The 56653-nt window shown below is 73.7% G+C and carries 52 protein-coding genes (2 of these 52 only partly in view); 21 read left to right on the plus strand and 31 right to left on the minus strand.

Annotated elements, in window-relative coordinates; all coding sequences use genetic code 11:
• The 4 genes from ACIQR3_RS07915 to ACIQR3_RS07930 form a co-directional block, all read right to left on the minus strand.
• Window positions 1-577: the start of a sensor domain-containing protein gene (locus ACIQR3_RS07915; RefSeq protein WP_403535726.1), read on the minus strand. Its footprint begins 707 nt before the window's first position; only the first 577 of its 1284 coding nucleotides appear in the window; the start codon lies at window positions 575-577; the stop codon falls past the left edge of the window.
• Window positions 578-671: 94 nt separating this feature from the next.
• Window positions 672-1220 (minus strand): winged helix-turn-helix domain-containing protein, encoded by a 549-nt coding sequence (locus tag ACIQR3_RS07920; RefSeq protein ID WP_403535728.1) that lies wholly within the window; start codon window positions 1218-1220, stop codon window positions 672-674.
• Window positions 1221-1531: 311 nt separating this feature from the next.
• Window positions 1532-2563: a glutamine synthetase gene (glnII, locus tag ACIQR3_RS07925; protein WP_215173382.1), complete on the minus strand. Its 1032-nt coding sequence runs from the start codon at window positions 2561-2563 to the stop codon at window positions 1532-1534.
• Between the two features lie 464 nt (window positions 2564-3027).
• Window positions 3028-3387 (minus strand): arsenate reductase family protein, encoded by a 360-nt coding sequence (locus ACIQR3_RS07930; protein ID WP_403535731.1) that lies wholly within the window; start codon window positions 3385-3387, stop codon window positions 3028-3030.
• 182 nt (window positions 3388-3569) lie between these two features.
• Here ACIQR3_RS07930 and ACIQR3_RS07935 point away from each other — a divergent pair, with 182 nt between their 5' ends.
• The 6 genes from ACIQR3_RS07935 (at window position 3570) to ACIQR3_RS07960 (ending at window position 9988) form a co-directional block, all read left to right on the plus strand.
• Complete coding sequence (locus ACIQR3_RS07935) at window positions 3570-3884, plus strand: hypothetical protein (RefSeq protein WP_403535733.1); 315 nt, start codon at window positions 3570-3572, stop codon at window positions 3882-3884.
• Window positions 3885-4077: 193 nt separating this feature from the next.
• The gene (locus ACIQR3_RS07940; protein ID WP_403535735.1) at window positions 4078-5307 is read left to right on the plus strand and encodes a sensor histidine kinase; all 1230 of its coding nucleotides are present in this window, start codon (window positions 4078-4080) and stop codon (window positions 5305-5307) included.
• Window positions 5307-5981 (plus strand): response regulator, encoded by a 675-nt coding sequence (locus ACIQR3_RS07945; protein ID WP_403535738.1) that lies wholly within the window; start codon window positions 5307-5309, stop codon window positions 5979-5981. The genes ACIQR3_RS07940 and ACIQR3_RS07945 overlap by 1 nt, the downstream gene beginning before the upstream one ends.
• 205 nt (window positions 5982-6186) lie before the next feature.
• Window positions 6187-6633 carry a hypothetical protein gene (locus ACIQR3_RS07950; RefSeq protein WP_403535741.1) on the plus strand — a complete coding sequence of 149 codons (447 nt, stop codon included), beginning with the start codon at window positions 6187-6189 and terminating at the stop codon, window positions 6631-6633.
• A gap of 86 nt (window positions 6634-6719) precedes the next feature.
• Window positions 6720-7424 (plus strand): ABC transporter ATP-binding protein, encoded by a 705-nt coding sequence (locus ACIQR3_RS07955; RefSeq protein ID WP_403536761.1) that lies wholly within the window; start codon window positions 6720-6722, stop codon window positions 7422-7424.
• Window positions 7421-9988: an FtsX-like permease family protein gene (locus ACIQR3_RS07960; protein WP_403535744.1), complete on the plus strand. Its 2568-nt coding sequence runs from the start codon at window positions 7421-7423 to the stop codon at window positions 9986-9988. Before ACIQR3_RS07955 ends, ACIQR3_RS07960 begins: the two co-directional genes overlap by 4 nt.
• 51 nt (window positions 9989-10039) lie before the next feature.
• Here ACIQR3_RS07960 and ACIQR3_RS07965 read toward each other — a convergent pair whose 3' ends face one another.
• The 3 genes from ACIQR3_RS07965 to glnA all read right to left on the minus strand — a co-directional run bounded on the left by ACIQR3_RS07965 (window position 10040) and on the right by glnA (window position 14291).
• A complete protein-coding gene (locus ACIQR3_RS07965; protein WP_215173808.1) occupies window positions 10040-10297 on the minus strand; it encodes a hypothetical protein in 258 nt (85 codons plus the stop codon).
• Between the two features lie 87 nt (window positions 10298-10384).
• Window positions 10385-12586: an exo-alpha-sialidase gene (locus ACIQR3_RS07970; protein WP_403535746.1), complete on the minus strand. Its 2202-nt coding sequence runs from the start codon at window positions 12584-12586 to the stop codon at window positions 10385-10387.
• A gap of 295 nt (window positions 12587-12881) precedes the next feature.
• Window positions 12882-14291, minus strand: a complete 1410-nt coding sequence (glnA, locus tag ACIQR3_RS07975; RefSeq protein WP_403535749.1) for a type I glutamate--ammonia ligase — start codon at window positions 14289-14291, stop codon at window positions 12882-12884.
• Between the two features lie 209 nt (window positions 14292-14500).
• On the opposite strand from glnA, the gene ACIQR3_RS07980 reads away from it, so the two are divergent.
• Window positions 14501-14968, plus strand: a complete 468-nt coding sequence (locus ACIQR3_RS07980) for an RDD family protein (RefSeq protein WP_403535753.1) — start codon at window positions 14501-14503, stop codon at window positions 14966-14968.
• Between the two features lie 86 nt (window positions 14969-15054).
• On the opposite strand, the gene ACIQR3_RS07985 is transcribed toward ACIQR3_RS07980, so the two are convergent.
• From ACIQR3_RS07985 to lipB, 4 genes are all read right to left on the minus strand, one after another.
• On the minus strand, window positions 15055-15747 hold the full coding sequence (locus ACIQR3_RS07985; protein WP_215165777.1) for a DUF4191 domain-containing protein: 693 nt from the start codon (window positions 15745-15747) through the stop codon (window positions 15055-15057).
• A 69-nt stretch (window positions 15748-15816) separates the two neighbouring features.
• On the minus strand, window positions 15817-16035 hold the full coding sequence (locus tag ACIQR3_RS07990; RefSeq protein WP_403535756.1) for a hypothetical protein: 219 nt from the start codon (window positions 16033-16035) through the stop codon (window positions 15817-15819).
• Between the two features lie 245 nt (window positions 16036-16280).
• Complete coding sequence (gene lipA / locus ACIQR3_RS07995) at window positions 16281-17270, minus strand: lipoyl synthase (RefSeq protein WP_403535759.1); 990 nt, start codon at window positions 17268-17270, stop codon at window positions 16281-16283.
• A gap of 73 nt (window positions 17271-17343) precedes the next feature.
• The gene (lipB, locus tag ACIQR3_RS08000; protein WP_403535761.1) at window positions 17344-18144 is read right to left on the minus strand and encodes a lipoyl(octanoyl) transferase LipB; all 801 of its coding nucleotides are present in this window, start codon (window positions 18142-18144) and stop codon (window positions 17344-17346) included.
• 256 nt (window positions 18145-18400) lie between these two features.
• Here lipB and ACIQR3_RS08005 point away from each other — a divergent pair, with 256 nt between their 5' ends.
• Window positions 18401-19867, plus strand: coding sequence for a regulator (locus tag ACIQR3_RS08005; protein ID WP_403535764.1), 1467 nt, complete (start codon window positions 18401-18403; stop codon window positions 19865-19867).
• A gap of 23 nt (window positions 19868-19890) precedes the next feature.
• Here ACIQR3_RS08005 and ACIQR3_RS08010 read toward each other — a convergent pair whose 3' ends face one another.
• Together ACIQR3_RS08010 and ACIQR3_RS08015 are read right to left on the minus strand one after the other, a co-directional pair.
• Window positions 19891-21315, minus strand: a complete 1425-nt coding sequence (locus ACIQR3_RS08010; protein WP_403535766.1) for an NAD(P)/FAD-dependent oxidoreductase — start codon at window positions 21313-21315, stop codon at window positions 19891-19893.
• Window positions 21316-21512: 197 nt separating this feature from the next.
• Window positions 21513-22409: a TIGR01777 family oxidoreductase gene (locus ACIQR3_RS08015; protein ID WP_403535768.1), complete on the minus strand. Its 897-nt coding sequence runs from the start codon at window positions 22407-22409 to the stop codon at window positions 21513-21515.
• Window positions 22410-22480: 71 nt separating this feature from the next.
• Here ACIQR3_RS08015 and ACIQR3_RS08020 point away from each other — a divergent pair, with 71 nt between their 5' ends.
• The gene (locus tag ACIQR3_RS08020; protein WP_403535771.1) at window positions 22481-22975 is read left to right on the plus strand and encodes a GNAT family N-acetyltransferase; all 495 of its coding nucleotides are present in this window, start codon (window positions 22481-22483) and stop codon (window positions 22973-22975) included.
• A gap of 43 nt (window positions 22976-23018) precedes the next feature.
• On the opposite strand, the gene ACIQR3_RS08025 is transcribed toward ACIQR3_RS08020, so the two are convergent.
• Window positions 23019-24203: a MarP family serine protease gene (locus ACIQR3_RS08025; RefSeq protein WP_403535773.1), complete on the minus strand. Its 1185-nt coding sequence runs from the start codon at window positions 24201-24203 to the stop codon at window positions 23019-23021.
• Window positions 24204-24402: 199 nt separating this feature from the next.
• On the opposite strand from ACIQR3_RS08025, the gene ACIQR3_RS08030 reads away from it, so the two are divergent.
• A complete protein-coding gene (locus ACIQR3_RS08030) occupies window positions 24403-25311 on the plus strand; it encodes a peptidoglycan recognition protein (RefSeq protein WP_403535776.1) in 909 nt (302 codons plus the stop codon).
• A gap of 28 nt (window positions 25312-25339) precedes the next feature.
• Window positions 25340-25576 carry a hypothetical protein gene (locus ACIQR3_RS08035; RefSeq protein WP_403535779.1) on the plus strand — a complete coding sequence of 79 codons (237 nt, stop codon included), beginning with the start codon at window positions 25340-25342 and terminating at the stop codon, window positions 25574-25576.
• A gap of 10 nt (window positions 25577-25586) precedes the next feature.
• Here ACIQR3_RS08035 and ACIQR3_RS08040 read toward each other — a convergent pair whose 3' ends face one another.
• Window positions 25587-26147 (minus strand): TetR/AcrR family transcriptional regulator, encoded by a 561-nt coding sequence (locus tag ACIQR3_RS08040; protein WP_403535782.1) that lies wholly within the window; start codon window positions 26145-26147, stop codon window positions 25587-25589.
• A gap of 100 nt (window positions 26148-26247) precedes the next feature.
• On the opposite strand from ACIQR3_RS08040, the gene ACIQR3_RS08045 reads away from it, so the two are divergent.
• Window positions 26248-27657: an MFS transporter gene (locus ACIQR3_RS08045; protein WP_403535785.1), complete on the plus strand. Its 1410-nt coding sequence runs from the start codon at window positions 26248-26250 to the stop codon at window positions 27655-27657.
• 59 nt (window positions 27658-27716) lie between these two features.
• On the opposite strand, the gene ACIQR3_RS08050 is transcribed toward ACIQR3_RS08045, so the two are convergent.
• The 9 genes from ACIQR3_RS08050 to cobT form a co-directional block, all read right to left on the minus strand.
• Window positions 27717-28235: a DUF4240 domain-containing protein gene (locus ACIQR3_RS08050; protein ID WP_403536764.1), complete on the minus strand. Its 519-nt coding sequence runs from the start codon at window positions 28233-28235 to the stop codon at window positions 27717-27719.
• The gene (locus ACIQR3_RS08055) at window positions 28235-29413 is read right to left on the minus strand and encodes a helix-turn-helix transcriptional regulator (RefSeq protein ID WP_403535788.1); all 1179 of its coding nucleotides are present in this window, start codon (window positions 29411-29413) and stop codon (window positions 28235-28237) included. The genes ACIQR3_RS08050 and ACIQR3_RS08055 overlap by 1 nt, the downstream gene beginning before the upstream one ends.
• A gap of 58 nt (window positions 29414-29471) precedes the next feature.
• Window positions 29472-32174 carry a pyruvate dehydrogenase (acetyl-transferring), homodimeric type gene (aceE, locus tag ACIQR3_RS08060; protein ID WP_403535791.1) on the minus strand — a complete coding sequence of 901 codons (2703 nt, stop codon included), beginning with the start codon at window positions 32172-32174 and terminating at the stop codon, window positions 29472-29474.
• A 347-nt stretch (window positions 32175-32521) separates the two neighbouring features.
• On the minus strand, window positions 32522-33145 hold the full coding sequence (locus ACIQR3_RS08065) for a GntR family transcriptional regulator (RefSeq protein ID WP_215165795.1): 624 nt from the start codon (window positions 33143-33145) through the stop codon (window positions 32522-32524).
• Window positions 33146-33344: 199 nt separating this feature from the next.
• Window positions 33345-35129 (minus strand): 2-oxoglutarate dehydrogenase, E2 component, dihydrolipoamide succinyltransferase, encoded by a 1785-nt coding sequence (sucB, locus tag ACIQR3_RS08070; protein ID WP_403535795.1) that lies wholly within the window; start codon window positions 35127-35129, stop codon window positions 33345-33347.
• A 62-nt stretch (window positions 35130-35191) separates the two neighbouring features.
• A complete protein-coding gene (lpdA, locus tag ACIQR3_RS08075; RefSeq protein ID WP_215165798.1) occupies window positions 35192-36580 on the minus strand; it encodes a dihydrolipoyl dehydrogenase in 1389 nt (462 codons plus the stop codon).
• A 283-nt stretch (window positions 36581-36863) separates the two neighbouring features.
• Window positions 36864-38411 (minus strand): leucyl aminopeptidase, encoded by a 1548-nt coding sequence (locus ACIQR3_RS08080; RefSeq protein WP_403535798.1) that lies wholly within the window; start codon window positions 38409-38411, stop codon window positions 36864-36866.
• Between the two features lie 208 nt (window positions 38412-38619).
• Window positions 38620-39399, minus strand: coding sequence for an adenosylcobinamide-GDP ribazoletransferase (locus ACIQR3_RS08085; protein WP_403535800.1), 780 nt, complete (start codon window positions 39397-39399; stop codon window positions 38620-38622).
• Window positions 39396-40493 carry a nicotinate-nucleotide--dimethylbenzimidazole phosphoribosyltransferase gene (cobT, locus tag ACIQR3_RS08090; RefSeq protein WP_403535802.1) on the minus strand — a complete coding sequence of 366 codons (1098 nt, stop codon included), beginning with the start codon at window positions 40491-40493 and terminating at the stop codon, window positions 39396-39398. The genes ACIQR3_RS08085 and cobT overlap by 4 nt, the downstream gene beginning before the upstream one ends.
• 152 nt (window positions 40494-40645) lie before the next feature.
• Between cobT and ACIQR3_RS08095 the strand changes: the two genes are divergently transcribed.
• A complete protein-coding gene (locus ACIQR3_RS08095; protein ID WP_403535805.1) occupies window positions 40646-41452 on the plus strand; it encodes a methyltransferase domain-containing protein in 807 nt (268 codons plus the stop codon).
• On the opposite strand, the gene ACIQR3_RS08100 is transcribed toward ACIQR3_RS08095, so the two are convergent.
• Window positions 41428-42627, minus strand: a complete 1200-nt coding sequence (locus tag ACIQR3_RS08100; RefSeq protein WP_403535808.1) for a bifunctional adenosylcobinamide kinase/adenosylcobinamide-phosphate guanylyltransferase — start codon at window positions 42625-42627, stop codon at window positions 41428-41430. The genes ACIQR3_RS08095 and ACIQR3_RS08100 overlap by 25 nt on opposite strands.
• Window positions 42628-42776: 149 nt before the next feature.
• Between ACIQR3_RS08100 and ACIQR3_RS08105 the strand changes: the two genes are divergently transcribed.
• Entirely contained in the window at window positions 42777-42989 is a 213-nt protein-coding gene (locus ACIQR3_RS08105; protein WP_215165812.1) for a hypothetical protein, read from the plus strand.
• Window positions 42990-43031: 42 nt separating this feature from the next.
• On the opposite strand, the gene ACIQR3_RS08110 is transcribed toward ACIQR3_RS08105, so the two are convergent.
• The 3 genes from ACIQR3_RS08110 to ACIQR3_RS08120 form a co-directional block, all read right to left on the minus strand.
• Window positions 43032-44084: a S1C family serine protease gene (locus ACIQR3_RS08110; protein ID WP_403535812.1), complete on the minus strand. Its 1053-nt coding sequence runs from the start codon at window positions 44082-44084 to the stop codon at window positions 43032-43034.
• A 287-nt stretch (window positions 44085-44371) separates the two neighbouring features.
• Window positions 44372-45109, minus strand: a complete 738-nt coding sequence (locus ACIQR3_RS08115; RefSeq protein ID WP_403535814.1) for a class I SAM-dependent methyltransferase — start codon at window positions 45107-45109, stop codon at window positions 44372-44374.
• Window positions 45110-45195: 86 nt separating this feature from the next.
• Entirely contained in the window at window positions 45196-45819 is a 624-nt protein-coding gene (locus ACIQR3_RS08120; RefSeq protein ID WP_403535817.1) for a DUF3043 domain-containing protein, read from the minus strand.
• Window positions 45820-46134: 315 nt separating this feature from the next.
• Between ACIQR3_RS08120 and ACIQR3_RS08125 the strand changes: the two genes are divergently transcribed.
• The 5 genes from ACIQR3_RS08125 to ACIQR3_RS08145 all read left to right on the plus strand — a co-directional run bounded on the left by ACIQR3_RS08125 (window position 46135) and on the right by ACIQR3_RS08145 (window position 52598).
• Complete coding sequence (locus tag ACIQR3_RS08125; RefSeq protein ID WP_403535820.1) at window positions 46135-46920, plus strand: PspA/IM30 family protein; 786 nt, start codon at window positions 46135-46137, stop codon at window positions 46918-46920.
• 43 nt (window positions 46921-46963) lie between these two features.
• A complete protein-coding gene (locus ACIQR3_RS08130; RefSeq protein ID WP_403535823.1) occupies window positions 46964-47248 on the plus strand; it encodes a hypothetical protein in 285 nt (94 codons plus the stop codon).
• 67 nt (window positions 47249-47315) lie between these two features.
• A complete protein-coding gene (locus ACIQR3_RS08135; protein WP_403535826.1) occupies window positions 47316-48644 on the plus strand; it encodes a sensor histidine kinase in 1329 nt (442 codons plus the stop codon).
• The gene (locus ACIQR3_RS08140; RefSeq protein WP_215165821.1) at window positions 48641-49324 is read left to right on the plus strand and encodes a response regulator transcription factor; all 684 of its coding nucleotides are present in this window, start codon (window positions 48641-48643) and stop codon (window positions 49322-49324) included. Before ACIQR3_RS08135 ends, ACIQR3_RS08140 begins: the two co-directional genes overlap by 4 nt.
• 154 nt (window positions 49325-49478) lie before the next feature.
• Entirely contained in the window at window positions 49479-52598 is a 3120-nt protein-coding gene (locus ACIQR3_RS08145) for an efflux RND transporter permease subunit (RefSeq protein WP_403535829.1), read from the plus strand.
• Window positions 52599-52691: 93 nt separating this feature from the next.
• On the opposite strand, the gene nadA is transcribed toward ACIQR3_RS08145, so the two are convergent.
• A complete protein-coding gene (gene nadA / locus ACIQR3_RS08150; protein ID WP_403535832.1) occupies window positions 52692-53876 on the minus strand; it encodes a quinolinate synthase NadA in 1185 nt (394 codons plus the stop codon).
• Between the two features lie 253 nt (window positions 53877-54129).
• Here nadA and ACIQR3_RS08155 point away from each other — a divergent pair, with 253 nt between their 5' ends.
• Complete coding sequence (locus ACIQR3_RS08155) at window positions 54130-54486, plus strand: iron-sulfur cluster assembly accessory protein (RefSeq protein WP_004989079.1); 357 nt, start codon at window positions 54130-54132, stop codon at window positions 54484-54486.
• Between the two features lie 78 nt (window positions 54487-54564).
• On the opposite strand, the gene ACIQR3_RS08160 is transcribed toward ACIQR3_RS08155, so the two are convergent.
• Window positions 54565-55956 carry a hypothetical protein gene (locus tag ACIQR3_RS08160; RefSeq protein ID WP_403535835.1) on the minus strand — a complete coding sequence of 464 codons (1392 nt, stop codon included), beginning with the start codon at window positions 55954-55956 and terminating at the stop codon, window positions 54565-54567.
• 95 nt (window positions 55957-56051) lie between these two features.
• Window positions 56052-56273 (minus strand): hypothetical protein, encoded by a 222-nt coding sequence (locus ACIQR3_RS08165; protein ID WP_403535838.1) that lies wholly within the window; start codon window positions 56271-56273, stop codon window positions 56052-56054.
• A gap of 168 nt (window positions 56274-56441) precedes the next feature.
• Here ACIQR3_RS08165 and ACIQR3_RS08170 point away from each other — a divergent pair, with 168 nt between their 5' ends.
• Window positions 56442-56653, plus strand: the 5' portion of a protein-coding gene (locus ACIQR3_RS08170; RefSeq protein ID WP_403535841.1) for a carbohydrate kinase family protein. It continues 763 nt past the right edge of the window; only the first 212 of its 975 coding nucleotides appear in the window; its start codon is at window positions 56442-56444; its stop codon lies off the right edge, out of view.

The following is a 56653-nucleotide window of genomic DNA, read 5'->3' on the forward strand; positions in this document are numbered from 1 at the left end:
CGAGGAAGTGGCCGAGCAGCAGCAGGCCGAGGCCGAGGACGGCGGCGCCCAGCGCGGACGCCTGCCCGTCGACCGGCACGAACCCGTACCAGTACCCGTCGGGGAAGACCCGCCACAGCCCGGCCGCGATCGCGAACCCCTCCAGCGGGTAGAGGAGCAGCGCGGCCGGCAGCAGCGCGGTGACGAAGCCGGCCGTCATGTCCACCGGCAGCCACCGCAGGTCCCGCCAGGTCGCCGGGTCGCCCAGCAGCGCGGCCGTACGCGTCCACGGGTTGCCGCCGGGCGGCAGCGGCCGGTAGGCGGGCGGGATGCGCACGCCGCCCCACTCGGCGGCGAGCACCCGCCGCCAGTTCGCGTACGTCCGTACTCCGGTCAGCACGTGGGGCGTCGTGACGAGGCCGACGCCGATCGGGACGAGCGCGAGGGACACGGCGGTCAGGACGAAGCACAGCACCGACCCGGGCAGGGCGACGAGCGCCAGCGCCAGTCCCCGCACGGCGGCCCGTCCGGCGCCGCGCGCGCCGCCGTGTCCCTCGGTCCGCCCGGCCGCCGGTTCGATGGTCATGTCGGTCGTCATACGGGCAGTCTGGCCGAGCCGGCGGCACCGGTCACTGGGCCGGGCCCCCGGCCGGGGGTGGTGTCAGGTACACCCCCCGGCCGGGGAGGGCGGCTCAGCGCCCGTGCGGCGGCGTGTACTTGTAGCCGACGCGGCGCACGGTCTGGATGGCGCCGCGGTGTTCGGCGCCCAGCTTGCGGCGCAGCCGGGCGACATGGACGTCGACGGTGCGGCCGTCGCCCACGTGGCCGTACCCCCACACCGTGGAGACCAGCTGGTCCCGGCTGTGCACCCGGTGGGGGTGGGCGACGAAGTGGGCGAGCAGTTCGAACTCCAGGTAGGTCAGGTCGAGTTCGCGTCCGGCGACGGAGGCGGTGCGGTGCGCGGTGTCGATCCGCACCAGCGGGTCGGCGCCGGCGGTGTCCGGCTCCTGCTCCGGCGCCGCGGTGAACGGCGGCTGCCGGTCGGCCGGTACCAGCACCAGGTACCCGACCATCGGCGGCCGGCCCGGCAGGGCGGGCAGGGCGTGCGGCGGGGCGGGCAGCCAGGTGGCGCCGGGCGGCAGCAGGTCCGCGACGTCGATCGTCTCGTCCCGGTCGACGGCCCGCAGCCGGTACCGGGCGTCGCGCGGGACGGAAGCGAGGGAAGGGGAGGTGGTCGCCATGAGAAGTCAGCTCTTTCACGCGAGGGTTCGTCGGGAAGAGCGACGGGCGCGGACCGGTGGCCGCGCGCGTCGCGGACGTACGCCGTGCGCGCTGGCCGGAGGCCGGGATTACGGCTTCACGGGGCCGCGCGCGGGAAAGGCGCGACAACACACCCGGTCGAAGTCGTGGTGCTGACGGGACGGCCAGAAGGGCTTCAGGTCGTGGCGACCCGGCGCGTGGGGCTTCTGGAGGCTGGCCATGCCTCCATTGAACCATCACAGGGGCGTCCACCGCGACGGTGGACGCCCCTGTGTGACGAGCACGGCGGCGGTCAGACCTGGCCGGCCTTCTCCAGCGCCTCGCAGCAGGTGTCGACGAGGAGGCGGGTCACCACGTACGGGTCGACGTTGGCGTTGGGACGGCGGTCCTCGATGTAGCCCTTGCCGTCCTTCTCGACCTGCCACGGGATGCGGACCGAGGCACCGCGGTCGGAGACGCCGTAGCTGTACTCGTTCCACGGGGCGGTCTCGTGCAGGCCGGTGAGGCGGTCGTCGATGCCGGCGCCGTAGTTCTTGACGTGGTCCAGCGGCTTGGAACCCTCGCCGAGCGACTCGGCGGCGGTGATGATCGCGTCGTAGCTCTCACGCATCGCCTTGGTGGAGAAGTTGGTGTGCGCGCCGGCGCCGTTCCAGTCGCCCTTGACCGGCTTGGGGTCGAGGGTGGCGGCGATGTCGAAGTCCTCGGCGGTGCGGTAGAGCAGCCAGCGGGCCACCCACAGGTGGTCGGAGACCTCCAGCGGGGAGACCGGGCCGACCTGGAACTCCCACTGGCCGGGCATGACCTCGGCGTTGATGCCGGAGATGGCGAGCCCCGCCTTCAGGCAGTTCTCCAGGTGGGCCTCGACGACCTCGCGGCCGAAGATCTCGTCGGCGCCGACACCGCAGTAGTAGCCGCCCTGGGGGGCCGGGAAGCCGCCCTTGGGGAAGCCGAGCGGGTAGCCGTCCTTGAAGAAGGTGTACTCCTGCTCGATGCCGAAGATCGGCTCCTGCGCGGCGTAGCGCTCGGCGACCTCGGCCAGCGCGGCGCGGGTGTTGGTCGGGTGCGGGGCCATGTCCGTGTCCAGGACCTCGCACAGCACGAGCACGTCGTCGCCGCCGCGGATCGGGTCCGGGCAGGTGAAGACCGGCTTGAGCACGCAGTCCGAGGAGTGGCCCTCGGCCTGGTTGGTGGAGGAACCGTCGAAGCCCCAGATCGGCAGGGCGTCCAGGCCGGCCGGGGCGCCCGTGATGATCTTCGTCTTGGAACGGAGCTTGGCCGTGGGCGCGGTGCCGTCGATCCAGATGTACTCGGCCTTGAAGGTCACGGGGACACATCCTTCGGGTGGGTCTGGGCGCACATGCGGGTGCTGGTGCTGGGGGGCGCTGCTGCACCGGAGCGCCGCGGGTGATGCCCCGCAGCTTGTCAACAGGCGGTTTCCCGGCCATTGCCCGTTTGTGAACCCCGTGTTACCTGGGGGTGGTGTGGCCGGATTCGCGGTGTGAGGGGCCCCGGGGGGCGATGCCGGGCGGGCGGGGCGCCGGGAGCGGTGCGGGGGCGCGGTGCCGGGTGCGGGGGCGGGGGCGGTGCTCGTATGCGACGTGCGGGGGCGGGGGCGGGTGCGGGTGCGGGACCGGGGAAGGGTGCGGGACCGGGGAAGGGTGCGGGTGCGGGTCCGGGGAAGGGGGCGGGTACGGGTCCGGGAGCGGGCGCGGGTGGGCGACGGTTTCTCGCCCGTCCGGCGGCCCGGTGTCCGCGGAGGCACGGCCGGGCTGTCGGGCCGGCCGGCGGCTACCGGGACAGCGCGTCCCGGACGGCCTCGTCGGTGCGGGCGACGAGCGCCGTGCCGTCGTCCGCGGTGATGATCGGCCGCTGGATCAGCTTCGGGTGCTCGGCGAGCGCCGCGATCCAGCGCTCGCGCGCCTCGGCGTCCCGGGGCCACTCCTTGAGCCCGAGTTCCTTGGCGGCCGCCTCCTGGGTGCGCGTGATGTCCCAGGGTTCGAGGCCGAGGCGGGCGAGGACGTCGCGGATCTCGTCCGCGCTCGGTACGTCCTCCAGGTAACGGCGGACGGTGTAGTCGGCCCCCTCGGCGTCGAGCACACTGATCGCGCTGCGGCACTTCGAGCAGGCGGGATTGATCCAGATCTCCATGCCGACACGGTAGCCCGCACACCCCGCCAACCCGTTCCGCCCCACCGGCCCCCGCACCCCCGAAACCCCTGCTGGCCAGGGGGTTTTGTCAGTGCCCGGCGGTAGAATTGAAGCAGTGTTCGAGGGAATCGCCGGGGGCGCCGAGGCTCCCGCGCGGCCCCGACCGCGACAGGAGGATGCCTGTGCCCGCTGCCGCACTGAAGCCCGAGTTCCTGCCCACCCAGTCCACCGCGAAGCGCCCCGTGCCGCTCGAACTGCCCTGCGCCCCGGTGGCGAAGCGCCCGCTCCCGGCGGGCCGCCCGCGCGAGTGGTACGTCACGCACAACCGCCGGCTCAAGGCGATGCGGCTCGCCATCGCCCTGCTCGACTCCGGCGTCTACCTGCCCGACCAGGCCCGCGACGAGGAGATCCGCAGCACGGCGCGGCTGATCGGCGTCCACCCGCCGTCGGCCACCACGTGCCGCATGGTGCGCGCGTTCATGCGTTACAACCGCTGACCGGTACCGGCGCCGGGCGCCTCGCTCCACGGGGCACCCGGCGCTGAGGCAGTATGGGCGCGTGAGGGCGTCTCCCTCATCGCGAGTCATCGCGAGTCATCGCGAAGTCGGCGTGAAATCCCCGCGGCCCGGAGCCACTTGTGCCGGCGGGGCCGCGCGCTCGCGCCCCCGCCGGAAGAGAGAGGTACGACGGTTGACTGAGGAGAGGACGGTCCCGGTCCCGTCGTCGTTGATGACGCTGTCCGGCCGGCTGGGCCGCGCCGTCGCCCGGGCCAGCGACATCGCCATGGCGCTGGCGGTCCTGATCGCGGCGGGTCAGTACACCGAGGAGTACGACCTGCTCCTGGGCTCGCTGATGGGACTGTGCCTGCTGGCCCGCAGACGGTACCCCGGCACGGTGATGGCGGCCGTCATGGTGCTGAGCGTCGTCCAGTTCGTCCTGGACGACCGGCCCGAGACCCCGCTGGCGTCGTCGCCCGCCGCGTACAACGTGGCCGTGCTGTTCGCCCTGATGTCGGTCATCCACCACTCCCGGACCACCTGGATGCCGTACCTCGCGGGCGGCTCGGTGCTGCTGGCCGTGCTGGCCGGAACGGTGGAGGTGCCGCTCCTCGGGATCGAGCCGTTCGTCGATTCCGGGACGTTGCTGACCTTCTGGGGACTGACGCTGACGGTCTGGCTCACTGCCTTCGCCCTGCACACCCGGCGGCTCTACGCCGAGAGCCAGGCGGACCGCGCCCTGCACATCCAGCGGGAACAGGAACAGCGCGTCCGGCTGGCCGCGGCCCGGGAGCGGGCCGACATCGCCCGCGAGCTGCACGACGTGGTGGCGCACAGCCTGGCCGTGATGATCCTCCAGGCCGACGGCGCCGAGTCCGTGCTGCGGAAGTCGCCGGACATGGCCCAGTCCGCGCTGAGGACGATCGCCGCCACCGGCCGGGACGCCATCGACGACATGCACCGCATCGTCCGGGTGCTGCGCGAGGGCAACCAGGACGCCGCCGACAGCGGCCCGCCACGGCGCCTGGTCACCCTCGACGAGATCAAGGTCGTCGCCGAACGGGCCCGGGCCGCCGGGCTGACCGTGGACGTGTCGATCGAGGTCGGCGAGGGACGGCTGGCGCCGACGGAGGAGATGACGGCCTTCCGCATCGTCCAGGAGTGCCTCACCAACGTGCTCCGCCACGCCGGAGCCGGGGCCGGGGTCGACATCAGGCTCCACGAGGAGCGGGGCACCCTGCTGATCAGCGTCGTCGACGACGGAGCGGGCACCCTCGCCGGCCGCGGCGTCGGGGGCTCCGGAGGCAACGGCCTGGTGGGCATGCGGGAGCGGGTGGAACTCGCCGGGGGCACCTTCGAGGCCGGCCCCCGGCTCGGCAGCGGATGGCACGTACGTGCCTCGATTCCGACAAGGACGAAGTGATGACGCAGGCGGACAGAGTGATCCGGGTGGCCGTGGTGGACGACCAGCCGCTGATCCGGGCCGGATTCTCCATGGTGCTGGCCGGCCAGGACGACATCGAGGTCGTCGGGGAGGCGGAGAACGGCGCCCAGGCCCTCGACCTGCTGCGCGAGGTCGAGGCGGACGTCGTCATCATGGACATCCGCATGCCCGTCATGGACGGCATCCAGGCCACCGAGCAGCTGATGCGGAGGGACGATCCGCCCGGGGTGCTGGTGCTGACCACCTTCGACAACGACGAGGACGCCTTCGCGGCGCTGCGCGCCGGAGCCGGCGGCTTCCTGCTGAAGAACGCCCCCGCCACGGAGGTCGTCAACGCCATCCGGGTCCTGGCCGCGGGGGAGTCGGTGGTGGCCCCGCGCATCACCCGGCTGCTCCTCGACCGGGTCTCGGACCGGCTGGCACCCGTGAACGAACAGGCCGAGCGGCTGGACATGCTCACCGCACGCGAACGGGACGTGCTCACCCTGGTCGCCCGCGGAATGTCCAACGCCGAGATCGCCTCGGACCTGTACGTCGCGGAGGCCACCGTGAAGACGCACCTGGGCAACCTCATGGCCAAGCTGCACCTGCGGGACCGCGCCCAGGCCGTCGCGTTCGCCTATCAGTCCGGGCTGGTCAGTCCCTCCCCTTGAGGAGGCCGCCCCTGAGGGCGCCTCCCCCTGAGGGTGCAGAAACACCCCCGGGGTGCTGCCCCCGGGGGTGCAGGAACCACCCCGCCCGGTGGGCCAGATCGGCCCCCTCCGATCTCGGATTCGTGGCCGATGTCCGCGGGGCCGCCGAACTCCAGACTTCTTCCTGTCGCCGAACGCGGCGAGAAGACACCTACTGGAGGATCCGATGACCACCACGCCCGCCACCGCCCCCGCCGCCAAGAACAACCGCAAGCGCAACCGCCTCGTCCTCGGCGCCGCCACGGCCGTGATCGCCGCCGCCCTGGTCGCCGGGGCCGGCTACTGGTGGCAGCAGAAGGACGCACTCAGCCAGGCGTCCGTCGCCGACTGCAAGCTGGCGCAGCGCATCATCACCGAGGGCAAGCAGATCTCCACCGGCTCCGCGGCGGACGCGCAGAAGTGGTGGGAGCAGACCGGCGACGAGCGCCGCGCGCAGATGAAGGACGGCTACCTCGGAGCCAAGATCTCCAACTACGAGGGCTGGGCGCTCGCGACCGCCGAGAAGTCCTCCGAGGTGCCGTCCGCGAAGGACGTGAAGGACCTCCAGGAACAGGCGCAGGGACACTGCGAGAACGCCGGCGTCACCCTGTCCATGCCGCGGCTCGGCTCCTGACCCGGATCGCGAGAACCCGCCCCATGGCTGTCCACACCGTCGCCCCCGGCGGCACACCGGACGACGTCATCACCGCCACCGCCCTGGTGAAGACCTACCGCCAGGGCACCGCCGAGGTACGGGCCCTCGACGGGGTGACCGTCGCCGTCCAGCGCGCCCGGTTCACCGCCGTCGTCGGCCCCTCCGGGTCGGGGAAGTCGACGCTGATGCACTGCGTCGCCGGACTCGACACCGTCACCTCCGGCCGGATCGTCCTGGACGGAACGGAGATCACCGGGCTGTCCGACCGGCAGCTGACCCGGGTGCGGCGGGAGCGGATCGGCTTCGTCTTCCAGTCGTTCAACCTGCTGCCCCAGCTGACCGCCTACGAGAACATCGTGCTGCCCGTCACCATGTCCGGCGGGCGCCCGGACCGCGCCCTGGTGGACCACCTCTGCGAAGTCCTCGGCATCGCCCACCGCGTGGCGCACCGCCCGTCCGAACTCTCCGGGGGCCAGCAGCAGCGGGTCGCCGTGGTCCGGGCGCTGGTGGCCCGGCCGGCCGTGGTCTTCGCCGACGAACCCACCGGCAACCTCGACTCCCGGACCGGCGCCGAAGTCCTCACCGTGCTGCGCCAGTGCGTCGACGACCTCGGCCAGACGGTCGTGATGGTCACCCACGACCCCTCGGCCGCCCAGTACGCGGACCGGGTGCTGACCCTCGCGGACGGACGGGTCCGCGGCGACGAGCACACCGCCCCCGCCCGGCGGGCCGCCGCCCTCGCCACCGACGTCATGGGGAGGCGGCGATGAGGGGCCCGTGGCGCGCGACCGTCCTGGGCTCCCAGGTCGCGGAGCTGCTGCGGCGGCCCGGACGGTTCGCGGCGACCGGACTGTCGCTGCTGATCGCGGCGTTCGTCGTCTTCGGCGCCGTCACGGCCCAGCAGATCGTCACCGCGACCGTCGTCGACACGTTCCGCGGCACGCCCGAGGCGGTGTCGCTGGTGGTCACGCCCGGCGACGACGGCGAGGACATCGGCGAGGCCGAACTCCGCGCGATCCGCGAGGCGCCCGGCGTCGCCGAGGCCGTCGGCCGGCTCGACGGCGGCGCCCCGCTGGACGGCAGCGCCGTCGAACGCTACCTCGAACTGTCCGCGGACCCGGGCACCGGCGCCCTGTCGGCCGTACGGCTGATCGAGGGCACGTACCCCTCCGGGCCGGGCCGGATCGCCGTCGACACCGAGGCCGCGCGGGCCTACGGCCTCGCCCCCGGATCGTCGCTCACCCTGCTCCAGCCCGCGTCCGACGGCGAGGGCACCCGGCGGGTGACGGTCGAGGTCAGCGGCATCGTCCGCAGTACGACCACGAACGCGGCGGGGCCCACCGGGCACGCCCCCGGCCCCCGGCTCCAGGACATCCTCGGGGTGTCGGGCTACTCCCGCGTCGACATCCGCACCGGCACCGCGCCCTCCGGACCCGAGTCCGCGGAACCGGCCGAGCGGATCCGGCAGGCGGTGCCCGGCGCGCTGGTGCGGTCCGGGGACGAGGTGCGGCAGGAGGAGGCCGACGCGGCGGTGGCGGACGCGAAGGACACCCTGGAGCTGGTCACCGTCTTCCTCGGCGTCGCCGTCGGCGCGGCCGTGCTCGTCGCCACCTCCACCTTCCGCATCGTCTTCGCCCGGCGGGTACGCCAGTTGGCGCTGCTGCGCGCCATCGGGGCGACCCCGCGACGGCTCGCCGCCGCGCTCGTCGCCGAGGGGGCGGTGGTCGGCCTGCTGGCCGGCGCGGCCGGTGTGCTGGCGGCCCGGGGCTGCGGACAGCTCGTCCCCCCGGTCGCCGGACGGTTCGGGCACGACCTGTCCGCGCCCTCGGGGATGCCGCCGGCGGAGGCCGTCCTCACCGTGCTCGGCACCGGCCTGCTGGCCGTCCTCGCGGTCCTGGCCCCGTCGCTGAGCGCCTCCCGGGTCTCCCCGTTGCAGGCCCTGCGCAGCGCCGCGGCGGAACAGGGCGCGGCGGGCGGCGGCACCGTCCGGACCCTGCTGGGCCTGCTGTGCGCGGCGGGCGCCGCGCTCCTCGCCTGGCAGCAGTACGACGGGCTGCCCCAGCCGGGCGACGCGGAGTACGACCGCTTCACGGCGCTGACCGGCGTCGTCCTCTCGGGCGCCCTGGCCTTCCTGGCGCTGATCGCCCTCGGGCCCCGGCTGGTCCGGCCGGTGCTGGCGGCCGTCGGGGTGCTCCTGCGCCGCACCGGCGCGGCCGGCCGGCTCGCGGTCGCGGGCGTCGGAGGAGCGCCGGGCCGGGCCGCCTCGGTGTCGGTCGTGGTCGCCCTCGGCGTCTGCCTGGTCGGCTCGACCCTGACCTGCCTCGCCTCCCTGAACGCCTACGAGCGCTACCGGCAGGCCGTGGAGTCACCCGCCGACTTCCACCTCTACCCGAGGGACACCGGGACCCTGGACCGGTCGCTCGCCGCCGACCTGGCCGCCCACCCCGAACTGGCCGGCGTGACCGCGTTCCGTGCGGCGGAGGCCGTCGAGGGCTCCCGCAGCGTCACCGTCTCCGACCTCGACCTCGGCGCCGTACGCTCCGGGGTGAGCCTGACCGCCCGCACCGGCTCCCTCGGCCGCCTCGCGCCCGGCCACGTCGTCGTGGACGCCGACCACGCCCACCGGCTCGGCGTCCGGGCGGGCGACCGGGTGACGCTGGAGTTCGCGGGCCGCCCCGTCCGGCTCACCGTGGCGGCGACGCTGCCCGGAGCCGGCCCCTACGGCGGGAACTTCTACGTCCCCGCCGCGGACCTCACCCGGATGGGAGCGGACCCCGCGCCCACCACCGTCACCGCCGACGCCGCGGAGGACAGCGCCGAGGGGCGGCTACGCGCCCAGCGGGCCATCACCGACACCCTGACCGGCCCACAGCGCGGCGACGGCCGGGTCATCGCCGAGGACTCGGCCGCGGCGGCCGGGCAGTCGGACGACCTGCGGACGATGGCCACGACGGTGATCATGGTCCTGGGCCTGACCGTCCTGGTCGCGGTCGTCGGCGTCGCGACCACGGCGAGCCTCACCGTCGTCGAGCGCAAGCGCGAGTTCGGACTGCTGCGGGCCCTGGGGCTCGGCGGCGCGGCCGTGCACCGCATGGTCACGGTGGAGTGCGCGCTCTACGGCGTCCTGGGCGGGATCCTCGGTCTGGCGCTCGGCGTGCCGTACTCCTGGCTGGTGGTCCGGGTCGCCGAGACGAGCGCCCCGTTCAGCCTCCCGGCGGGACACCTCGCGGCGGTCTTCACCGCCCTCGTCCTGGTGACCGCCGCCGCCGGAGTGGTGCCCGCCCTCCGCGCCTCCCGGACCTCACCGACGGTCGCCGTCGCCCAGGCCGAGTAGCGGGACGGGCGCCGGCCCCGGTCGTCGTGCCGCCTCGGTACGGCCCGCGCTTCAGTACGGCGCGCGGAAGTCGACGTACCCCAGCAGCAGGATGACCGCGGCCACACAGCCGAGTACCACGGCGGTCGACACCCACGAGGAGCCGCGGCCCCGCGCCGGCTCCGGATCCGCCCGGAAGGGAACCGGTCCGGGCGGGTTCTCCTTCCAGCGCGCGGCGAGCATGCGGGCCCGCGCGGACGGCTCCTTGTGCGGTGCGTCATCCGCCCACCGAAGGTCGAACTCCCGCTCGTCATCGGCCTGTTCGGACATCGCGGATGTCCCTCCCCCTCTTCCGTTCGAACAACCGCGCCAGTAAACCAGGAAAGCCGACTTACCGTGTACACACCAGCGACCCGGTCACCAGGCGGGGGTGGCCGCCGCCTGACCGCCCCAGGACTCCTGCCGGTTCCCCGTCGCGCTCTCCCACCACCAGTGCGAGAGGCTCCCGTCGGCCGCGGTCCCGTACACGTGCTGTACGTCGCCGACCACGTGCGCCACCGGATCGGAGCGGACCGTCCCCGTCAGCACCGCGTACCGCACGCTGTAGGCGGGGTCCCACCACCAGTGGGCGAGGGTGTCGTCGGCGGTCCGGGCGAAGACGTGCTGCTGGGAGCCGTGGACGAAGGCGACCGGACGGCCGCCGAGCGGCACGGGCGTGGACCAGGTCTGCCGCTTCACCACCTGGGTGCCGGCGTCCCACCACCAGTGCGCCAGGGCGCCGTCCGCGTCCGCCGCGAAGACGTGCTGCTGCCCGTTGTGGACGAACGCCGTCGGTGTGCCGCGGGCGCTGCCCTCCCAGGACTCGTGCCGCACCCCGGGGCCCTTCGTCCACCACCAGTGGTGCAGCTTCCCGTCGGCCCCGGCCGCCCACACGTGCTGCTGGCCGCCGTACGTCACCGCCACGGGGTCCCCGGCCAGGGAACCGGCCGCCGCCCAGGTCTGCCGGCGCAGCTCGCCACTGGCCGCGTCGTAGAAGCAGTGCAGCAGCCGCCCGTCGGCCGCCCGCACGAAGGCGTGCTGCTGACCGGCGGTGACCAGGGCCGCGGGCGCCCCGGCCACCGTGCCGGCCGGCAGCCAGGTCTCCTGGACCACACTGCTCGTGGAGCTGTCCCAGAAACGGTGCTGGAGACTGCCGTCGGTGCCCCGGGCCAGGACGTGCTGCTGGTCGCCGTAGGGGAAGGCCACCGTCTCCCCGGCGACGCCGGTGCCCCAGGTGCCGCGCTTGACCGTGCCGTCGGCCTCCTCGAACCAGTGGCCGAGGCCGCCGGCGGGGGTCGGGGCGAACAGGTGGAGCTGGCTGGGCGAGGTGGTGGGCAGCGCCCCGGTGTACTGGTTGCCGGTCAGGGACCGGGCGCCGTCCGGCTGGTCCAGGTCCGCCTCGGTGAAGGGCGCCCACTTGATGAACTCGTGCTGCGCGGTGTCCCCGCCCTCGTAGAGGACGCCGTACCGCCCGTCCGACAGTTCGACCAGGTCGGAGTAGGCGGAGATGCCGTCCGTCACCAGCGCCCCCTGCTCGGGGGTCTGCCAGGTGAGGCCGCCGTCGAAGGAGGAGCGGATCGTCAGGTTCTCGCGGGCGCCGGTGTCGGTGGGCGCGGCCAGCAGCACCCGGTCGTAGCCGTCTTCGTCCTCGGCGCGGACGGCCAGGGTGGAGGCCTGTACGCCGACGGCGGGCAGCGGCAGGGGCTCCAGCGGGGCGAAATCCGTCTCGAACGTCAGGCCCTGGTCGCGGGAGACGGCGTAGGCCGCCCGGACCGTGTCGGTGCCCTCCTCGTTGCGGGCCGTGGCGACCAGGCTGCCGTCGGAGCGTTCGAAGACGCTCAGCTCCTGGACGCCCAGCCCGGGCTCGGCGCCGTGCGAGGAGGCGCCCGCCCGCCAGGTGGCGCCCCCGTCGTCGCTGTAGATCAGGGCGCCGCCCAGCGGGTCGACCTTGGTCCTGCCGGGGGCGAGCCGGACGGTCAGGCCGGCCACCATGCGCCCGGCCTCGGCGCCGCGGGTCAGCGTGATGCCGTGCGAGGGGCCGGTGCCCAGCTGCCCCTGCCCGAGCGTCCCCCACTCCGGCTTCCAGACGGAGGCGGTGATCTCCTTCGCCGGCGCCCAGCTCGCACCGTCGTCCGTGCTCGTCCGCACGTACGCGCGCCGGTAGCTCTCCGTGTAGAGCAGGACGACGTCACCGTCGGCGGGGTCCACGATCGGGGTGGCGTTGTGCGGGAAGGCGAGGCCGCCCGACTCCTCCCTGCTGCCGGTCACCACCGACAGCGCGCCCCAGGTCGCGCCGCCGTCGGCGGACCGCTTCAGGACGATGTCCATCCGGCCGCTGTCCCCGCAGTCGTCGTCCCGCGCCTCGGCGAAGGCGAGCAGCGTGCCGTCCTGCGCCCGGACCACCGAGGGCGCCCGGAAGCAGGAGTACCCCGACTCGCCCGAGACGAAGACGGTGCTGTGGCCCCCCGGCACGTCCCCGGCCGGGACCAGGCCGACGGGCGCCGGCACCGCGCGCGGGACCTCGCCGGTCACCACCCCCGCTCCCAGGAGCACCGCCACCACCGCGAGCAGCGCTGCCACGACCGTGCCCGTACCCCTGGCCGCGCGTCTTCCCGCACCGCCCGTGGACGCCGAGTCGTCGGACATCCGAGCCCCCCCAGGATCGAAGTCGGCGGCGACCGCTCCCCGCGGACGCACCCACCGATCATGCTCCGCCCCGGCCGTCGGCGCGCTGAACGACGACCGGCTTCGGAAACCACCTTTCGTGACGAACAGGTGAACGATCAGCCGGAGCCGGGGCGCCGGGCGGCCCGGGAACGCGGCAGGGCCGCCCCGGACGGGACGGCCCTGCGCTGCGCTGACGGAGAAGCGTCGATCACACGTCGAAGTACAGCTCGAACTCGTGCGGGTGCGGACGCAGCTGGAGCGGGGCGATCTCGGTGGTGCGCTTGAGGTCGATCCACGTCTCGATCAGGTCGGAGGTGAAGACGTCGCCCTGGAGGAGGAACTCGTGGTCGGCCTCCAGGCGGTCGAGGACCGCGCCCAGCGAGGTCGGGACCTGCGCCACGTTCGCGTGCTCCTCGGGAGCCAGCTCGTAGAGGTCCTTGTCGATCGGCTCGGCCGGCTCGATCTTGTTCTTGATGCCGTCCAGGCCCGCGAGCAGCAGCGCGGAGAACGCCAGGTACGGGTTGCCGGAGGAGTCGGGCGCGCGGAACTCGACGCGCTTGGCCTTCGGGTTGGAGCCGGTGATCGGGATGCGCATCGCGGCGGAGCGGTTGCGCTGCGAGTACACCAGGTTGATCGGCGCCTCGAAGCCCGGCACCAGACGGTGGTACGAGTTCACCGTCGGGTTGGTGAACGCCAGCAGCGACGGGGCGTGCTTGAGGATGCCGCCGATGTAGTAGCGGGCCATGTCGGACAGGCCGGCGTAGCCCTGCTCGTCGTAGAACAGCGGGTCGCCGTTGCTCCACAGCGACTGGTGGACGTGCATGCCCGAGCCGTTGTCGCCGAAGATCGGCTTCGGCATGAAGGTCGCCGTCTTGCCGTTCTTCCAGGCCACGTTCTTCACGATGTACTTGAAGAGCTGGAGGTCGTCGGCGGCGGCGAGCAGCGTGTTGAACTTGTAGTTGATCTCGGCCTGGCCGGCGGTGCCCACCTCGTGGTGCTGGCGCTCCAGCTGCAGGCCGGACCGCTCCAGCTCCAGGGAGATCTCGGCGCGCAGGTCGGCGAAGTGGTCGACCGGCGGGACCGGGAAGTAGCCGCCCTTGTAGCGGACCTTGTAACCCCGGTTGTTCTCCACCGCGCCGGTGTTCCAGGCGCCGGCCTCGGAGTCGATGTGGTAGAAGGACTCGTTCGCGCCGGTGGCGAAGCGGACGGAGTCGAACACGTAGAACTCGGCCTCGGGGCCGAAGAACGCGGTGTCGGCGATGCCGGTGGAGGCGAGGTAGGCCTCGGCCTTCTTCGCCACGTTGCGCGGGTCACGGGAGTACTGCTCGCCCGTGATCGGGTCGTGGATGAAGAAGTTGATGTTGACCGTCTTGTCCCGGCGGAACGGGTCGACCCGCGCGGTGGACAGGTCGGCGCGGAGCGCCATGTCGGACTCGTGGATGGCCTGGAAGCCGCGGATCGAGGAGCCGTCGAAGGCCAGCTCCTCGGCCGGGTCGAAGGCCGAGGCCGGGATCGTGAAGTGCTGCATCACACCCGGCAGGTCGCAGAAACGGACATCGACGAACTTGACGTCCTCGTCCGCGATGAACTTCTTGGCCTCGTCGGCGTTCTGGAACATCCAGCTCCTCCTACTCCCGACCGTCCCGCCGGGGTGGTAGATCGTTCGTGCGGCCAGTGCGGGTGGCACACGCTGTCCACGACCCTAGGGACGGGTGATTTCTCGGGCGTGACCCATTTGTTTCGCAGAAGTTAACCGGCTCCGTTCCAGCCTAGTGCGGTCCCACCCCGCCCGACACCGGTCCAAAACGTGGGCAGTACCGTGTATGCGTGGACAAGAGGCAAGCAATCGGATCGTGGCTGTCCGGGCCCCGCGCGGCCATGGAGGAGGCGGGCGCCGACTTCGGTTACCGCGGCAAGGAGCTGGGCCTCCCCGAGGAGGGGCCGGGTTCGATCGCCGGTCCCGGCAGGCGGCTCGGCGCGCTGGCCGTCGACTGGGCCCTGTGCCTGCTGATCGCATACGGCCTGATCACCGACGGCTATGGCCAGGCGACCTCCAACTGGGCGCTGCTCATCTTCTTCGTCCTGAGCGTCCTGACCGTCGGCACCCTCGGCTTCACCCCGGGCAAGCGCCTCTTCGGCCTGCGCGTCGTCGAGCTGGGCACCGGCCGGGTCAACCCGCTGCGCGCCCTGCTCCGCTCGGTGCTGCTGTGCGTGGCGATCCCCGCGCTGATCTGGGACCGCGACGGCCGCGGCCTGCACGACCGGCTGGCGCGCACGGTCGAGGTCCGGAGCTGAGGACGCGTACGTATACGTGAGTGGGGGCGCCCGGAGAGATTCCGGGCGCCCCCACTCACGTATACGCGTGTACGCGGAGCGCGTGTCTAGCGCGGGCCCTTCGGCATCCGCATCCCCTTGGGCATCGGCCCCTTGGGCAGCGGCATGTTGCTCATCAGGTCGCCCAGGGCGCGCAGCCGGTCGTTGGTCACGGTGACCTGCGGACCGGTCAGGACGCGCGGCAGCTTGAGCATGGTCGTGCGCAGCTTCTTCAGCGGCACCTGGCCCTCGCCGTCGCCCACGATCAGGTCGTGCACGGGGACGTCGGCGACGATCCGGTTCATCTTCCGCTTCTCGGCGGCGAGCAGGGACTTCACCCGGTTCGGGTTGCCCTCCGCCACCAGCACGATGCCGGCCTTGCCGACCGCGCGGTGCACCACGTCCTGGTTGCGGTTCATCGCCACCGCCGGGGTCGTCGTCCAGCCCCGGCCGACGTTGTCCAGTACCGCCGCGGCGGCGCCCGGCTGGCCCTCCATCTGCCCGAAGGCCGCCCGCTCGGCCCGGCGCCCGAACACGATCGCCGTCGCGAGGAAGGCGAGCAGCAGGCCCAGGATGCCGAGATAGATGGGGTGACCGATCAGGAAACCGATCGCGAGGAAGACACCGAAGACGATGATTCCGACAGCCGCGAGTACAAGACCGATCTTCTTGTCGGCCCTGCGGGTCATCTTGTAGGTCAGAGCGATCTGCTTCAGTCGCCCGGGGTTCGCGGCGTCCGCCGCGTTGTCCTTCCTCGCCATGCACCGAAGTCTACGTGTCCCCGGCGGCGCCGACGAAGGCAGTGTCCGCGGGCGGCCCCGCGGCGGGTGTCAGAGGCGGACGGAGGCGCTCTGGCCGGCCTGGGCGGCCTGGCCGAGGACGCGCTCGGCCTCGACGCGGTCCTTGGCGCGGCGGCGGTCCTCCAGGACGGACGTCCAGGCGTTGCGGCGGGCGGTGCGCTGGCCGCCGCTCATCAGCAGCGACTCGACGGCGCGCAGGGCACTGGTGAGCGACGGGATGGCGGTGGCGCGGACGGGCGCGGCCTGCATCTGGAGGTCCCCCCTCGGGACGGCGGTGGATGGCGGTGCGGGGTGTTGGGCAAGGCTGTACGTGGCGTGAGTCCAGCGTCACTGATTGGTGTTACCAGGGCGTGACCCGCCGGTCAAACACCCATGAAGCCCCGGAGTCGGGGCGCGGAACGCGGACGCGGCCCCGGCCGTGGCCCTCAGCTGCGAGGACGGCCGGGACCGCGTCGTACCGGCCATTACCGGCAAGTAGCTTCTTGTGCGCGAATTCACACGGCCTGGGCGGCGACGAAGGCGCCCCCCCGCTGCGGAGCAGCCGAATGACGCTGCTCGACGGCCATCTGGTACAGCCGCCCGGCCCGGTACGAGGAGCGGACCAGCGGGCCCGACATGACGCCGGAGAAACCGATCTGCTCGGCCTCCTCCTTCAGCTCCACGAACTCGTGCGGCTTGACCCAGCGCTCCACGGGGTGGTGGCGCACGGAGGGCCGCAGGTACTGCGTGATGGTCACCAGCTCGCAGCCCGCCTCGTGCAGCTGCTTCAGCGCCTCGCTGACCTCCTCACGGGTCTCGCCCATGCCGAGGATCAGGTTGGACTTGGTCACCAGGCCGTAGTCGCGGGCCTCGGTGATGACCTTCAGGGAGCGCTCGTAGCGGAAGCCGGGGCGGATGCGCTTGAAGATGCGCGGGACCGTCTCGACGTTGTGCGCGAAGACCTCGGGGCGGGAGGCGAACACCTCGGCGAGCTGCTCCGGGACCGCGTTGAAGTCGGGGGCCAGCAGCTCGACCTTGGTGCGGCCCTCGGCGCGCCCGGCGGTCTGCTGGTGGATCTGGCGCACGGTCTCGGCGTACAGCCAGGCACCGCCGTCTTCCAGGTCGTCGCGGGCGACGCCGGTGATGGTGGCGTAGTTCAGGTCCATGGTGACCACGGACTCGCCGACGCGGCGGGGCTCGTCGCGGTCGAGCGCCTCGGGCTTGCCGGTGTCGATCTGGCAGAAGTCGCAGCGCCGGGTGCACTGGTCGCCGCCGATGAGGAAGGTCGCCTCGCGGTCCTCCCAGCACTCGTAGATGTTGGGACAGCCGGCTTCCTGGCAGACGGTGTGCAGGCCCTCGCCCTTCACCAGGTTCTGCATCTTGGTGTACTCGGGGCCCATTTTCGCCCGGGTCTTGATCCACTCGGGCTTGCGCTCGATGGGGGTCTGGCTGTTGCGGACCTCCAGGCGCAGCATCTTGCGTCCGTCGGGTGCGACTGCGGACACGACCGGCTCCCTAGCGTTTGATTCTTCGGCGTCTTCAGGGTACGCCCGTGTTTTCGAAAGCCCGCCTCCTGTCTCAGGCGGCCGGTGTCTTCTCGATCACGCGCGGCTTGAGTTCCGCGTTCTCCAGTACGTCCCTCAGGTGCCGCTCCACGACCGGCAGCACCTCCTCGATCGTGACGTCCCGGCCCAGCTCGTTCGCCAGGGAGGCGACGCCGGCGTCCCGGATGCCGCACGGGATGATCTTGTCGAACCACTTGTTGTCGGGCTGCACGTTGAGCGCGAAGCCGTGCATGGTGACGCCCTTGGCGACCCGGATGCCGATCGCGGCGATCTTCCGGTCCTCGCGCCGCTGCCCCGCGTTGGAGGGCGCGTACTCCGGGCCGTTGAGCCGGGGGTCGAACTCCTCGTCGGTGAGCCGGGGGTCGAAGTCGAGCGAGAGCCCGCCGAGCGCCGGCCGCCGCTCCACCGGGTCGCCGAGGACCCAGACTCCGCTGCGGCCCTCGACCCGGGTGGTCTCCAGGCCGAACTCCGCGCAGGTGCGGATCAGCGCCTCCTCCAGCCGCCGTACGTGCGCGACGACGTCCACCGGGCGCGGGAGCTTCTGGATCGGGTAGCCCACCAGCTGGCCGGGGCCGTGCCAGGTGATCTTGCCGCCGCGGTCCACGTCGATGACCGGGGTGCCGTCGAGGGGGCGCTCGTTGTCCGCCGTGCGCCGGCCGGCCGTGTAGACCGGCGGGTGCTCCAGGAGCAGCACGGTGTCCGGAACCTCGTCGGCGAACCGCGCCGCGTGCACCCGGCGCTGCTCGTCCCACGCCTCCTGGTACTCGACCGCCTCCGCACCGAACCCCATACGGACGAACCGCAACCCACTCACGGCAAGCGCCTCCCTGGACGTAGTAAGGCACGACTGGTGCCCACGCCACTGTACGTCCGCCCCTTGGGGTGCCGACGGGGGACCGGAGCCGTCAGCCGGACGGCCGATCCTCACACGATCGGATGAAGAGATGAGGAAGTGTGCGATGAGGTGCTTACTCTCCGCTACATTCGCGCCGTTCACGAGGCCATAAGGGCTGCTCACAGGCAATCCGGGCACTTCGCACGCCCCGGAAGGCAGGAGACCGCACCGCACCATGACGGAACGACCCGCGCAGCGCACCCCCAACCGCCAGCTCGCCGCGCTCATCGCCGAAGCCGGCTTCTCCAACGCGGGTCTCGCGCGTCGCGTCGACCAGCTCGGCCTCGAACACGGCCTGGACCTCAGATACGACAAGACGTCCGTCACCCGATGGCTGCGCGGCCAGCAGCCCCGAGGCACCACCCCCGCACTGATCGCCGAGGTCTTCACCCGGCGCCTGGGCCGCCGGCTCACCGCCCAGGACCTCGGCCTGGACGCCTGTGCCCCCGTCTACGCGGGCCTGGAGTTCGCCGCGACCCCCGAGGAGGCCGTCGACATCGTCAGCGGCCTGTGGCGCAAGGACTCCGGCAGCCACGCCGAACTCCGCAAGATCGCGTTCACCCCGGCGGGCCTCGTCGTGCCCAGCCGGGACTGGCTGATCGGCCGCGCCGACGACAAGGTGGCCCGCGCCGAACCGCCGGCCCGCATCCCCGCCCAGGGCCGCCCGGCGCTCCCCGGCATCCCGGCCCAGCTGGAGGCCGGGGGCCGGCGGCGCTCCCCGGTCGACCGCGGCCCCGGACTGCGGGTCGGCGCCGGCGACCTGGCCGCGCTGCGCTCGGTGGGCGAACTCTTCCGCAGCCTGGACGACCGCTACGGCGGCGGCCACGCCCGGCAGGCCCTGGTCCGCTACCTCGAACACGAACTGGAGCCGATGCTGCGCGGCAGCTACGGCGAGCAGACCGGCCGCCGGCTGTTCGCCGCCGCCGCCGACCTCACCCGGCTGGCCGGCTGGACCTCGTACGACATCGCCGCGCACGGGCTCGCGCAGCGCTACTTCGTGCAGGCCCTGCGGCTCGCGCAGGCGGCCGGGGACCGGCCGTACGGGTCCTACGTGCTGGCCACCATGAGCCGGCAGGCCGTCTACCTCGGGCACGGGCGCGAGGCGGTGCAGCTCGCCCGCGTCGCCCAGCAGGGCGTGGGCAGCACCGCGCCGCCCGTGGTGCAGGCGCTGCTGCACGTCTGCGAGGCGCGCGGGTACGCGGTGCTCGGCGAGGTGCGGGCCTGCACCGCGGCCCTGGTGCGGGCCGAACGGGCCATGGAGGCCGCCCGGCCCGGCGACGAGGTGCCGCACTGGGCGCGGTTCTTCGACGAGGCGCAGCTCGCCGACGAACTGGCCCACTGCCACCGGGACCTCCAGCAGTTCCGGGTCGCCGCGCAGCAGGCCGAGCGGTCCCTGCAACTGCGGCCCGCGGCCCAGGCCCGCGGCCGGCTGTTCTGCCGGGTGGTGCTGGCCACCGCCCGGCTGGGCCTCGGCGAACTGGACGCGGCGTGCCACTTGGGGGCCGAGGCGGCCGGGCAGGCGGCGGAGATGCGGTCGGTGCGGGCGGTGGAGTACGTGCGGGAGTTCGAGCGGAGGCTGGAGCCATACCGCGACGCGGCGCCGGTCCGGGGGTACCGGGACAAGGTCGCGGCCTTGGGGTAGCCCCCTGTGGCTCCCTGGGGTGTTCACGCCGCTCGACTGGTCGGGCCGGGATCCGCCCGGTGCAGGGAGCCCCCCTTCCCCAGGTCCGTCAGGACGGCTGTCGCCGCGCGGTGGGCCGAGCGGAGGGCGCCCTGGACGGTGCCCGCGTCGCGGTGGTCGCCGCAGACGTACAGGCCCGCCAGCAGGCGCACCGGACGGCGCGGGTCGTGCGGCGGGCGCATGGCCGGCACCGCCTCGGGCGTGTGGTGCACCGCCAGGGTCTCCCAGCGCGCGGTCGAGGTGCCGTAGAGGCGGGACAGGTGGGCGCGTACGGCGGTGTCGACGTCGGGCGGGGGCGGGCCGAGGACGGTGGACGACACCAGGGCGCGGCCGGCCGGGGCGCGGGACGGGTCCACCTCGCTGACCACGGCCGTGTGGGCGACCGGGCCGCCCCGGTCGGCGTCGAGCAGCAGGGCCGTGCCGGTTGCCGGGGGCTCGTCGGTGGTGTGGTGCACCACCGTCACCGGGTGGAAGTCCGGGACCCGCAGCCCGGGCAGCAGCTCGGCGGCGGCCCGGGCGTCGGTGGCCAGCAGCACCGCACGGCAGCGCAGGACGCCGTGCGCGGCGGTGGTCACCGCGTTGGTGGCGATCGAGGTGACCCGTACGCCGGTGCGCACGGTGCCCGGCGGCAGCGCCCCGGCCAGCAGGGCCGGCAGGGTCTCGGCGCCGCCCTCCGGCAGCCCCAGCCGCCCGGTCGCGAAGGCGCGCAACGCCAGGTCGGCGCACCGGCTGGAGCTGGTCAGCTCCGGGTCGCACAGCAGCGCGGCGAGCAGCGGACGCAGGAAGCCGTCGATGGTGCGGGCGGGCAGCCCGCGGACGGCGAGCGCCTGCCGCGCGGGCAGCTCCGGGCGGGCCAGCAGCCGTTCGACCGGCGTGGTCGCGAGCCGGGTGAGCGCGGCGGTCAGCCGGGCCTGGTCGACGGCGGTGCCCAGCGGGGACCCGGCCCGCACCCGGCGGGCCACCGCCTGCCGCCCGGCCGCCCGGGGGAAGGCCCCGGCCCGGCCGGCTCCCGGCACCGGCCCGCGCGCCCCCGGCGCCGGCCGCGGAGCGCTCGCCAGGGCGCGTACGGCGTGCAATGCGCCCCGTGCGCCCCCGGAGCCGTAGGGAGCGTTCACGCGGTGGTGCAGACCCTCGCTGTGGACCAGCGCCCCCGGCGCGAAGGGCCGCAGCACGAGCCCGTCCAGGCCGGGGACGAGCCTCAGTTCGGGACAGGACGTCGACAGCGACTGCCCGATCCGGTCGAGCCGGAAGCCGTCGACCTTCTCGGTCGCCATCCGGCCGCCCGTCACGGGGGCCGCCTCCAGGACCACGGTCGACACTCCCTGACTGGTCAGCCGGTGCGCCGCCGCGAGTCCGGCGACCCCGGCCCCCACGACGACGACGTCCGCCTGGTACGCGGGCTCAAGCACGTGCCCCTCCTCGCGATCGCGCGGCCACTGGAGGCGACTGACCCCCAACTGGCTTTCGGATTACCCGAGTTCAGATCGAGACTAGGGCCGCGTCCGGTCGGTGACAGTCGCACGGAGACAGGGCACGGTCGCACGCAGGTCGCACGCGGCCGGGGCCGCCCGGCCCCGGCCGTCGCCCGGCGCGCCGCCGCGGCGGGTCACAGGGCCGCGCGGATCGCCCCCTCGATCTCCGGGAACGCGAACCGGAAGCCCGACTCCAGCAGCCGCCCCGGCACCACCCGCGCGCTGCCCAGCACGTCCCCGGCCATCTCGCCGAGCACCGTGCGCAGCACCGGAGCGGGGACCGCGAAGAGGGCGGGCCGGCGCAGGACCCGGCCCATCGCCTCGGTGATCTCCCGGTTGGTGCGCGGCCGCGGGGCGGTCAGGTTGAACGGGCCGGACAGGTCCTCGCGGGCCAGCAGATGGCGGATCGCGGCCACCTCGTCGTGCAGCGCGATGAACGACCAGTACTGCCGTCCGTCGCCCAGGCGCCCGCCGAGCCCCGCCTTGAACAGCGGGAACAGCCGCCCCCAGGCCCCGCCGCCGCGCGCGACGACCAGCCCGGTACGGGTGAACACCGTCCGTACGCCGGCCTCCCGGGCGGGCGCGGCGGCGGCCTCCCACTCGACGCACACGCCGGGCAGGAATCCCTCGCCCGCGGGGGCGCTCTCGTCGACCGTCCGCTCCCCGGTCTCCCCGTAGAGACCGATCGCGCTGCCGTTCACGAAGACCCCCGGCGGCCGGTCCAGGGAGGCGACGGCGCGGGCCAGCGCCGCCGTGCCGTGGACCCGGCTGTCCCGGATCCGCGCCTTGTACGCCGCCGTCCAGCGCCGGTCGCCGACACCGGCCCCGGCCAGGTTGACCACGGCGTCGCAGCCGGCCAGCCCGGCCGTGTCGACCCGGCCGCGCTCGGGGTCCCAGCGGACCTCGCCCGGCCCCCGGGGCGCGTGCCGTACCAGGCGCACCACCTCGTGCCCGTCCGCCGTCAGGGACCGCGCCAGCGCGCTGCCGATGAGACCGGACGCGCCGGCCACCGCGATGCGGGAAGGTTCCATGGGGAACATCCTGCCGCCACCATCGAATCGATGCCTCGGGGCCGCCGGCGCCGCGCCGTAAAGTGACCGCCATGCCCGACGAAGTGCCGCACATACGATCCGCCCGGCCCGACGACGAAGAGGCGCTCGGCCTGCTCGACCGGGAGGCCTGGTCCCCGCTGCACGCGGTCTCGCCCCGTCCGGAACCGGACGCCCCCTTCTTCGAGGACCACGCGGGCCCCGACGCCCACCTCGTCGCCGAACTCGGCGGCCGCGTCGTCGGCTACCTCCGCCTCGGGCGCCCCACCCCCCTCGCCTCCAACCGGCACGTCCGGGCGGTCCACGGCCTCGCCGTCGCCGAGGCGGCCCGCGGCCACGGCGTCGGCCGCCTCCTGCTGCGCGCCGCCGCCGAGGAGGCCCGCCGCCAGGGCGCCCGCCGCCTCACCCTGCGTGTCCTCGGCCCCAACACGCCCGCCCGCACGCTCTACGAATCCGAGGGCTTCGCCGTCGAAGGGGTGCTGCCCGAGGAGTTCCTCCTGGACGGCGCGTACGTCGACGACGTGCTGATGGGCAAGTCCCTGCTCTGACGGCGCTGCTCCGACAACCCTGCTCCGGTTTCCGGGGACCGTGCTACGACGTCACCGGCGCCCCCGTGTCCACGGCCGCCGTGGCCGTCGCCGCGCGCCGCGCCTCGCCGGACACCTCGGCGGCCGTCAGCACGTACCCGGTGGCGGCGTCGGAGGTGGAGCGGGCGAAGACCATGCCGTACACCCGGCCCTCGGTGGTCAGCAGCGGTCCGCCGGAGTTGCCCGGGCGGACCGTGGAGCGTATGGAGTAGATCTCCCGGGTGACCTCGGCGTCGCTGTAGATGTTCTGGCCCGTGGCCCGCACGCGGTTCGCCACCGTCGCCGCCCGCAGGTCCAGGGCGCCGTCCTGCGGGTACCCGGCGACCACCGCCGCGTCACCGCGCCCGGCCTCGTCGTCGAACCGCAGGGCGGGCGCGTCCAGCTCCGGCACGTACAGCACCGCCACGTCCTTGTCGGGGTCGAACAGCACCACCCGCGCCTCGTACGTCCGTCCGACGCCGCCCACCCGCACGCCCGGGGCGTCCATGCCGGCCACCACGTGGGCGTTGGTCATCACGTGCCGGTCGGCGTACACGAAGCCGCTGCCCTCACGGCCCTGGGCGCCGGCCACGCCCTCGATCTTCACCGTGCTCAGCTTGGCGGCGTTGGTGGCCGCCGCCGTGACGCTGTCCCCGGAAGGCTCGGCCACCTGGGCGGTCGCCTCGTTCTCGAAGGGGTTGAAGACCTGCGGGAACCCCGCCTCGGTCAGCGCCGAGGTGGCCCGCGAGAACCATGCCGGGGTGGTCTCCGGCATCGCCCGCTGTACCGCGCCCAGCACCGCCGAGTCCCGGATCGCCGAGGCGAGCAGCGGCGTCGGCGACGCGGCCAGCACGCTCGCCGCCACCCACGCCACGATCAGCGCCGCCGCCGAGTTGGCCACCGCCCCGCCCACCCCGTCGGCGACCCTGAGCGGCCCGGCGTCCAGCTCCCGCCGCAGCCTGAGCGCGAGCCGCCCCGCCAGCTCGTGCCCCACCGCCGCCGGGACCAGCACCGTCAGCACGGCGGTCACCGTCGCCGTCGTCGTCCCCGGCGTCACCAGCTCCATCACCCACGGCAGGATCCACACGCCGACGACGGCCCCGCCGACGAACCCGGCGAGCGAGACACAGCCCGCCACCAGCCCGCGCCGGTACCCGGAGGCCGCGTACGCCAGCACCACCAGCGCCAGCACGATGTCGAGCAGATCCACACGAGCCGCCTTTCTCTCGGACCCTGGCACCCCTCGGTACGTGCCGGAAGGGCCCGGCGATCAGCCGGTGCCGCACCCGCGGCCGGTAACCGGCCACACGTGCGGCTACCCGGGGAAACGCCGCGGACCGGGACGATGGTTCCACCGGGTGGCACAACGCACGTCGCGGGCGGGTCACGACGGACGGACAGTGGATGACATGCGTGTGCTGCGAGGGCTCCGGGAGGCCGCGAGACGGCGCGCGGGACGCATCCCGCTCCGTCTCCCGCTCCGTCTCCCGCTTCGCGTTCCACGCCGCGTCCCGGTCCCCGTCCTGCTGCTCGGCTGTCTGCCCGTCCTCGCCGCCGCCGTCGGGCTGGCGCTGTTCCTGACCGGCACGGACCGGCCGGCCGGCCCGCACGCCCGCGCCACCGCCCGGCCGGAGAGCCGGTACGCCGCACCCCGGCCGGACATCGTCCCCCGCTCGTCCTGGCTGGGCGACGCCGCCCGCCGGCAGCCGCCCCCGCGCTACGACGACCAGGTCGTCGCCGTCTTCGTCCACCACACCGACAGCCCCAACGGCTACGACTGCGCCGACGCGCCCCGCATCCTGCGCGACATCTACACCGGCCAGACCGGCGCCCGGGAGTGGGACGACCTCGGCTACAACTTCGTCGTCGACCGCTGCGGCACCGTCTACGAGGGCCGCGCCGGCGGCGTCGACCGGGCCGTCACCGGCGCCCACACCCAGGGCTTCAACCACCGCACCACCGGCATCGCCGCCCTCGGCACCTACACCGAGGGCGTGCCGGTGCCCCGCGCGCTGACCGACGCGATCGCCGCGCTGGCCGCCTGGAAACTGGGCCCCGCCGGCACCGACCCGCGCGACCGGGTCCGCCTGGTCTCCAGCAACGGCCTCAGCCGGTACGCCGCCGGCACCGCCGCGGCGCTGCCCGCCGTCGCCGGGCACGACGACGGCTACCAGACCAGCTGCCCCGGCGCCGCGCTCACCGCCGAGCTCCCCGAGATCCGGGAGCGCGCGGCCCGGCTCCAGGGCCGCCCCGCGTCTCACAGGACGGCCACAGCGGCCGCGCAGGCTCCTCAGAGCCCGGGCTCCTACGGTCGGTGACACAAGCCGACCGGAGGTGGGGACCACGATGAAGAACAGCCAGGACCACAGCACCAGCACCAGCACGAGCACCTGGGCCGAGGCACTGCGCCGCCCCTGGACCGCGCTGGCCGCCGCCGCGGCCGTGGTCCTGGGCCCGGCCGCCGTCACCGCCTCCGCCCTGGACCAGGCCAACGCGGCCCCACAGCACCACGCGACCGCCCTGAAGACCGAGCAGACCCAGGCGTACATACCGACGGACACGACCCGCCGCCGCGCGGCCTGAGCGGGGCGGCCTACGCCGCGGGCTCCCGGGCCGGGAGCCCGCGCAGGAGCACGTCGAGGAAGAGGTCAAAGCGGGGCTCGGCCGTTCCGAGCGTGTGCCCCAGCTGCCGGGCCCCGAGCCACTGCACGACGCCCAGGCCGAAGATGTACCAGCTCTGCTCGGCGAGCGCCTCGGAGGCGCCGGCCAGCCGGAACGCCGAGACCACCCGGTCGCGCAGCAGCCCGAACGCCCGCGCGTTGTGCCGGTGGGGCAGCGCGACGTGCGCCGCGTACCCGGGTACGGCGAGGAACTGGTCGTGCATCCGCCAGGCGAGGTCCGCCAGCCACGGCCGCCAGGTGTCGGCCGTCGGCTCGGTCGTGGGCAGGATGCGCTCGACCACCACCTCGCCGACCAGGTCGAGCAGCTCGTCGCGGTTGCCGACCCAGCGGTAGAGCGCCGAGTGGGAGACGCCGAGCCGCCCGGCGATGTCCCGCATCGTCACGGTCCGCAGGTCGCAGCCGAGCGCGGCCTCCACGATCAGCTCACGGCTCAGCCGCGCGGGGCGGCCGGGCTTGGGGGTCGTCGCCTTCACGCACGCCAGTCTACGAACGCTCCGCCCCACATTAGTGACCACTGGTCTCCAATAGGTTAGGGTGCCCTCACTTCGTCGATGAGGAGTGGGAGTGGGGACCGTGCGGACGCGTCGCTCCGCCACCGGGACGCCGGTACTGCTGCTCGCGGCGTTCGGCGTGGCGATCGCCCAGACGATCGTGCTCGCCGCACTGACGCCGTTCGCCCGCGCGCTCGGCACCACGGCGGCCGGCGCCGGCTGGCTGCTGACCGCCTTCATGCTGGCCTCGGCCGTCGCCACACCGGTGGCGGGGCGGCTGGGCGACCTGTTCGGTCATCGCCGGGTCCTCGTCACCGGTCTCGCGCTGCTGCTGGCCGGCTCCGTGACCGCGGCGGCCGGCACCGAGCTGGGCTCCTACGCGGCGGTCCTGACGGGCCGGGTCCTCCAGGGGCTCTCCGGCGGGGTCCTCCCCTGTGCCTTCGGGCTGGCCCGCCGGTACGTTCCGGCCGAGCGGCTGTCCGGAGTCGTCGCCGCGCTCAGTGCGATGGTCGGCGTCGGCGGGGCGCTGGGCATGGTCGTCGCCGGTCCGCTCGCCGATGCCGCCGGTCCCGCCGCGCTGTTCTGGCTCACCGCCGTACCGGCTGTCCTCGCCCTGGCCGGGGCGGCCCGTCTGCCCGCCCCGCCCGGCAGCCGCGCGGGGCGGGTCGACCTGGCCGGGGCGGTGCTGCTCGCGGGCACGCTGAGCGCCCTGCTGCCGGCCGTGAGCCAGGGCCGTACGTGGGGCTGGACCTCGCCGGGGATCATCGCCCTGTCGGCCGCCGCGGTCGCCCTGGCCGCCGCGTTCGGGCTCGTCGAGCGGCGGGTCGCGGCGCCCCTGGTCGACCTCCGTCTCCTGGTGGGGCCGCGGCTGCTCGCCACCAACGCCGCCACCCTGATGGTCAGCGTGGGCATGTTCGCCGCGGTCACGCTGCTGCCGCTGTTCGCCCAGACACCGACCGCCCTCGGGTACGGGTTCGGTCTCTCCCCGGCCCTGACCGGGCTCCTCATGGCCCCGGTCGCCGTCTGCACGCTCCTCGCCACACCCCTCGCGGCACGGCTGTCGGCCGGGCTCGGGGCGCGGGCCGCCTTCCGGGCGGGCGCCGTCCTCGCGGCGTGCGCGCTGGGCGGCCTCGGCCTGCTGCACGGCCACCTCGCGGAGGTGCTCGTCTGGTGCGCGCTGCTGGGTCTGGCGTACGGGCTCGCCTTCGCCTCGCTCGGCGGCCTGGTCGTCGGTGCCGTGGGCCAGGAGCAGACCGGCGCGGCCACGGGCGTCAACACCGTCCTGCGCACCGTCGGCGGCGCGTTCGGGTCCGTGGTCGCCGTCGCGCTCGTGACCGCGTCGGCGGGCGGGCCCGCCCGGCCGCCGGCGGAGTCGGGCTACACCGGCGCGTTCCTCGTCGCCGGCGCGTTCGCGCTCTGCGCGGCCGCCGTGGCCGCGCCCCGCGGCGGCGTTTCCGCACGGCCGTCCGGCGACGGGCCGGGTACCGCCTGATCCGCGCCCGCGGCCCCTCCGGCACCGGACCCGGCCGGAACGCGGTGCCGGACGGCTCCTCAGTCGCCGAACCGCTCCCACAGCCGGGGCAGGCGCTCCGCCAGCGCGCGGTCGTGCTCCAGGTCGATCGGGGTGCCCACCGGTTCGGCGGGCGGCGGGGGGATGTCCAGGTCCGGGGCGACCGCGCCGGTGAGCTGCTCGTAGGCCTCGTCGGCCGCGTAGCCGAGGTCCTCGCCGTCGCCGTCGACCTCCTCGTCGAAGTCGTCGAGGAGGTCGGCCAGCGCGTCCGCGTCGTGCACGGCTCCCTCGTAGACCTCCCGGCCCTGGCCGATCAGCCAGCACCGGAAGCAGTCGAACGCGTCGTCGCTCGCGCCGCCGAGCAGGATCCAGGCGGCGCCCCACAGCTCCCAGGTGCAGGCGCGCTGGTAGCGGACCTCGAAGTGACGGGCGAAGTCCAGGACGGCCTCCGGGTCCAGCCGGCACAGCCGCTCCACCAGCAGGTCGGCCTGGTCCTCGGGGTCGCCCCCGGCACCCCGGCGAGCGGTGTCGATCAGCTCCCAGAACTCCGTCTCGTCCATCACGCGTCCAGGATCGGCCCTGGCGGACCGGGACGCACGTCCGGGCGGCGGATCGCCGTCCGCCCCTCGGCCCCCTGCCCGTACAGGGCGGCGAGCCGCCGGGCGTCCGCCGCGAAGCGCTCGCGCAGCGACTGGGGGGCCAGCACCTCCGCCTCCGGGCCGAGCGCCCCGAGCCGCTCGTGGGCGACCTCCTCCGACTCCACCGGCAGCGTCACCGTGAGCAGCCCCTCCCCGTCCGGCGGTCCGGCGGCGGCCAGGGCCTGCCGGGCTGCCACCGGGTCCACGGCGTACGGCAGCCGCCGCGCACCGGCCGGGGAGAGCCGCACCACCGCCTCGGTCCGCAGGATCGACCGCGCGAACTGCTCCGCCCGCTGCGCCCAGAACCCGGGCAGATCGAACCCCCCGTCCCGCGCGAACCGCTGCCCGCCCGGATCGACCGACACGAACCGGTCGATCCGGTAGACCCGGAAGTCCGCGTCGTCCCCGTCGTCCCCACCCACCGCGTCCGCATCACGCACCGCGTCCGCACCACGCACCGCGTCGGCCCCACCCACCCCGTCGTCCCCACCCACCGCGTCCGCCCCGTCCGTCGAGTCGGCCGCGTCCGCCGCCTCCGTCACCCGGGCGCACAGGTACCAGACCCCCGCCTTCAGGACCAGCCCGTACGGCTCCAGCTCCCGCTCGACCTCGTCCTCGCCGCGCCGGTAGCGCGCCGTGACGCGGCGGTCGTCCCACACCGCGTCCGCCACCGCCGGCAGCAGCTCGGGCGTGCGCGGTTCGGTGAACCAGTTCGGGGCGTCCAGGTGGAAGCGCTGCGCGGCCGTACGGGAGGCGTCCCGCAGGGCGGGCAGGAGGGCCGCCGAGACCTTCAGCCGGGCCGCCGACGCCGCGTCCTCCAGGCCCATCTCGCGCAGCGCCCCCGGCACCCCCGACAGGAACAGCGCCTCCGCCTCGCCGCGGTGCAGCCCCGTCAGCCGGGTCCGGTAACCGCCGATCAGCCGGTAGCCGCCGGCCCGGCCCCGGTCCGCGTACACCGGCACGCCCGCCTCCGACAGGGCCTGCGCGTCCCGGGTGACCGTCCGCTCGGACACCTCCAGCTCCCGGGCCAGTTCGGCGGCGGTCATCGAGGGCCGGGACTGGAGCAGCAGGACCATCTTGATCAGGCGGGCGGCACGCATGGCCCACATCATGCAGGAGGCCCCCGCCGACGGGCGGGGGCCTCCTGGAACATCCGGCTTACAGGCCGTAGCGCTCGCGCGCCTCCTTCACGGCCGTCGCCTTGATCTCGCCGCGCCGGGCCAGCTGGGCCAGCGCCGCGACGACGACGGACTCGGCGTCCACGCCGAAGTGGCGCCGGGCGCCCTCACGGGTGTCCGACAGACCGAAGCCGTCGGCGCCCAGCGAGGACCAGTCCTGCTCGACCCACTGCGCGATCTGGTCGGGGACCTGGCGCATGTAGTCGGAGACCGCCAGCACCGGACCCTCGGCACCCTGGAGCGCCTGCCGGACGTACGGCGTGCGGTCCTCGCCGCGCAGCAGCGCCGCGTCGGCGTCCATGGCGTCCCGGCGCAGCTCCGTCCAGGAGGTCGCGGACCACACGTCGGCGGCCACGCCCCACTCGGCGGCGAGCAGCTGCTGCGCCTTGAGCGTCCAGTGGATCGCCGTACCGGAGGCCAGCAGCTGGATGCGCGGGGCGTTCGCCGCCGGGGCCAGGCCCGCCGACTCCGCCGTGTTGAAGCGGTACAGGCCCTTGACGATGCCCTCGTCGATGCCGAGGCCCTGCGGCTTCGCGGGCTGCGGCATCGGCTCGTTGTAGACGGTCAGGTAGTAGAAGACGTTCTGGTCCTCGCCCGGCTTGGCCTCGCCGTACATCCGGCGCAGGCCCTCCTTGACGATGACGGCGATCTCGTAGGCGAACGCCGGGTCGTACGTGAGGGACGCCGGGTTGGTAGCGGCGATCACCGGGGTGTGGCCGTCGGCGTGCTGGAGGCCCTCGCCGGTCAGCGTGGTACGGCCGGCGGTGGCGCCGATCAGGAAGCCGCGGCCGAGCTGGTCGCCGAGCTGCCACATCTGGTCGGCCGTGCGCTGCCAGCCGAACATCGAGTAGAAGATGTAGAACGGGATCATCGCCTCGCCGTGCGTGGCGTACGCGGTGGACGCGGCGATGAAGTCGGCCATCGAGCCGGCCTCGGTGATCCCCTCGTTGAGGATCTGGCCGTTCTCGGCCTCCTTGTAGTACATCAGCTGGTCGCGGTCGACCGGCTCGTACGTCTGGCCCTTGGGGGAGTAGATCCCGAGCGACGGGAACAGGCTCTCCATGCCGAAGGTGCGCGCCTCGTCGGGGACGATCGGCACCCAGCGCTTGCCGGTCTCCTTGTCCCGGACCAGGTCCTTGACCAGGCGGACGAACGCCATCGTGGTCGCCACGGACTGCGTGCCGGAGCCCTTGTCGAAGGCGGCGAACGCCTTCTCGGCGGGCGCGGGCAGCGGGGCCAGGGCGTGGGTGCGGCGGGCCGGGGCGGGACCGCCGAGGGCCGCGCGGCGCTCCTGGAGGTAGCGGACCTCGGGGGAGTCGGCGCCCGGGTGACCGTAGGGGACCACGCCGTCGACGAAGTCGCTGTCCTTGATCGGCAGCCCGAGCAGGTCGCGCATCTCCTTGAACTCGTCCACCGAGAGCTTCTTCATCTGGTGGTTGGCGTTCTTGGACGCGAAGCCCTTGCCGAGGGTGTGGCCCTTGACCGTCTGGGCCAGGATCACGGTCGGCGCGCCCTTGTGGGCGAGCGCGGCCTTGTACGCGGCGTAGACCTTGCGGGCCTCGTGGCCGCCGCGCGAGAAGTGGAAGCACTCCAGGATCTTGTCGTCGCTCAGCAGCTTCGCCATCTCGACGAGCGCCGGGTCCTTGCCGAAGAAGTCCTGGCGGATGTAGGCGGCGTCGCGGGTCTGGTACGTCTGGACCTGCGCGTCGGGTACCTCGCGCAGCCGGCGTACGAGCGCGCCCGTGGTGTCGAGCTGGAACAGCTCGTCCCAGGCCGTGCCCCACAGCGTCTTGATCACGTTCCAGCCGGAGCCGCGGAAGAGGGCCTCCAGCTCCTGCACGATCTTGAAGTTGGCGCGGACCGGACCGTCGAGGCGCTGCAGGTTGCAGTTGATGACGAAGGTCAGGTTGTCCAGGCCCTCGCGGGCGGCCAGGGTGAGCGCGGTGGTCGACTCCGGCTCGTCCATCTCGCCGTCGCCGAGGAACGCCCACACGTGCGAGTCGGAGACGTCCTTGATGCCGCGGCTGGTCAGGTAGCGGTTGAACCGCGCCTGGTAGATCGCGGAGATCGGGCCGAGGCCCATCGACACGGTCGGGAACTCCCACAGCCAGGGCAGGCGCCGCGGGTGCGGGTACGACGGGAGGCCGTTGCCGCCGGACTCGCGGCGGAAGTTGTCGAGGTGGTCCTCGTTGAGCCGGCCGTCGAGGAAGGCGCGGGCGTAGATGCCGGGGGAGGCGTGGCCCTGGACGTAGAGCTGGTCGCCGGAGCCGTCACCCTCCTTGCCGCGGAAGAAGTGGTTGAAGCCGGTCTCGTAGAGCCAGGCCGCGGAGGCGAAGGTGGCGATGTGGCCGCCGACGCCGTATTTGCTGCCGCGGGTCACCATCGCCGCCGCGTTCCAGCGGTTCCAGGCGGTGATCCGCTGCTCCATCTCCTCGTCGCCGTCCACGGTGGGCTCGGCGGCGGTGGGGATGGTGTTGACGTAGTCCGTCTCGAGGAGCTTCGGCAGTGCGACGCCGGCTCCCTCGGCACGCTCCAGCGTGCGCCGCATCAGGTAGGCGGCCCGGTGCGGGCCGGCCGCCTTCGCGACGGCGTCCAGGGACGCCTGCCATTCGGCGGTCTCCTCAGGGTCCCGGTCCGGGAGCTGGTCGAGCGCGCTCGGCTGGATGGCGTAGGGGTCGGTCATGTCGCCGCCTTCCTCAGTCGAAGGGGGTTCCCTCATCGGTAAGGGTTCGGGGGTGCCCTTGGTCTTTGGCAGGACAGGGCGTGGGCTCCGGTGGGAGTCCATCGGTGACTGTAACTCCCTGATCGATGATCGATCAAAGGGTTGAGGGGCAAAACCTCTTGATCACGAGAAAGTCGGCACGGGGTGCCTTCGGCGATGGCACGGGGTGACTGTCGAGGTCGGCGGTTTCTGCAGGTCGGCAGGGGTGCGCGGGGGAGCCCGGGTGGTTCGGTGGTGTGGCGGCTGCGGGGGCTTCGTGGCTGATCGCGCAGTTCCCCGCGCCCCTTCAGGGGCGCGGGGGAAGAAGGTCAGGGACGCGGGGCGCAGCCCAGTACATGCGACTTGACCAGCTCGGCGATGCGCGGGTCCCGGCGCTTGAACGCGGCGACCAGTTCCTCGTGCTCCTCCGCGTAGGACTGCTGCACCGTGCCCAGCCACCGTATCGACAGGGCCGTGAACACCTCGATGCCCAGCCCCTCCCAGGTGTGCAGCAGCACCGAGTTGCCGGCCGCCCGCACCAGCTCCCGGTGGAAACCGACCGTGTGCCTCACCTGCGCCGTCCCGTCGGCCATCCGGTCGGCCTCGTACAACGCGCTGACGTGCGGTTCCAGCGCCGAGCAGTCCTCGGCCAGCCGCCCGGCCGCCAGCTCCGCCGCGATCGCCTCCAGACCGGCCCGTACCGGGTAGCTCTCCTCCAGGTCGGCCGCGGTCAGGTTCCGCACCCGTACGCCCTTGTTCGGCGCCGACTCGATCAGCCGCAGCGACTCCAGCTCGCGCAGGGCCTCCCGTACGGGCGTCTGGCTGACCTCCAGCTCGGTGGCGATCCGCCGCTCCACGATCCGCTCGCCCGGCTGCCAGCGCCCGCTGATGATCCCTTCCAGGATGTGCTCGCGGATCTGCTCGCGGAGCGAGTGGACGACGGGCGCGGTCATGAAGGGCTCCTTAGGGAGGGGCCCCTACCGGCCCCCTGGGGCGTTGACGAATAGACAATACGGCCGCCGGGCCCCGGCGGTAGGGCGCACAAGGGCGCTTTCACGCAGGTGAGACGAGGCTTACACGCCGGGTGTGACCAGCACGACGGCGCCCCCGCCCGGAGTGTTCCGGACGGGGGCGCCGTGAGGACCGTGCAGGTCAGAGGCCCAGCTCGACCTCGAACTCGCCCGCCTCCAGGATGGCCTTGACCGCGGTCAGGTAACGCGCGGCGTCGGCACCGTCCACCAGGCGGTGGTCGTAGGACAGGGTCAGGTACGTCATGTCGCGGACGCCGATGACCGTGCCCTCCTCCGTCTCGATCACGGCGGGACGCTTGACCGTCGCGCCGATGCCGAGGATCGCGACCTGGCCCGGCGGCACGATGATCGTGTCGAAGAGCGCACCGCGCGAACCGGTGTTGGAGATGGTGAAGGTCGCGCCCGACAGCTCGTCCGGCGTGATCTTGCTGGCCCGGACCTTGCCCGCCAGGTCGGCGGTGGCCTTGGCGATACCGGCGATGTTGAGGTCGCCGGCGTTCTTGATGACCGGGGTCATCAGGCCCTTCTCGGAGTCCACCGCGATACCGATGTTCTCGGTGTCGAAGTAGGTGATGGTCCCCTCGGCCTCGTTGATCTTGGCGTTGATCGGCGCGTGCGCCTTCAGCGCCTGGGCCGCCGCCTTGACGAAGAACGGCATCGGGGAGAGCTTGACGCCCTCACGTGCCGCGAACGCGTCCTTGGCGCGGGCGCGCAGCTTCATCAGCCGGGTGACGTCGACCTCGACGACCGAGGACAGCTGCGCCTGCTCGTGCAGCGCCTTGACCATGTTGTCGCCGATGACCTTGCGGATGCGGGGCATCTTCACGGTCTGGCCGCGCAGCGGGGACGCCTCCAGCTTCGGCGCCTTCTTGGCGGCCGGAGCAGCCGGGGCGGCAGCCGCGGCCGGGGCCGGAGCGGCGGCCTTGGCGGCCTCCGCGGCGGCGATGACGTCCTGCTTGCGGATACGGCCGCCGACGCCGGTGCCCGAGACGGTGGACAGGTCGACGCCGTTCTCGGCGGCGAGCTTGCGCACCAGCGGGGTGACGTAGGCGCCGTCGTCGACCGGCTGGGCGGCGGCGGGAGCGGCCGGGGCCTGCGCGGCCGGAGCCGGCGCGGGGGCCGGGGCGGCCGGGGCCGGCGCGGGCGCCGGGGTCTCCTGCTGCTGCGGGGCCGGAGCCGTCGGCGCCTGCGGGGCCGGGGCCGGAGCCGCCGGGGCGGGCGTCGGCTCGGGCTGCGCCGGGGCGGCCGGGGCCTCCTGAGCCGGGGCGGCGGCGGGAGCGGCACCGGCCGCGCCGATGACGGCGAGCTTGGCGCCGACCTCGGCGGTCTCGTCCTCGCCGACCACGATCTCCAGCAGGGTGCCGGAGGCGGGCGCCGGGATCTCGGTGTCGACCTTGTCCGTCGACACCTCCAGCAGCGGCTCGTCCTCGGTGACCTCCTCGCCGACCTGCTTCAGCCAGCGGGTGACGGTGCCCTCGGTGACCGACTCGCCGAGCGCGGGCAGGACGACGTCCGTGCCCTCGGCGGAGCCGCCGCCGGACGCGGCCTGCGGGGTCGGAGCGGGCGCCGGGGCGGCCTGCTCGGTGGAGGGGGCGGCAGCGGCGGGCTCGGGGGCCGGCTCGGCGACCTGCTCGGCGGCCGGGGCCTCAGCGGCGGCCGGGGCGCCGGTGCCGTCGTCGATCAGGGCCAGCTCGGCGCCGACCTCGACCGTCTCGTCCTCGGCGACCTTGATGGAGGACAGCACGCCGGAGGCGGGTGCCGGGATCTCGGTGTCGACTTTGTCGGTCGAGACCTCGAGCAGCGGCTCGTCGGCCTCGACGCGCTCACCCTCGGCCTTGAGCCAGCGGGTGACGGTGCCCTCGGTGACGCTCTCGCCGAGCGCCGGAAGGGTTACGGAAACCGCCATGGTTTCGGTTGCTCCTTACGAATTGCGGAAGTCTGTGTCGTCGCGCCCAGTGACCGAGGGGGTCAGTCGTGGGAGTGGAGCGGCTTGCCCGCGAGGGCCAGGTGGGCCTCGCCGAGGGCCTCGTTCTGCGTCGGGTGGGCGTGGATGAGCTGCGCGACCTCGGCGGGCAGCGCCTCCCAGTTGTAGATCAGCTGGGCTTCGCCGACCTGCTCGCCCATGCGGTCGCCGACCATGTGGACGCCGACCACGGCACCGTCCTTGACCTGGACGAGCTTGATCTCGCCCGCGGTCTTGAGGATCTTGCTCTTTCCGTTGCCCGCCAGGTTGTACTTCAGGGCGACGACCTTGTCCGCACCGTAGATCTCCTTGGCCTTGGCCTCGGTGATGCCCACGGAGGCGACCTCGGGGTGGCAGTACGTCACCCGGGGCACGCCGTCGTAGTCGATCGGCACGGTCTTCAGACCGGCCAGCCGCTCCGCCACCAGGATGCCCTCGGCGAAGCCGACGTGCGCGAGCTGGAGGGTCGGGACCAGGTCACCGACGGCCGAGATGGTCGGCACGTTGGTGCGCATGTACTCGTCGACGAGGACGTAGCCGCGGTCCATGGCGACCCCGGCCTCCTCGTAGCCCAGGCCCTGCGAGACCGGGCCGCGGCCGATGGCGACGAGCAGGACCTCGGCCTCGAACTCCTTGCCGTCGGCCAGCGTGACCTTGACACCGTCCTGGGTGTACTCGGCCTTCTGGAAGAAGGTGCCCAGGTTGAACTTGATGCCGCGCTTGCGGAACGCGCGCTCCAGCAGCTTCGAGCTGTTCTCGTCCTCGACCGGGACGAGGTGCTTGAGGCCCTCGACGATGGTGACGTCGGTGCCGAAGGACTTCCACGCGGAGGCGAACTCGACGCCGATCACGCCGCCGCCCAGCACGATCGCGGACTTCGGCACGCGGTCCAGCTTGAGGGCGTGGTCGGAGGAGATGATCCGGTCGCCGTCGATGTTCAGGCCCGGCAGCGACTTCGGCACGGAGCCGGTCGCCAGCAGGACGTGGCGGCCCTGGATCCGCTGACCGTTCACATCCACCGAGGTCGGGGAGGAGAGCCGGCCCTCACCCTCGATGTACGTCACCTTGCGGGAGGCGATCAGCCCCTGCAGGCCCTTGTACAGGCCGGAGATGACCTCGTCCTTGTACTTCTGGACGGCCGGCATGTCGATGCCCTCGAAGGTGGCCTTCACGCCGAATTGCTCGGACTCCCGGGCCTGGTCGGCGATCTCACCGGCGTGCAGCAGCGCCTTGGTGGGGATGCAGCCGACGTGCAGGCAGGTACCACCGACCTTGTTCTTCTCGATCAGGGCGACGTCCAGGCCCAGCTGCGCCCCGCGCAGGGCCGCGGCGTAACCACCGCTACCACCGCCGAGGATCACTAGGTCGAAAACGGTGCTGGCGTCGTTCGCCACGTCACGTCCTCCATGCATGTGCGCCACGCCGGTCTCCAGTGACCGGTCGGCGGCTGGTGTCCGGCCGCTCGTTCTTCGGCCCTTGGTGGGGCCCTGTCCTGCCGGGACCCATCTTCGCACCCGCGGAGGGGGTACGAGACGCGGGGCCGGTGTGTGAGACGCAGCACGTTCACATGAGCATCCCGGCACGGCGGTGCCGCCAGGGGCGCGGGGAACCGCGCGATCAACCACATCGGACCCGCAGCCGCCAGCGCCCCTTCGGTCCCCAGCTCTCAGGCGGACGTCACCCGAGATCGCCGACGGCAACCCGCTCGGCCAGCCGCACCAGCGTCCGCACCGCGGACCCCGTACCGCCCTTGGGCGTGTACCCGAACGGCCCGCCCTCGTTGAACGCCGGTCCGGCGATGTCCAGGTGCGCCCAGGTGATCCCCTCGCCCACGAACTCCCGCAGGAACAGCCCGGCCACCAGCCCGCCGCCCATCCGCTCGCCCATGTTGGCGATGTCGGCCGTCGAGGACTCCATGCCCTTGCGCAGGTGCTCCGGCAGCGGCATCGGCCAGGCCGGCTCGCCGACCTCCTCGGCCGCCTCGTGCAGCGCCGCGCGGAACGCGTCGTCGTTGGCCATGATCCCGAACGTCCGGCTGCCCAGCGCCAGCATCATCGCGCCGGTCAGCGTCGCCACGTCGACGATCGCGTCCGGCTCCTCCTCGGAGGCCGCCCACAGCGCGTCGGCCAGCACCAGGCGGCCCTCGGCGTCGGTGTTGAGCACCTCCACCGTCTTGCCGCTGTACATGCGCAGCACGTCACCGGGGCGGACGGCGGAGCCCGACGGCATGTTCTCGGCCAGCGCCAGCCAGCCGGTGACGTTGACCTCCAGGCCGAGGCGCGCGGCGGTGACCACGGTGGCGAAGACCGCCGCCGCACCGGCCATGTCGCACTTCATCGTCTCGTTGTGCCCGGCCGGCTTCAGCGAGATGCCGCCCGAGTCGTAGGTGATGCCCTTGCCGACGAAGGCCAGGGACTTCTTCGCCTTGGACGAGGTGTACGACAGCTTCACCAGCCGCGGCGTCGACGCCGAACCGGAGCCGACGCCCAGGATGCCGCCGTAGCCGCCCTTGGTCAGCGCCTTCTCGTCGAGCACCTGCACCTTGATGCCGTGCTCCTTGGCGGCGGCCTGCGCGATCGCGGCGAACGCCTCCGGGTTCAGGTCGTTCGGCGGGGTGTTGACCAGGTCGCGGGCGCGGTTCAGCTCCTCGGCGACGGCGGTGGCCCGCTCGACGGCGGCCTTGTACGCCTTGTCGCGGGGCTTGCCGCCCAGCAGCGCGGCCTCGGCCAGCGGCGCCTTGCCGTTCTTGGCCTTCTTGTCCTTGCCGCTGCCGCCGTTGTCCTTGTACGCGTCGAAGGAGTACGCGCCCAGCAGCACGCCCTCGCCGACCGCGCCGGCGTCCGCGGCCTCCGCCAGCGGCAGCGCGAAGGCGGCCTTCTTGGTCCCGGCCAGGGCGCGGGCGGCGACGCCGGCGGCCTTGCGCAGGGCCTCGCCGTCGTAACCGGCGTCCTTCTCGGGCTCGGCGCCCAGGCCCACCGCCACCACGAGCGGCGCCTTGAAGCCGGCCGGCGCGGGCAGCTTCGTCACCTCGCCCTCCGCGCCCGAGGCGCCGAGGGTCTCCAGAACGCCGGCCAGCTTGCCGTCGTACGCCTTGTCCACGGCCTCGGCGCCGGGAGCCACGATCAGGCTCTGGCGGCCGTTCGCGGAGCCCTTGGCGACACCGATCACGATCGCGTCGGCCCGCAGGCCGGGCGCCGCGGCGGTGCTGAGAGTGAGAGCAGTCACGGTGGTGAAATCTCGCTTCCGTCTGTTTTCCGGTCTCCGGTTTTCCGGGTTTCCGGTGAAGTTTTCCGGTGAATTCGGGTGAAGTCCGGTGTGTGGCCGAACGCGGTGGGTCGACCGGGCCCGAACCCGACCCTAGATCCCTCCTGCGGCGCGGTCTCCACCTGGGCGGTGCCGAAACCCCGCACGAGCCTACGCTCGTGGCCCCGCGTCAGCCGAGGACCAGCACCACCAGGGCCGTCGTGGCCGCGGTCTCGGCCAGGCCGCCGAAGACGTCGCCGGTGACCCCGCCGAAGCGGCGCACGCAGTGACGGAGCATCAGCTCGGCGGCGCCGAGGGCGAGGAGCACGGCGACGGCGGTCCGGGCCGCGTCCGCCGGTCCGAGAGCTGCGCCCGCCGCGGCGGCGGCCACCGTGACGGCGGCGGCGACGCCCAGCGCGCCGCGGGCCGGCACCACCCCGGCGACCGCCGCGCCGAGGCCCTCCGGGCGGGCGGCCGGTACGCCGGTGCGGGCGGCCAGCGTCAGCGCCAGCCGGGCGACGGCCGCCGAGACCACGGCGGCGAGCGCGCCCCGGGCCCAGGAGTCGCCGTACGCCTGCGCCAGCGCGGCCACCTGGGCCAGCAGCACCAGCACGAGGGCGAGCACGCCGAACGGCCCGATGTCCGACTGCTTCATGATCCGCAGCGCGTCCTCGGCGGGCTTCCCGCTGCCGAGCCCGTCCGCGGTGTCGGCCAGGCCGTCCAGATGGAGTCCGCGGGTGAGCACCGCCGGTACGGCCGCGGTGGCGACGGCGGCGAGCAGCGGCCCCGCGCCGAGGAGCAGCAGGACGAGCCCCAGGGCGGCGGCACACGCCCCGACCGCCACCCCGGCCAGCGGCGCCCACAGCATGCCGCCCCGCGCGGCCCCCCGGTCCCAGCGGTTCACCCTGACGGGGAAGACGGTGAGCGTCCCGAACGCGAAACGCAGCCCGTCGGAGCCGGCGCCGGTCACGCTCCGGAGACCTCCGCCTCGGCGTCCGCCTCCGCCTCGGCCGCGTCCTCGGCCCGCTCCGGCAGCTCCGCCGCCAGCGCCGCGGCCGCCTGCACCAGCGGCAGGGCCAGCAGACCGCCCGCGCCCTCACCGACCCGCACACCCTGGGTCAGCACCGGTTCCAGGGCCATCCGGTCCAGCGCCTTGGCCTGCCCCGGCTCCCCGCTGTCGTGCGCGGCCAGCCACCAGTCCGGCGCGCGGAACGCGATCCGCTGCCCGACCAGCGCGCAGGCGGCCGTCACCACGCCGTCCAGGATCACCGGCATCTTCCGTACCGCGCTCTGCAGCAGGAACCCGGTCATCGCCGTCAGGTCCGCCCCGCCCACCGTCGCCAGCAGCCGCAGCTGGTCCCCGAGCACCGGCCGCGCCCGCCGCAGTCCGTCCCGGATCGCCGCGCACTTGCGCATCCAGGCGAGGTCGTCGATGGCCTGCCCGCCGCGTCCGGTCACCACCGAGGCGTCCGTCCCGCACAGGGCCGCCACCAGCACACCGGCCGCGGTGGTCCCGCCCACGCTCACATCGCCGAGCACCACCAGGTCGGTACCGGAGTCGGCCTCCTCGTCGGCCACCGCGACCCCCGCCCGGAAGGCGGCCTCCGCCTCCTCCAGGGTGAGGGCGTCCTCGACGTCGATCCGTCCGCCGCCCCGCCGCACCCGGTGCCGTACCACCTCGGCGGGCAGCGACTCCGGGTCGCAGTCCAGCGCCATGTCGACCACCCGCACCGGCACGCCGAGCCGCCGGGCCAGCACGGAGACGGGCCGGCCGCCCTCCAGCACCTCGCGCACCAGCTCGCCGGCGCTGCCCGCGGGCCGGGACGAGACGTCCAGCTCGGCCACCTTGTGGTCGCCGGCGAAGAGCACCAGCCGCGGCCGTTCCACCGGCCGCACCGGTACGGCGGACTGCGCCGCGGCCAGCCACTCGCCCAGGTCGTCCAGGCGGCCCAGCGCCCCGGGCGGCACGGCCTGACGGGCCCGGCGCGCCTCGGCGTCACGGCGTACCCCGCCGTCCGGGCGCTCGATCAGGTCGGTGAAGTCGTCGAGATTCAGCGAGCTCATTCGCCGAACAGTACCGGCCCTGGTCGGGTGCGTCCGAGGGCACATGTCCCGCCCGTCCGAGCGCCGTCTTGGCTCCCGCGACCGGCATCCCATACGTTCCGTTTCGCGGAGATTGTCACCCCCTTCCTCCGTGCCGAGACAGGGAGCCGCCCGTGTCCACGCCGCCGTCACCCCCGGCCGTACTGCTGCCCGCCGTCCCGCCCGCCCCCCGGTACGCGCCCCGCCGCGCGGACTGCCCCTGGTGCGGCTCCCGGCGCCTGCGCCCCGGCCCGCGCCTCTACGCCCCGCCGGACCGGCCGGTCCTCGTCACCTGCCGGGACTGCCGGCACGCCTTCCACAACCCGCCGCCGGGCCCGGACGGCCAGGACGGCACTCCCGTACGGGCGGTCACCGGACCGCGGCACCTGTCGGCCGCCCGCGCGCTGCTGCGGCACTGCCCCGAGCCGGAGAGCTGGCTCGACCTGGACACCGGCGACGCCCGCTTCCCGCGCGCGGCGCGGCGGTACTTCCCGTACACCTCCTTCGACGGCGTCGACCCCACCCACCGCGTGCTACGCGCCCGCGCCGCCGACCTCGTGGAGGAGGCGTACGTCGGCCGCCTGACGGACCCGCACCTCGCCGCCCGGCTGCGCGCCCGCTACGACGTCGTCAGCGTCCTCCACCTGGAGCGCAGCCCCGACCCGCGGGCCGAACTCCGCGCCGCCCTGCGCGCCCTGCGCCCCGGCGGTCACCTGCTCGTCGACGCCGCCGGCCCGCGCGGTCCGCTCGCCGCCCCGCCCGGCACCCGGACCACCGCCCGGCTCCGCGCCGAACTGCGGGAACACGGCTGCGTCCTGCTCACCCCCGCCGGCCGCCGCCGGGTCGTCGCCCGCACCCCGGTCCGGCCCCGCGCCCTCGCCCGGCCCCCCGTCCCCTCCCGGCCCCGCACCCCGCCTCAGCCCCGCAGCACCAGCGCCTGACCGGCCACCACCAGCAGCACCTGCTCGCACTCGGCGGCGAACGCGGCGTTGAGCCGGCCCAGCTCGTCCCGGTAGCGGCGCCCCGAGGCGGTGGCCGGCACGATCCCCGAGCCCACCTCGTTGGAGACGGCGACGACCGTGCGCCGGGTGGCCCGCACCGCCTCGGTCAGGTCCCGGGTCCGCTCCCGCAGCTCCCGCTGCCCGCTGTCCGCCCACCGGTCGTCGTCCCACGCCCCCACGGCGTCCATGGCGTCCGTCAGCCACAGCGACAGGCAGTCGATGAGCAGGGGCGGGCCGTCCTGCGCCAGCAGGGGCACCAGGTCGCAGGTCTCGGCGGTACGCCACGACCCCGGGCGCCGCTCCCGGTGCGTGGCCACCCGTGCCGCCCACTCCGTGTCCCCGCCCCGCGTCCCGCCCGTCGCCACGTACAGCACGTCGGGGAAGGACGCGAGGCGCCGTTCCGCCTCCACCGACTTCCCGGACCGGGCCCCGCCCAGCACCAGCGCCCGGCGCGGTACGTCGGGCACGTCCTCGTACACCCCGACGGTCAGCGTCGTCCCGTCCGGCACCGCCCGCGCCGCCGCCGCCGCGAGCCGGCGCCGCAGCTCGGGCCCCGGCGGCACGTCGTGATCGAGGTGCGCGGCGACGACGTCCGTCGTCGGACCCACCGCGCCGACCGCCCGCAGCTTCGCCAGTGCGTCCGGCCGGCCCACGACGTCCGCGAGGACCAGGTCGTAGGCGCCGGCCGGTTCCTCCAGTCCGGCGGGCGCGCCGCCCGGCGGCAGGTACAGCAGCCGCTGCCCGTCCGGGCCGGTCACCGCGTACCCCGTGCCCGGCGCGTCCAGCGCCACCGCCCGCACCCGGTGCCCGGTCAGCAGCGCCAGCTCCCGCCCGTCCGGCACCCGGCCCGGCTGCGGCAGCCCGGCCGGCACCTCCACCGCCGGGCCGTCCGCCGGATGCGACAGCAGCACCTGGGTCACCCCGCCCAGGGAGCGCCCGGACCGGGCGGCGGCGAACACCGCGCCCGGTGTCAGGTCGAGCAGCAGCGCCCCGTCCACCAGCAGCGCGGTCGCCGCGCGCGCGTGCGGGCCCAGGGCGGCGGCGCAGGCCGCGCAGGGACAGTCGGGGCGGGGGAGTCCCGCGGGGGCACCGGTGCCGAGCAGAGTCACGTCCACGCACCGATTTTCGCCGGTCACCCGCCGGCCTGCGCGTCCGAGACCCCGAGTAGCCCCACTCCGCGCCCGGCCGAGCGCATAGGCTGCGACCGGGAGCCGGACCAAGATCCGGTGACCGCATCGCATGTGCTCACATCTGGGAGGCGTACATGGCGGCATGGACGTGGCGGTTCGAGACGGCCGACGGGACGGAGGTCCAGCCCTCGGTGCAGCCGGAGGAGTTCACGACGCAAGGGGACGCCGAGTCGTGGATCGGCGAGTACTGGAAGGACCTCAAGGAGGGCGGCACGGACCAGGTGCGGCTCTTCGAGGACGCCACGGAGATCTACGGCCCGATGAGCCTGCACGGCGAGGACGCGTAGCCGGCCGGGGGGCGGGCGGCCACCAGCGTCGCCGCCCCCGGCTCACTGCTCGTCCAGCGTCACCTCCGCGGTCCGCTCGTCGCCGTTCCGGGTGAACGTCACCGTCGTCCGGTCCCCGGGCCGCAGCCGGGCCAGGGCCTCGGCGAGCGAGGTGACCGTGGTGACGTCGCTGTCGCCCAGCGCGGTGACGACGTCCCCGGACTCCAGCCCCGCCCGTTCGGCCGCGCCGCCGTCCCGCACCTCGACGACGGCCACCCCGGCGGCCCGGTACCCGGAGTCGACGACCGTACGGCCGGTGATGCCGAGCGCCGCCCGGCCCGAGTCGGTCACCTTGCCGTCCCGGACGATCTGCCCGGCGACCGTCTTCACCATCGACGCCGGGATCGCGAACCCGATGCCGGGCGCCGCGCCGCCGCCGAGGTTCGGGTCGGTCGCGGCGAGCGTCGGGATGCCGATCACCTGCCCGTCGAGGTCGACCAGGGCGCCGCCGCTGTTGCCGGGGTTGATGGCCGCCGAGGTCTGCACCATGTTGGCCAGCGTCGCGCCCGTGCCGCCTCCGTCGCCGCGCTCGGTGACGGTCCGGCCGGTCGCGGAGACGATGCCCTGGGTGACGCTGGAGGACAGCCCGAGCGGCGAGCCCATCGCCAGCACGATCTGGCCCACGGCCACCTTCGCGGAGTCCCCGAAGGCGGCCGCCTTCACCCCGTCCGGCACCCGGTCCAGCTTCACCACGGCGAGGTCCTGCTCCGGGTACGACGAGACGAGCCGGGCGGGCAGCGGGTCCTCGCTGTGCGCGGTGGTCACCCGGAAGACGCGCTGGTCACCGACGACGTGCGCGTTGGTGACGATGTGCCCCTCGTCGTCGTAGACCACGCCGGACCCCAGGTCCTCGGCGCCCTGGATCTGCACCACCGACGGCAGGACGTCGTCGATCACCCGCCGGTAGTCGCTCTCCAGCCCCTGCGCGGCCCGCGGCGCCGCCGCCCGCGCCGTCCGCTCGCGCTCCACGCCGGCCTCCGAGCATCCGGCGAGGACGGCGGCGCAGCAGCCGAGAGCGGTCAGGGAGGCGGCGGCACGCAGGCGGAGGACGTCCATGCACCGAGTCTCACCAGACGGCGCCCGCCCGGCCCCCGGTGGGCACCCGAACGGGCGCGGCGCGCCCCGGCGCCGACCGGTCCGGTCAGGGTGTGTCTCCGGATGTGTCTCTGGGTGTGTCTCCGGGGGTGCGGAGGTGTGTGCCGCCCGGGTGGGGCTCGGCGGGGCCGGCCGCCGTGTGTCCCGCTCGGGCGCGGTGGTGCCGCGCCGGCGCGGCTGCCCGGTCCTGGCGGGCGCCGGACGGGCGCGGTGCGCCCGGTGCCGTCGGCGCCGCGACCGCCGGGCTCTCAGCCCCGTACCCCGCACAGGTGCAGCAGGGCCGCGACTCCCCGGTACGGGTCGGTGCGCCCCGCCCGTTCCTCCGCCGCCAGCAGCGTCTCCAGGTCGTCCGGGAGCGGTGTGTCGTCGGGCGCGGTGTCCGTGAAGACCCGTACGCCGTACCAGGCGTGCAGCGGTGCGCCGATCCCCGCGAGCGTCGCGGTCAGCGCCGCCCGCCGGTCCGCGCGGACGCCGGAGCCCGCCCGTGAGGGCTGCTCCTCGTCCGGGTCGGTACGGGAACGGGGGACCTGGGCGGCCGGTTCCAGGGCCGCCAGGGCGTCGGCCCACCGGCCGGTCAGGCCCGGCCGCATCGCCGGCGCGTCGCCGTTGCGGACCACCAGCGACAGCAGCCCGCCCTGGGCGAGCACCCGCGCCATCCCCGCCAGCAGGGGGTCGGGCTCCTCGACGTACATCAGCACGCCGTGGCACAGCACCACGTCGAAGCTGCCCGGCAGGAAGTGCACGCCGGTGTCCCGGCCGTCGCCCTCGATGATCCGCATCCGGTCCTGGATGCCCTGCGGCTGCCCGGCGAGGGCCTCGCGGGCCGCGGCGATCAGTACGGCGTCCTGCTCCAGGCCGGTCACCTGGTGCCCGGCCCGTGCCAGCCGCAGCGCCTGGGTGCCCCGCCCCATGCCGACGTCCAGCACCCGCAGCCGCCGGCCCACCGGGAACCGCCCGACGAGCTGCTCGTCCAGTTGCCGGGCCACCAGCTCCTGCCGTACGACGTCCCGCAGACCGCCGCCGGGGCCGTCCAGGCGGACCGCCGCCGCATCCCCGGCGAACGGGATCCCGCTCAGGGCCGCTCCCCGCGCTTGACCTGCGGCTTCGGCAGCCGGAGCCGACGCATCTGGAGGGAGCGCATCAGCGCGTAGGCGACCGCGCCGCGCTTGTTCTCGTCCGGGAAGCGCTCCCGCAGGGCCTTCTTCAGCCGGACGCCGGTGACGAGCGAGTCGAGCACGATCAGCACGATCACGACCAGCCACAGCAGCAGCGCGACGTTCTTCAGCGCAACCACCGGGAGCGCGCTCATCACCAGGATGACCACGGCCATCGGCAGGAAGTACTCCGCGATGTTGAACCGCGAGTCGACGAAGTTCCGGGCGAACTTGCGGACCGGGCCCTTGTCGCGGGCCGGCAGGTACCGCTCGTCGCCGCTGGCGAGTGCCTGGCGCTGGCGCTCCAGAGCGGTACGGCGCTCCTCGCGCTGCCGCTTGGCGGCCTCCTTGCGCGTCATCGGCGTACTCGCGACACTGCGCCGCTTGCTCTGGGCCTGGCTGCGCTTGGGCGTCGGGCGGCCTTTGGGGGCCTGCGGGTCGCGGGGCTGACTGGAGTCGGTCGGCGACGCTACGGTCGCGGCCTTCTCTTCCTTGGCACGGCTACGGAACACAAAACCCAAGGGTAAGCGCTCACGGCGCATGGACGTCAGTCCGGTGGGGAACGATCCCGCAACACCGTTCGTCTCTCAGGGGACAGAGGGGACGGTTGCGTACACCCCGGGTGCACCCCGGACATCTCCGGGCACGTCCCGGGCGCACCCGGAAGCGACCCGGAGACCAGGGGGCCATCTACTCCTCACGCCGGATACCGGAGCGTACGCAGTCGTCCTTGGGGATGAGCGCATCCGTCCCCGAACAGTGCGGTAATGGATGCAGGGCCCGTACTGTGGGTTCTGTCGCAGGTGCTGGAGCTGGAGTCCGTCAGAAGGGGGCGCGCGAAGCCCATGAGCGGTGTCATGAAGCGTATGGGGATGATCTTCCGCGCGAAGGCGAACAAGGCCCTTGACCGGGCCGAGGACCCGCGCGAGACCCTCGATTACTCGTACCAGAAGCAGCTGGAGCTGCTCCAGAAGGTGCGCCGCGGTGTCGCCGACGTGGCGACCAGCCGCAAGCGCCTGGAGCTCCAGCTCAACCAGCTCCAGTCGCAGTCGTCGAAGCTGGAGGACCAGGGCCGCAAGGCGCTCGCGCTGGGCCGCGAGGACCTGGCCCGCGAGGCGCTCTCCCGCCGCGCCGCCCTCCAGCAGCAGGTGACCGACCTGGAGACCCAGCACGCCACCCTCCAGGGCGAGGAGGAGAAGCTCACCCTGGCGGCCCAGCGGCTCCAGGCCAAGGTCGACGCCTTCCGCACCAAGAAGGAGACGATCAAGGCGACGTACACCGCCGCCCAGGCGCAGACCCGGATCGGCGAGGCGTTCTCCGGCATCTCCGAGGAGATGGGCGACGTGGGCCTGGCGATCCAGCGGGCCGAGGACAAGACCGCCCAGCTCCAGGCGCGGGCCGGCGCGATCGACGAACTGCTCGCCTCCGGCGCCCTCGACGACCAGTCCGGCATGCACAAGGACGACATCCAGGCCGAGCTGGACCGGCTCTCCGGTGGTACGGATGTAGAGCTGGAGCTCCAGCGGATGAAGGCCGAGCTGGCCGGAGGCTCCACCTCCGGGAAGCCGGCCATCGAGGGCGGCGCGCAGAGCGAGCAGCCCCAGCAGCAGCCGCAGGACACCCCGCGGTTCGACAAGCAGTAGCCGACGCAGTGGCCCACGCACAGCCCACGCCGAGGAGGGCGACATGATCGTACGGATCATGGGGGAGGGGCAGGTGAGGCTGGCCGACAGCCACCTCACCGAGCTGGACAAGCTGGACGACGAGCTCCTGGCCGAGATGGACGACGGCGACGGCCCCGGCTTCCGCCGCACCCTCACCGCCCTGCTCGCCAAGGTCCGCGAACTGGGCACGCCCCTGCCCGACGACTCCCTGGAGCCGTCCGACCTGATCCTCCCCGCCGAGGACGCGACCCTGGAGGACGTACGGGAACTGCTCGGCGACGACGGACTGATCCCGGGCGGCGCCTGAGGACCGACGGCCGCACCCGCGCCGGACACCGGACCGGCCGGCCTCCGCACCGCTACCGTGGACAGCCGTGAGCACACTCACCCGCGCCCGCTGCCGGCTGGGCGCCCACCCCACCGCCACGGACGCCGCCCTCGCGGTGGCCGTCCTGGTGTGCATGGTCTCCGCCTCCTTCATCGACCCGCACGGCCCCGACGGCGTCTCCTGGGCCGTGCGCACGCCCGACCCGCTCAGCCTGGTCCTCATGACGGCGGGCGCCGCCGCCCTCGTCCTGCGCCGCCGCGCCCCGCTGGCCGTCCTGGCGCTCACCGGCGGGTTCTCCCTCGTCGAGTGCGTCACCGGCGACCCCCGCGCGCCCGTCGTGATGTCGGCCGTCATCGCCCTGTTCACCGTCGCCGCCGGCACCGACCGGTCCACCACCTGGCGGACGGGACTGCTCACCATGGTCGTGCTCACCGGCGCCGCCATGCTCGCCGGGCCCCTGCCCTGGTACGCCCAGGAGAACCTCGCCGTCCTGGCCTGGACCGGCATAGGCGCCACCGCCGGGGACGCGGTCCGCAGCCGCAAGGCCTTCGTCCAGGCCATCCGGGACCGGGCCGAGAAGGCCGAGCGCACCCGCGAGGAGGAGGCCCGCCGCCGGGTCGCCGAGGAACGGCTGCGCATCGCCCGGGACCTGCACGACGTCGTCGCCCACCACATCGCCCTGGTCAACGTGCAGGCCGGGGTCGCCGCGCACGTCATGGACAAGCGGCCCGACCAGGCCAAGGAGGCCCTCGCCCACGTACGGCAGGCCAGCCGCTCCGCCCTCGACGAACTGCGCGTCACCGTCGGCCTGCTCCGCCAGTCCGGCGACCCGGAGGCCCCGACCGAACCCGCCCCGGGCCTGGACCGCCTCGACGAACTGGCCGGCACCTTCCGCAGCGCCGGCCTGCACGTCGAGACCGCCCGCGCCGACCAGGGCACCGAACTGCCCACCGCCGTCGACCTCGCCGCGTACCGGGTCGTCCAGGAGGCCCTGACCAACGTGCAGAAGCACGCGGGGCCCGGGGCGAAGGCGGAGGTCAGCGTCGTACGGGTGGGGCCGGACATCGAGATCACCGTGCTCGACGACGGCGCCGGGCAGGCGGAGCCGGCCGCCCCGGGCGGGGGACACGGACTGCTCGGCATGCGTGAGCGGGTCACCGCGGTCGGCGGCGTCCTCACCACCGGTCCCCGGCACGGAGCCGGTTTCCGCGTCCATGCGATCCTTCCAGCCGGGAAACCCCTCAAGGGCCCGGCCGGGGACCGTGCCGGGAATCCGCCCGAGAACCGACCCGAGAACCGGCCCGAGAACCGGCCCGAGAACCGACCCGAGAACCGGCCCGAGAACCGAACAGACGCCGCGAAGGACCCCGTATGACGATCCGTGTCCTGCTCGCCGACGACCAGGCGCTGCTCCGCAGTGCCTTCCGGGTGCTGGTCGACTCCGAGCCGGACATGGAGGTGGTGGGCGAGGCGTCCGACGGCGCGCAGGCGGTGCGGCTGGCCAAGGAGCAGCGGGCCGACGTGGTCCTGATGGACATCCGGATGCCCGGCACCGACGGGCTCGCCGCCACCCGCATGATCAGCGCCGACCCCGACCTCGCCGCCGTCCGCGTGGTCATCCTGACCACCTTCGAGGTCGACGACTACGTGGTGCGGTCGCTGCGCGCGGGCGCCTCCGGCTTCCTCGGCAAGGGCTCCGAACCCGAGGAGCTGCTCAGCGCCATACGCGTCGCGGCGGGCGGCGAGGCGCTGCTGTCGCCGGTCGCCACCAAGGGGCTGATCGCCCGCTTCCTCGCCCAGGACGGCGGCCTGGACGAGGACCGCGACCCGGCCCGCTCCGAACGGCTGGCCACCTTGACCGTACGGGAGCGGGAGGTGCTGGTGCAGGTCGCCGGCGGGCTCTCCAACGACGAGATCGCCGAGCGCCTGGCGGTCAGCCCGCTCACCGTGAAGACCCACGTGAACCGGGCCATGGGCAAGCTGGGCGCCCGGGACCGGGCCCAGTTGGTGGTCATCGCCTACGAGTCGGGACTGGTCCGTCCAAGGGTGGAGTGACGTCCACCCGGCCGTACTGCGGCCGGAGTATGCGCGCCGTAAGGAAATGGGTCTGTGGTCGGGGGAACGGCGCTCCCGCGTGGCTCAAAGTGGTGGAGTGGGCGCTCACTTGTGCCCGTCCTTCGCTCAGGCCACAGAAGAGAGACCCTGACCCATGTCCTGGCTGTCGAGATTCAGCCTCGCGCAACGGGCCCTGATAGGGCTGATGTCGATCATCGCGCTCGTCTTCGGGGCGATCGCGATCCCCCAGCTCAAGCAGCAGCTGCTGCCCACCATCGAACTGCCCATGGTGTCCGTGATCGCGCCGTACCAGGGTGCCGCGCCGGACGTGGTCGAGAACCAGGTCGTCGAGCCGATCGAGAACAACCTCGAAGCGGTCGACGGCATCTCGGGCGTCACCTCCACCGCCGGCGAGGGCAGCGCCGTCATCATGGCGTCGTTCGAGTACGGCCCCGACACCCAGCAGCTCGTCGCCGACGTCCAGCAGGCCGTCAACCGGGCCCGCGCCACGCTGCCGGACGACGTGGACCCGCAGGTCGTGGCCGGTTCCACCGACGACCTGCCGGCCGTGGTGCTGTCCGTCGCCTCCGAGCAGGACCAGCAGGCCCTGGCCGACCAGCTCGACAAGACGGTCGTGCCCGTGCTGGAGGACATCGACGGCGTCGGCCAGGTCACCGTCGACGGCGTGCGGGACGTGCAGGTCGCGGTCACGCCCGACGACGCGAAGCTCGCCCGGGCCGGGGTCACCCCGCAGACCCTGGTCACGTCCCTCCAGGCCGGCGGCGCCACCGTCGCCTCGGGCTCCTTCGACGAGGACGGCGCCAACCGCACCGTCCAGGTCGGCGGCGGTTTCACCTCGCTGAAGCAGATCCAGGACCTGATGGTCACCGGCGAGGGCGTGAAGAAGCCGGTGCGCCTCGGCGACCTCGCGAAGGTCGAGGAGCGGGAGGCCCCGGCCGACTCCCTCACCCGCACCAACGGCAGGCCCAGCCTCGCCGTCGCCGTCACCATGGACCGCGACGGCAGCGCGGTCGCCATCTCGAACGCGGTCGAGGACAAGCTGCCCGAGCTGCGCGAACAGCTCGGCTCCGGCGCGGAACTGACCGTCGTCAGCGACCAGGGCCCGGCCGTCTCCAAGGCCATCAAGGGCCTGACCACGGAAGGCGGCCTCGGCCTGCTCTTCGCGGTGATCGTCATCCTGGTCTTCCTGGCCTCGGTCCGCTCCACCCTGGTCACCGCGGTCTCCATCCCGCTGTCCGTGGTGCTGGCGCTGATCGTCCTGTGGACCCGCGACCTCTCCCTCAACATGCTCACCCTGGGCGCGCTGACCATCGCCATCGGCCGGGTCGTCGACGACTCGATCGTGGTCCTGGAGAACATCAAGCGCCACCTCGGCTACGGCGAGGAACGCCAGGAGGCCATCCTCAAGGCCGTGCGCGAGGTGGCCGGCGCGGTCACCTCCTCCACCCTCACCACGGTCGCCGTCTTCCTGCCGATCGGCCTGGTCGGCGGCATGGTCGGCGAGCTGTTCGGCTCCTTCAGCATCACCGTCACCGCGGCGCTCCTCGCGTCCCTGCTGGTGTCGCTGACGGTCGTCCCGGTCCTCTCCTACTGGTTCCTGCGCGCCCCCAAGGGAACCCCCGAGGACGCCGACGAGGCCCGGCGCCTGGCGGAGGAGAAGGAGGCCAAGTCCCGCCTCCAGCGCCTCTACGTCCCCGTCCTGGGGTTCGCCACCCGGCGCCGCCTGACCAGCGTGGCCATCGCGGTCGTCGTGCTGATCGGCACCTTCGCCATGGCCCCGCTGCTCAAGACCAACTTCTTCGACCAGGGCGAGCAGCAGGTCCTCAGCGTCAAGCAGGAGCTGAAGCCCGGCACCAGCCTGGCGGCGACCGACGCCGAGGCGAAGAAGGTCGAGCAGCTCATCGAGGGCACCGAGGGCGTCAAGGACTTCCAGGTGACCATCGGTTCGTCCGGCTTCATGGCGGCCTTCGGCGGCGGTACGGACACCAACCAGGCGTCGTACCAGATCATGCTGGAGGACTCGGCCTCCTCCGACGACGTCCAGGACAGCCTGGAGGCCGGGCTCGCGAAGCTCGACGGCATCGGCACCACCACCATCGCCGCCGGTGACGGCTTCGGCAGCCAGGACCTGAGCGTCGTCGTCAAGTCCTCCGACGCCGACGCGCTGCGCAAGGCCGCCGAGGAGGTCCGCGAGGCGGTCGCCTCCCTCGACGACGTCACCGACGTCACCAGCGACCTGTCGCAGAGCGTGCCGCGCATCTCGGTCAAGGCCAACGACCGCGCCGCCGCGGCCGGCTTCACCGACCAGACCCTCGGCGCGGCCGTCACCCAGGCGGTCCGCGGCACCACCGCGGCCAAGGCGGTCCTCGACGACACCGAGCGGGACGTCGTCATCACCTCGGCGAAGCCCGCCGACACCCTCGCCGAACTGAAGGCGCTGCCGCTCGGCCCGGTGAAACTCGGCGACATCGCCACCGTGAAGCTGGTCGACGGCCCGGTCTCCATGACCCGGATCGACGGCCAGCGCGCCGCGACCATCACCGCCCGGCCGACCGGCGACAACACGGGCGCGGTCAGCACCGACCTCACCGCCGAGATCAACGGCCTGGACCTGCCGGCCGGCGTCACCGCCGAGATCGGCGGCGTCTCCGCAGACCAGGACGAGGCGTTCGTCAACCTGGGCCTGGCGATGCTCGCGGCCATCGCGATCGTCTTCATGCTGCTGGTGGGCACGTTCCGGTCGCTGGCCCAGCCGCTGATCCTGCTGGTCTCCATCCCGTTCGCGGCGACCGGCGCGCTCGGCCTGCTGATCGCCACCGGCACCCCGATGGGCGTCCCGGCGATGATCGGCATGCTGATGCTGATCGGCATCGTGGTCACCAACGCGATCGTGCTGATCGACCTGATCAACCAGTACCGCAAGCAGGGCTACGGAGTGGTCGAAGCGGTGATCGAGGGCGGCCGCCACCGGCTGCGGCCCATCCTGATGACCGCCCTGGCGACCATCTTCGCCCTGCTCCCGATGGCCCTGGGCGTCACCGGCGAGGGCGGCTTCATCGCCCAGCCGCTGGCGGTGGTCGTGATCGGCGGCCTGGTCACCTCGACCCTGCTGACCCTGCTCCTGGTGCCGACGCTCTACGCGATGCTGGAGCTGCGCAAGGAGCGCCGCGCGAAGAAGAAGGCGGCGAAGCGGGGCGGCGACGTACCGCCGCGGGCGGCAGCCGCCGACGAACCGGAGCCGGCGAAGGTCTGATCCCGCAGACGGCGAGGGCCCCGTCCGCCACCGAAGGTGGTCGGACGGGGCCCTCGCCATGAGAAGCAGTACGGGCGGGTGGGAAAGGAACCGTTACGGCAGCGCCAGCATCCGCTCCAGCGCCAGCTTCGCGAACGCCTCCGTCTCCTTGTCGACCTCGATCCGGTTGACCAGCGTCCCCTCGGCCAGGGATTCCAGCGCCCACACCAGGTGCGGCAGGTCGATCCGGTTCATGGTCGAGCAGAAGCAGACCGTCCTGTCGAGGAAGACGATCTCCTTCCCCTCCGGGGCGAAACGGTTCGCCAGCCGCCGTACGAGGTTCAGCTCGGTCCCGATGGCCCACTTGGACCCGGCCGGGGCCGCCTCCAGCGCCTTGATGATGTACTCGGTCGAGCCGACGAGGTCCGCCGCCGCGACGACCTCGTGCCGGCACTCGGGGTGCACGAGCACGTTCACGCCGGGTATGCGGGCGCGCACGTCCTCGACCGACTCCAGGCTGAAGCGGCCGTGCACCGAGCAGTGCCCGCGCCACAGGATCATCTTGGCGTCCCGCAACTGCCCGGCGGTCAGCCCGCCGTTCGGCTTGTGCGGGTTGTAGACGACGCAGTCCTCCAGGGACATGCCGAGGTCACGGACGGCGGTGTTGCGGCCGAGGTGCTGGTCGGGCAGGAAGAGAACCTTCTCGCCCTGCTCGAACGCCCAGTTCAGCGCCCGCTCGGCGTTGGACGACGTACAGATCGTCCCGCCGTGCCTGCCGGTGAACGCCTTGATGTCGGCGGAGGAGTTCATGTACGAGACGGGCACGACCCGGTCGGCGATCCCCGCCTCGGTCAGCACGTCCCAGCACTCGGCGACCTGTTCGGCGGTGGCCATGTCGGCCATCGAGCACCCGGCGGCGAGGTCGGGCAGCACGACCTTCTGGTCGTCGGAGGTCAGGATGTCCGCCGACTCCGCCATGAAGTGCACGCCGCAGAAGACGATGTACTCGGCCTCCGGGCGCGCGGCGGCGTCCCGGGCCAGCTTGAACGAGTCACCCGTGACATCGGCGAACTGGATGACCTCGTCGCGCTGGTAGTGGTGGCCGAGCACGAAGACCTTGTCCCCGAGCTTCTCCTTGGCCGCGCGGGCGCGGGCGACCAGGTCCGGGTCGGAGGGCGAGGGCAGATCACCCGGGCACTCCACACCGCGCTCGCTCCTCGGGTCGGCCTCGCGGCCGAGGAGCAGCAGGGCGAGCGGAGTCGGCTGAACGTCGAGCTCCTGGGCTTGGGCGGTGGTCACGGCACGCACCCTTTCTACTTTTCGTCGAATTGACGCTATCTATCATATCCGCTTCACGTCAGTTTGACGATGCCCATTGTGTCGGTGTGACGTGAATCCCGGCGCCCGCGCCCCTGACCGTCCCCGGGCCCGTGTGCGAGCATGAAGAGACGGACCGAGGGGAAATCGCTCGGGTCCGGCCCGGAATGAATCCGGGGCCCCGTCGGTTGCAACCGTCGGCAAGCAGTCTCCGTACAACCCGGGAGAGATGTAGATGTCCGTATCGGACGAGACCACCACCGTCACCGACGGCATCATCCTGACCGACGCCGCCGCGGCCAAGGTCAAGGCCCTGCTCGACCAGGAAGGCCGTGACGACCTGTCGCTGCGTGTCGCCGTCCAGCCCGGCGGCTGCTCCGGCCTGCGCTACCAGCTCTTCTTCGACGAGCGCTCCCTCGACGGCGACGTCGTCAAGGACTTCGGTGGCGTGAAGGTCGTCACCGACCGGATGAGCGCCCCGTACCTGGGCGGCGCCACCGTCGACTTCGTCGACACGATCGAGAAGCAGGGCTTCACGATCGACAACCCGAACGCGACGGGCTCCTGCGCCTGCGGCGACTCCTTCAGCTGAGCCGCACCCGGCCGTGACGAGGGCGGCGCCCCGGGACCTCCCGGGGCGCCGCCCTCGTGTGTCACCGGCCCTCGTGCGTCACCCGCCCCCGGTCGGCGCCGGCAGTCGCGCGCCCTCCTTGGCGAGCGGGATCCGCTCGCCGTCCGACCCGACCACCGCCCGGTCGCCGAGCGGCTCGTCCAGTTCCACGGTCAGCTCGTACTCCTTGGCGATCAGGACGCAGACCCGGTCCGGGTCGGAGTGCTCGGTGACCTCGGCCCGCACCCGCCCGGACTCCTCGTCCGCCGCCGCGTCGTACGTCGCGCACACCCCGCCCGTGAACCGCAGCGTCAGGTCGGTGCCCTCGGCGGTGTACCCGGTCACCTCCACGTCCCGCTCGGCGGACGGCCGCGGCGACGGCCGCGACGACGTCACGTACTTCGGGTCCACGGCCGGATGCGTCACCGTGACGGTGTCCGCCGCCCCCGGCTCCCGCACCTCGAACAGCCAGGACGGCACCAGCGTCGCCCGCCCCCGCACCGGCTGCGCCGCCAGCCCGAACACCGCCCGCTCGACGGTGGCCGCCGCCCGCTCCGGCTCCGTCCCGCAGGTCGCCGCCCCGCCCTCCAGCGGTACGGCGCTGGCGCAGTCGCCCTTCGCCGCCGGCGCCTTCTCCATCAGGGCGAGGGTCCGCTCCGCGTCCAGGACGGGGTACGTGTCCCCCTTCACCGGCGCCTTCAGCCGCCCGCTGCCCCCGGCCACCGTGCCGTCCGCGCCGACGATCACCCCGGTCGTCCAGCCCTCGGTCGGCAGCCCGCCCACCACCGGGTCGGCGTTCACCACCCGCCGTGCCCCCATCACCTGCCCGGCGTCCACCCCGGCCCCGCCCTGGCCCACCGCCGCCAGCACCGGCGCCGCCGCCTTCCTCGCCGTCGCCTCGCCGACCGGGTCGGCGCCCGTCGGGGCGGTCACGCAGACCTTGTCCTTCGGCCCGCAGGTGTCGCGGGCCGCCGCGGACCGCTGGAACGTCCAGTTCCCCGGCGCCTTCCGCTCCACCCGCAGGAGGGGACCCGACCCGTCCTTGACCGACCCGACCGTCCAGGAAGCTCCCCGGACCACCGGCTTCCCCGTCAGGTCGAGCGCCTCGGCCAGCCGGGCCACCTCCGCCTCGGTGACCTGGCCCGTCGCCCGGTACACCGGCGCCGAGTCCGGACCGTCCGGAAGCGGGCCGCCGGCCCGGTAGGCGGTGGCGCCGCCGTCGGCGGCGGGGGAGTCGAGGGCCAGCGGCGGGGGAGTGCCGCCGTCCGACGCCCCGGACGACGTACCGCCGCCGGCACCCCCGGAGGCGGTCGCCGCCAGGTACGCTCCGCCGCCTCCGGCCAGCAGCACGGCCGCCGCGACCGAGGCGGTCAGCAGCCCCCGGGACCGCCGCCGGCCGGCCCGCGTGCCGTCGCCCCCGGTGCCGTCGTGGTCGGGTCGTTCGGTGTTCACCGCATCGCTCCTTCGCCGGTCACGGGGGACGACGATGGGACGCGGCGCGGGAACATCCGGTTCCCGGACCGGGCGCCGCGGTCACCCGGACGGCCTCAGTCGCCGTACCCCTCCATCGCCTCCAGCAGCCGGGCCGAGGCCGGCGGCACGGTCACCCCGTGGATCAGCGACGGCGGCACCGGCCGGGCCGGGGCCCGCTCGGCGGACGGCCAGTGCGGCGCCATCCGGGCGCAGTCGCCGCGCAGCGCCGCCAGCTCCCCGTCGGGCTCGGCGGCCGGGCGGACGCGGGGGCGGGGGCGGATCTCGGTGTTCGTCATGAGGGCACCGTAGGCACGGGTCGGCCCGCGAAGAAAGCCCTACTATCGGGTATTTCCTCCCGTTCCGGTGCTCGCCCGGCAGCCGCCCCCGAGGCCCGCTTCGACGGCCCGCGCCGACCGGGTAGCGTGAACTGCCAACCCACCTCCCTCCAGGAGAGAGTTCACGCCGTGCGCATCGCAGTCACCGGCTCCATCGCCACCGACCACCTCATGACCTTCCCCGGCCGCTTCGCCGACCAGCTCGTCGCGGACCAGTTGCACACGGTCTCGCTCTCCTTCCTGGTCGACAAGCTCGACGTCCGCCGGGGCGGCGTCGGGGCCAACATCGCCTTCGGCATGGGCCAGCTCGGCACCCGCCCGATCCTGGTCGGCGCGGCGGG

Source organism: Streptomyces sp. NPDC090994 (genome assembly GCF_044768905.1).
Taxonomy (GTDB): domain Bacteria; phylum Actinomycetota; class Actinomycetes; order Streptomycetales; family Streptomycetaceae; genus Streptomyces.

Coding starts and splice junctions, on each gene's coding strand:
- ACIQR3_RS07965 (WP_215173808.1), bottom strand. CDS start 10,297: ATGTCCGAACAGGCCGATGACGAGCGGGAGTTCGACCTTCGGTGGGCG.
- ACIQR3_RS07950 (WP_403535741.1), top strand. CDS start 6,187: ATGACCACCACGCCCGCCACCGCCCCCGCCGCCAAGAACAACCGCAAG.
- ACIQR3_RS08110 (WP_403535812.1), bottom strand. CDS start 44,084: ATGGACGTCCTCCGCCTGCGTGCCGCCGCCTCCCTGACCGCTCTCGGC.
- ACIQR3_RS07960 (WP_403535744.1), top strand. CDS start 7,421: ATGAGGGGCCCGTGGCGCGCGACCGTCCTGGGCTCCCAGGTCGCGGAG.
- ACIQR3_RS08125 (WP_403535820.1), top strand. CDS start 46,135: ATGAAGCGTATGGGGATGATCTTCCGCGCGAAGGCGAACAAGGCCCTT.
- ACIQR3_RS07990 (WP_403535756.1), bottom strand. CDS start 16,035: ATGCAGGCCGCGCCCGTCCGCGCCACCGCCATCCCGTCGCTCACCAGT.
- ACIQR3_RS08050 (WP_403536764.1), bottom strand. CDS start 28,235: ATGGACGAGACGGAGTTCTGGGAGCTGATCGACACCGCTCGCCGGGGT.
- ACIQR3_RS07945 (WP_403535738.1), top strand. CDS start 5,307: ATGACGCAGGCGGACAGAGTGATCCGGGTGGCCGTGGTGGACGACCAG.
- cobT (WP_403535802.1), bottom strand. CDS start 40,493: ATGAGCTCGCTGAATCTCGACGACTTCACCGACCTGATCGAGCGCCCG.
- ACIQR3_RS08035 (WP_403535779.1), top strand. CDS start 25,340: ATGAAGAACAGCCAGGACCACAGCACCAGCACCAGCACGAGCACCTGG.
- ACIQR3_RS08055 (WP_403535788.1), bottom strand. CDS start 29,413: ATGCGTGCCGCCCGCCTGATCAAGATGGTCCTGCTGCTCCAGTCCCGG.
- ACIQR3_RS08165 (WP_403535838.1), bottom strand. CDS start 56,273: ATGACGAACACCGAGATCCGCCCCCGCCCCCGCGTCCGCCCGGCCGCC.
- ACIQR3_RS08145 (WP_403535829.1), top strand. CDS start 49,479: ATGTCCTGGCTGTCGAGATTCAGCCTCGCGCAACGGGCCCTGATAGGG.
- ACIQR3_RS07985 (WP_215165777.1), bottom strand. CDS start 15,747: ATGGCGAGGAAGGACAACGCGGCGGACGCCGCGAACCCCGGGCGACTG.
- ACIQR3_RS08030 (WP_403535776.1), top strand. CDS start 24,403: ATGCGTGTGCTGCGAGGGCTCCGGGAGGCCGCGAGACGGCGCGCGGGA.
- ACIQR3_RS07930 (WP_403535731.1), bottom strand. CDS start 3,387: ATGGAGATCTGGATCAATCCCGCCTGCTCGAAGTGCCGCAGCGCGATC.
- sucB (WP_403535795.1), bottom strand. CDS start 35,129: ATGGCGGTTTCCGTAACCCTTCCGGCGCTCGGCGAGAGCGTCACCGAG.
- ACIQR3_RS08140 (WP_215165821.1), top strand. CDS start 48,641: ATGACGATCCGTGTCCTGCTCGCCGACGACCAGGCGCTGCTCCGCAGT.
- ACIQR3_RS08065 (WP_215165795.1), bottom strand. CDS start 33,145: ATGACCGCGCCCGTCGTCCACTCGCTCCGCGAGCAGATCCGCGAGCAC.
- ACIQR3_RS08120 (WP_403535817.1), bottom strand. CDS start 45,819: ATGCGCCGTGAGCGCTTACCCTTGGGTTTTGTGTTCCGTAGCCGTGCC.
- ACIQR3_RS08155 (WP_004989079.1), top strand. CDS start 54,130: ATGTCCGTATCGGACGAGACCACCACCGTCACCGACGGCATCATCCTG.
- ACIQR3_RS08015 (WP_403535768.1), bottom strand. CDS start 22,409: ATGGAACCTTCCCGCATCGCGGTGGCCGGCGCGTCCGGTCTCATCGGC.
- ACIQR3_RS08020 (WP_403535771.1), top strand. CDS start 22,481: ATGCCCGACGAAGTGCCGCACATACGATCCGCCCGGCCCGACGACGAA.
- ACIQR3_RS08130 (WP_403535823.1), top strand. CDS start 46,964: ATGATCGTACGGATCATGGGGGAGGGGCAGGTGAGGCTGGCCGACAGC.
- aceE (WP_403535791.1), bottom strand. CDS start 32,174: ATGACCGACCCCTACGCCATCCAGCCGAGCGCGCTCGACCAGCTCCCG.
- ACIQR3_RS07920 (WP_403535728.1), bottom strand. CDS start 1,220: ATGGCGACCACCTCCCCTTCCCTCGCTTCCGTCCCGCGCGACGCCCGG.
- ACIQR3_RS08105 (WP_215165812.1), top strand. CDS start 42,777: ATGGCGGCATGGACGTGGCGGTTCGAGACGGCCGACGGGACGGAGGTC.
- glnA (WP_403535749.1), bottom strand. CDS start 14,291: ATGTTCCAGAACGCCGACGAGGCCAAGAAGTTCATCGCGGACGAGGAC.
- ACIQR3_RS08005 (WP_403535764.1), top strand. CDS start 18,401: ATGACGGAACGACCCGCGCAGCGCACCCCCAACCGCCAGCTCGCCGCG.